Annotated in this window: 51 protein-coding genes (1 of these 51 cut by a window edge); 29 read left to right on the plus strand and 22 right to left on the minus strand. The window is 61.3% G+C overall.

From position 1 onward, the window contains the following. A partial coding sequence (gene tssD / locus AC1RMX_RS09550; RefSeq protein WP_130000166.1) for a type VI secretion system tube protein TssD occupies window positions 1–206 on the minus strand: 206 nt, incomplete at its 3' end. Window positions 207–733: 527 nt separating this feature from the next. On the opposite strand from tssD, the gene AC1RMX_RS09555 reads away from it, so the two are divergent. The 14 genes from AC1RMX_RS09555 to AC1RMX_RS09620 all read left to right on the plus strand — a co-directional run bounded on the left by AC1RMX_RS09555 (window position 734) and on the right by AC1RMX_RS09620 (window position 16,002). Then, on the plus strand, window positions 734–2,356 hold the full coding sequence (locus AC1RMX_RS09555; RefSeq protein ID WP_096819669.1) for a methyl-accepting chemotaxis protein: 1,623 nt from the start codon (window positions 734–736) through the stop codon (window positions 2,354–2,356). Next, window positions 2,356–2,892: a chemotaxis protein CheW gene (locus tag AC1RMX_RS09560; protein ID WP_096819668.1), complete on the plus strand. Its 537-nt coding sequence runs from the start codon at window positions 2,356–2,358 to the stop codon at window positions 2,890–2,892. Before AC1RMX_RS09555 ends, AC1RMX_RS09560 begins: the two co-directional genes overlap by 1 nt. Continuing rightward, window positions 2,889–4,166, plus strand: a complete 1,278-nt coding sequence (locus AC1RMX_RS09565) for a CheR family methyltransferase (RefSeq protein WP_192559886.1) — start codon at window positions 2,889–2,891, stop codon at window positions 4,164–4,166. Before AC1RMX_RS09560 ends, AC1RMX_RS09565 begins: the two co-directional genes overlap by 4 nt. Then, entirely contained in the window at window positions 4,163–4,846 is a 684-nt protein-coding gene (locus AC1RMX_RS09570) for a chemotaxis protein CheW (RefSeq protein WP_096819677.1), read from the plus strand. The genes AC1RMX_RS09565 and AC1RMX_RS09570 overlap by 4 nt, the downstream gene beginning before the upstream one ends. Further along, window positions 4,843–7,137, plus strand: a complete 2,295-nt coding sequence (locus AC1RMX_RS09575) for a hybrid sensor histidine kinase/response regulator (RefSeq protein ID WP_493071637.1) — start codon at window positions 4,843–4,845, stop codon at window positions 7,135–7,137. Before AC1RMX_RS09570 ends, AC1RMX_RS09575 begins: the two co-directional genes overlap by 4 nt. Beyond that, window positions 7,134–8,144: a chemotaxis response regulator protein-glutamate methylesterase gene (locus tag AC1RMX_RS09580; RefSeq protein ID WP_493071639.1), complete on the plus strand. Its 1,011-nt coding sequence runs from the start codon at window positions 7,134–7,136 to the stop codon at window positions 8,142–8,144. Before AC1RMX_RS09575 ends, AC1RMX_RS09580 begins: the two co-directional genes overlap by 4 nt. A 48-nt stretch (window positions 8,145–8,192) precedes the next feature. Beyond that, entirely contained in the window at window positions 8,193–9,194 is a 1,002-nt protein-coding gene (locus AC1RMX_RS09585) for a diguanylate cyclase domain-containing protein (RefSeq protein WP_493071641.1), read from the plus strand. Window positions 9,195–9,300: 106 nt separating this feature from the next. Then, a protein-coding gene (gene prfB / locus AC1RMX_RS09590) for a peptide chain release factor 2 (protein WP_102621447.1) occupies window positions 9,301–10,396 on the plus strand; the annotation gives its coding sequence in 2 pieces (ribosomal slippage) (window positions 9,301–9,372 and window positions 9,374–10,396; 1,095 coding nt in all). 69 nt (window positions 10,397–10,465) lie between these two features. Further along, the gene (gene lysS / locus AC1RMX_RS09595) at window positions 10,466–11,968 is read left to right on the plus strand and encodes a lysine--tRNA ligase (protein ID WP_096819662.1); all 1,503 of its coding nucleotides are present in this window, start codon (window positions 10,466–10,468) and stop codon (window positions 11,966–11,968) included. 118 nt (window positions 11,969–12,086) lie between these two features. After that, window positions 12,087–12,791, plus strand: coding sequence for a TetR/AcrR family transcriptional regulator (locus AC1RMX_RS09600; RefSeq protein ID WP_096819676.1), 705 nt, complete (start codon window positions 12,087–12,089; stop codon window positions 12,789–12,791). Window positions 12,792–12,837: 46 nt separating this feature from the next. Then, on the plus strand, window positions 12,838–13,392 hold the full coding sequence (locus AC1RMX_RS09605) for a hypothetical protein (protein WP_096819661.1): 555 nt from the start codon (window positions 12,838–12,840) through the stop codon (window positions 13,390–13,392). A 33-nt stretch (window positions 13,393–13,425) separates the two neighbouring features. Then, window positions 13,426–14,703: a flavohemoglobin expression-modulating QEGLA motif protein gene (locus AC1RMX_RS09610; RefSeq protein WP_102621445.1), complete on the plus strand. Its 1,278-nt coding sequence runs from the start codon at window positions 13,426–13,428 to the stop codon at window positions 14,701–14,703. Window positions 14,704–14,761: 58 nt separating this feature from the next. Then, complete coding sequence (locus AC1RMX_RS09615; RefSeq protein WP_493071644.1) at window positions 14,762–15,676, plus strand: alpha/beta hydrolase; 915 nt, start codon at window positions 14,762–14,764, stop codon at window positions 15,674–15,676. Further along, complete coding sequence (locus AC1RMX_RS09620) at window positions 15,673–16,002, plus strand: PA3694 family proteiin (protein ID WP_096819658.1); 330 nt, start codon at window positions 15,673–15,675, stop codon at window positions 16,000–16,002. The genes AC1RMX_RS09615 and AC1RMX_RS09620 overlap by 4 nt, the downstream gene beginning before the upstream one ends. Window positions 16,003–16,067: 65 nt before the next feature. Here the strand turns inward: AC1RMX_RS09620 and lptF are convergent, their stop codons facing one another. The 3 genes from lptF to AC1RMX_RS09635 all read right to left on the minus strand — a co-directional run bounded on the left by lptF (window position 16,068) and on the right by AC1RMX_RS09635 (window position 17,935). Next, window positions 16,068–16,856: a lipotoxin F family OmpA-related lipoprotein LptF gene (gene lptF, locus AC1RMX_RS09625; protein ID WP_493071646.1), complete on the minus strand. Its 789-nt coding sequence runs from the start codon at window positions 16,854–16,856 to the stop codon at window positions 16,068–16,070. Between the two features lie 55 nt (window positions 16,857–16,911). Next, the gene (locus tag AC1RMX_RS09630; protein WP_102621443.1) at window positions 16,912–17,316 is read right to left on the minus strand and encodes a DUF4398 domain-containing protein; all 405 of its coding nucleotides are present in this window, start codon (window positions 17,314–17,316) and stop codon (window positions 16,912–16,914) included. 274 nt (window positions 17,317–17,590) lie between these two features. Then, window positions 17,591–17,935 carry a pilin assembly protein gene (locus AC1RMX_RS09635; RefSeq protein WP_096819655.1) on the minus strand — a complete coding sequence of 115 codons (345 nt, stop codon included), beginning with the start codon at window positions 17,933–17,935 and terminating at the stop codon, window positions 17,591–17,593. Window positions 17,936–18,149: 214 nt separating this feature from the next. On the opposite strand from AC1RMX_RS09635, the gene ppc reads away from it, so the two are divergent. The 6 genes from ppc (at window position 18,150) to AC1RMX_RS09665 (ending at window position 24,708) form a co-directional block, all read left to right on the plus strand. Beyond that, on the plus strand, window positions 18,150–20,780 hold the full coding sequence (gene ppc, locus AC1RMX_RS09640) for a phosphoenolpyruvate carboxylase (RefSeq protein WP_493071648.1): 2,631 nt from the start codon (window positions 18,150–18,152) through the stop codon (window positions 20,778–20,780). 299 nt (window positions 20,781–21,079) lie between these two features. Further along, complete coding sequence (gene adk / locus AC1RMX_RS09645; protein ID WP_096819653.1) at window positions 21,080–21,727, plus strand: adenylate kinase; 648 nt, start codon at window positions 21,080–21,082, stop codon at window positions 21,725–21,727. Between the two features lie 94 nt (window positions 21,728–21,821). Beyond that, entirely contained in the window at window positions 21,822–22,496 is a 675-nt protein-coding gene (gene tsaB, locus AC1RMX_RS09650; RefSeq protein WP_096819652.1) for a tRNA (adenosine(37)-N6)-threonylcarbamoyltransferase complex dimerization subunit type 1 TsaB, read from the plus strand. A gap of 173 nt (window positions 22,497–22,669) precedes the next feature. Further along, window positions 22,670–22,978, plus strand: a complete 309-nt coding sequence (locus AC1RMX_RS09655; RefSeq protein ID WP_096819651.1) for a hypothetical protein — start codon at window positions 22,670–22,672, stop codon at window positions 22,976–22,978. After that, complete coding sequence (locus AC1RMX_RS09660; protein WP_096819650.1) at window positions 22,978–23,838, plus strand: DUF72 domain-containing protein; 861 nt, start codon at window positions 22,978–22,980, stop codon at window positions 23,836–23,838. The genes AC1RMX_RS09655 and AC1RMX_RS09660 overlap by 1 nt, the downstream gene beginning before the upstream one ends. Window positions 23,839–23,871: 33 nt before the next feature. Then, entirely contained in the window at window positions 23,872–24,708 is an 837-nt protein-coding gene (locus tag AC1RMX_RS09665; protein WP_192559895.1) for an isocitrate lyase/PEP mutase family protein, read from the plus strand. A gap of 12 nt (window positions 24,709–24,720) precedes the next feature. On the opposite strand, the gene AC1RMX_RS09670 is transcribed toward AC1RMX_RS09665, so the two are convergent. Further along, the gene (locus AC1RMX_RS09670) at window positions 24,721–25,335 is read right to left on the minus strand and encodes an energy transducer TonB (RefSeq protein WP_102621439.1); all 615 of its coding nucleotides are present in this window, start codon (window positions 25,333–25,335) and stop codon (window positions 24,721–24,723) included. A gap of 93 nt (window positions 25,336–25,428) precedes the next feature. On the opposite strand from AC1RMX_RS09670, the gene AC1RMX_RS09675 reads away from it, so the two are divergent. Continuing rightward, the gene (locus AC1RMX_RS09675) at window positions 25,429–26,211 is read left to right on the plus strand and encodes a class I SAM-dependent methyltransferase (protein ID WP_425220359.1); all 783 of its coding nucleotides are present in this window, start codon (window positions 25,429–25,431) and stop codon (window positions 26,209–26,211) included. A 45-nt stretch (window positions 26,212–26,256) separates the two neighbouring features. On the opposite strand, the gene AC1RMX_RS09680 is transcribed toward AC1RMX_RS09675, so the two are convergent. Beyond that, window positions 26,257–26,892 carry a TetR/AcrR family transcriptional regulator gene (locus tag AC1RMX_RS09680; RefSeq protein ID WP_085729787.1) on the minus strand — a complete coding sequence of 212 codons (636 nt, stop codon included), beginning with the start codon at window positions 26,890–26,892 and terminating at the stop codon, window positions 26,257–26,259. Window positions 26,893–26,986: 94 nt separating this feature from the next. Between AC1RMX_RS09680 and AC1RMX_RS09685 the strand changes: the two genes are divergently transcribed. The 3 genes from AC1RMX_RS09685 (at window position 26,987) to AC1RMX_RS09695 (ending at window position 33,040) form a co-directional block, all read left to right on the plus strand. Continuing rightward, window positions 26,987–28,087: an efflux RND transporter periplasmic adaptor subunit gene (locus AC1RMX_RS09685; protein ID WP_096819646.1), complete on the plus strand. Its 1,101-nt coding sequence runs from the start codon at window positions 26,987–26,989 to the stop codon at window positions 28,085–28,087. A 6-nt stretch (window positions 28,088–28,093) separates the two neighbouring features. Further along, a complete protein-coding gene (locus AC1RMX_RS09690) occupies window positions 28,094–31,162 on the plus strand; it encodes an efflux RND transporter permease subunit (RefSeq protein ID WP_493071651.1) in 3,069 nt (1,022 codons plus the stop codon). A gap of 486 nt (window positions 31,163–31,648) precedes the next feature. Beyond that, window positions 31,649–33,040, plus strand: a complete 1,392-nt coding sequence (locus tag AC1RMX_RS09695) for a Fic family protein (RefSeq protein WP_493071653.1) — start codon at window positions 31,649–31,651, stop codon at window positions 33,038–33,040. Here AC1RMX_RS09695 and AC1RMX_RS09700 read toward each other — a convergent pair. The 3 genes from AC1RMX_RS09700 to plsB are packed head-to-tail and all read right to left on the minus strand — an operon-like array spanning window position 33,037 to window position 36,704. Continuing rightward, entirely contained in the window at window positions 33,037–33,726 is a 690-nt protein-coding gene (locus AC1RMX_RS09700) for a DUF4197 domain-containing protein (RefSeq protein ID WP_096819643.1), read from the minus strand. The genes AC1RMX_RS09695 and AC1RMX_RS09700 overlap by 4 nt on opposite strands. A 23-nt stretch (window positions 33,727–33,749) precedes the next feature. After that, entirely contained in the window at window positions 33,750–34,148 is a 399-nt protein-coding gene (locus tag AC1RMX_RS09705; RefSeq protein ID WP_493071655.1) for a YbaY family lipoprotein, read from the minus strand. 51 nt (window positions 34,149–34,199) lie between these two features. Next, on the minus strand, window positions 34,200–36,704 hold the full coding sequence (plsB, locus tag AC1RMX_RS09710; protein WP_493071657.1) for a glycerol-3-phosphate 1-O-acyltransferase PlsB: 2,505 nt from the start codon (window positions 36,702–36,704) through the stop codon (window positions 34,200–34,202). A gap of 237 nt (window positions 36,705–36,941) precedes the next feature. On the opposite strand from plsB, the gene AC1RMX_RS09715 reads away from it, so the two are divergent. Continuing rightward, window positions 36,942–37,151: a cold shock domain-containing protein gene (locus tag AC1RMX_RS09715; RefSeq protein WP_007954750.1), complete on the plus strand. Its 210-nt coding sequence runs from the start codon at window positions 36,942–36,944 to the stop codon at window positions 37,149–37,151. 57 nt (window positions 37,152–37,208) lie between these two features. On the opposite strand, the gene AC1RMX_RS09720 is transcribed toward AC1RMX_RS09715, so the two are convergent. The 4 genes from AC1RMX_RS09720 to AC1RMX_RS09735 all read right to left on the minus strand — a co-directional run bounded on the left by AC1RMX_RS09720 (window position 37,209) and on the right by AC1RMX_RS09735 (window position 42,432). Beyond that, window positions 37,209–37,586 carry a hypothetical protein gene (locus AC1RMX_RS09720; RefSeq protein ID WP_085605197.1) on the minus strand — a complete coding sequence of 126 codons (378 nt, stop codon included), beginning with the start codon at window positions 37,584–37,586 and terminating at the stop codon, window positions 37,209–37,211. Window positions 37,587–37,661: 75 nt separating this feature from the next. Beyond that, on the minus strand, window positions 37,662–38,471 hold the full coding sequence (locus AC1RMX_RS09725) for a putative RNA methyltransferase (protein WP_096819640.1): 810 nt from the start codon (window positions 38,469–38,471) through the stop codon (window positions 37,662–37,664). Continuing rightward, entirely contained in the window at window positions 38,471–39,622 is a 1,152-nt protein-coding gene (gene dapE, locus AC1RMX_RS09730; protein ID WP_096819639.1) for a succinyl-diaminopimelate desuccinylase, read from the minus strand. The genes AC1RMX_RS09725 and dapE overlap by 1 nt, the downstream gene beginning before the upstream one ends. Window positions 39,623–39,840: 218 nt before the next feature. Continuing rightward, window positions 39,841–42,432 carry a glycosyltransferase gene (locus AC1RMX_RS09735; RefSeq protein ID WP_096819638.1) on the minus strand — a complete coding sequence of 864 codons (2,592 nt, stop codon included), beginning with the start codon at window positions 42,430–42,432 and terminating at the stop codon, window positions 39,841–39,843. A 273-nt stretch (window positions 42,433–42,705) separates the two neighbouring features. Here AC1RMX_RS09735 and tcdA point away from each other — a divergent pair, with 273 nt between their 5' ends. Next, window positions 42,706–43,524 (plus strand): tRNA cyclic N6-threonylcarbamoyladenosine(37) synthase TcdA, encoded by an 819-nt coding sequence (gene tcdA / locus AC1RMX_RS09740; protein ID WP_096819637.1) that lies wholly within the window; start codon window positions 42,706–42,708, stop codon window positions 43,522–43,524. A gap of 25 nt (window positions 43,525–43,549) precedes the next feature. Here tcdA and AC1RMX_RS09745 read toward each other — a convergent pair whose 3' ends face one another. The 4 genes from AC1RMX_RS09745 to AC1RMX_RS09760 form a co-directional block, all read right to left on the minus strand. Next, on the minus strand, window positions 43,550–43,954 hold the full coding sequence (locus AC1RMX_RS09745) for a SufE family protein (RefSeq protein WP_096819636.1): 405 nt from the start codon (window positions 43,952–43,954) through the stop codon (window positions 43,550–43,552). Further along, window positions 43,951–45,156, minus strand: a complete 1,206-nt coding sequence (locus AC1RMX_RS09750; protein ID WP_096819635.1) for an aminotransferase class V-fold PLP-dependent enzyme — start codon at window positions 45,154–45,156, stop codon at window positions 43,951–43,953. The genes AC1RMX_RS09745 and AC1RMX_RS09750 overlap by 4 nt, the downstream gene beginning before the upstream one ends. A gap of 88 nt (window positions 45,157–45,244) precedes the next feature. Then, entirely contained in the window at window positions 45,245–46,279 is a 1,035-nt protein-coding gene (dapD, locus tag AC1RMX_RS09755) for a 2,3,4,5-tetrahydropyridine-2,6-dicarboxylate N-succinyltransferase (RefSeq protein ID WP_007954762.1), read from the minus strand. A gap of 31 nt (window positions 46,280–46,310) precedes the next feature. After that, window positions 46,311–46,673, minus strand: coding sequence for an ArsC family reductase (locus tag AC1RMX_RS09760; protein ID WP_003222107.1), 363 nt, complete (start codon window positions 46,671–46,673; stop codon window positions 46,311–46,313). A 183-nt stretch (window positions 46,674–46,856) separates the two neighbouring features. Between AC1RMX_RS09760 and AC1RMX_RS09765 the strand changes: the two genes are divergently transcribed. Beyond that, a complete protein-coding gene (locus AC1RMX_RS09765) occupies window positions 46,857–48,488 on the plus strand; it encodes a Na+/H+ antiporter (protein ID WP_493071661.1) in 1,632 nt (543 codons plus the stop codon). A gap of 24 nt (window positions 48,489–48,512) precedes the next feature. On the opposite strand, the gene AC1RMX_RS09770 is transcribed toward AC1RMX_RS09765, so the two are convergent. The 5 genes from AC1RMX_RS09770 to map all read right to left on the minus strand — a co-directional run bounded on the left by AC1RMX_RS09770 (window position 48,513) and on the right by map (window position 55,120). After that, window positions 48,513–49,109: a M12 family metallopeptidase gene (locus tag AC1RMX_RS09770; protein WP_493071663.1), complete on the minus strand. Its 597-nt coding sequence runs from the start codon at window positions 49,107–49,109 to the stop codon at window positions 48,513–48,515. Between the two features lie 345 nt (window positions 49,110–49,454). Beyond that, window positions 49,455–50,183 (minus strand): M12 family metallopeptidase, encoded by a 729-nt coding sequence (locus AC1RMX_RS09775; RefSeq protein ID WP_493071665.1) that lies wholly within the window; start codon window positions 50,181–50,183, stop codon window positions 49,455–49,457. 168 nt (window positions 50,184–50,351) lie between these two features. After that, window positions 50,352–51,551, minus strand: a complete 1,200-nt coding sequence (gene dapC, locus AC1RMX_RS09780) for a succinyldiaminopimelate transaminase (protein WP_493071667.1) — start codon at window positions 51,549–51,551, stop codon at window positions 50,352–50,354. Window positions 51,552–51,594: 43 nt separating this feature from the next. Beyond that, window positions 51,595–54,297 carry a [protein-PII] uridylyltransferase gene (locus AC1RMX_RS09785; RefSeq protein WP_096819630.1) on the minus strand — a complete coding sequence of 901 codons (2,703 nt, stop codon included), beginning with the start codon at window positions 54,295–54,297 and terminating at the stop codon, window positions 51,595–51,597. Between the two features lie 40 nt (window positions 54,298–54,337). Then, complete coding sequence (gene map / locus AC1RMX_RS09790; protein WP_096819629.1) at window positions 54,338–55,120, minus strand: type I methionyl aminopeptidase; 783 nt, start codon at window positions 55,118–55,120, stop codon at window positions 54,338–54,340. Between the two features lie 373 nt (window positions 55,121–55,493). Between map and rpsB the strand changes: the two genes are divergently transcribed. Together rpsB and tsf are read left to right on the plus strand one after the other, a co-directional pair. After that, complete coding sequence (rpsB, locus tag AC1RMX_RS09795; RefSeq protein ID WP_003222119.1) at window positions 55,494–56,231, plus strand: 30S ribosomal protein S2; 738 nt, start codon at window positions 55,494–55,496, stop codon at window positions 56,229–56,231. Window positions 56,232–56,422: 191 nt separating this feature from the next. After that, window positions 56,423–56,929, plus strand: partial view of a translation elongation factor Ts gene (gene tsf, locus AC1RMX_RS09800; RefSeq protein ID WP_096819628.1) — the 5' portion only. Its footprint extends 357 nt past the window's final position; only the first 507 of its 864 coding nucleotides appear in the window; its start codon is at window positions 56,423–56,425; its stop codon lies beyond the right edge, outside the window.

The raw sequence follows: 56,929 nt of genomic DNA on the forward strand, positions 1-56,929 counted from the left end.
ACGACTGGCTTGTGCACGCGCTGACCGGTTGGCTGACCGGATTGTGGGTCACGCGGGATGATCACGTCGTGGGTGAAAGCCTGAACCATAACCTGGTCTTCGTGGCCTTCCTGGTAGGTGTTGCCAACGGAGTCGGCGGTGAAGGCGCCGGCAGTGATCAGGCCTTGTTTTTCGCCGGTAACCGACATGTACGCTGGTGTTGCCATGGGAGGTGCTCCTTGCGGATAAAGTTAGGGTGCCCGGGAGGCGAAATCGCCCGGTGGGTGCCAAAGCTATATCAAGGACCGTGCCAGCTTTGCCAAAGTCTCCGTGATACGGGGGCAAAACTGCTGTTAAGTGCATGTTTCAAGATGTTTCATGCCAAATTAAGGCCAAAAGTGCGCAACTTCTTGCGCAGTACTGCGCAAGAAGTTGCGCACTCGGCTACAGGCGACGGTACTCGGGGGCTGTAGCGATATCGGGCGGCGATTTTGCGAATCAAGTGCGCAAGAAGTTGCGCACCATGGCACATGGCTACTATGTCGCCAGATCATCTAAAACCGAAATGGCCAATCCATCGCCCCTTTTTGCCATTGCGTCACTGGCACGCCGCCCTCCGATTGCTTGAAAGTCCCTATCCAGAGCCCACCCCGTTTAACACCGGTAGGCTTGAGCGCGGCAAACCGTCTTATAAATGAAACACCGCCCTCAGCTATACTCCCCCGCAATTTCGATCTGGCCCCGAGGACTGACTGTGAAGAACTGGACGTTGCGCCAACGCATTTTGGCGAGCTTTGCGGTGATTATCGCCATCATGTTGCTGATGGTGGTCGTCTCGTATTCTCGGCTGCTGAAGATCGAAGCCAGTGAAAACAGCGTCCGTGACGACGCGATTCCCGGCGTCTATTACAGCTCGATGATCCGCGGCGCGTGGGTCGACAGCTATCTGCAGACCCAGGAGTTGCTGGGGCTGAAAGAAGGGCAGGGCGTCAGCAGTGAAGACGCGGCGGACTACCAGTCCTTCGAGAAACGTCTCCAGGAGCAGATGGCCAACTACCGCAACACCGTGACCACCGACGAGGACCGGATCGAGTTCGCCGCGTTTGAAAAGGATCACGACAACTACATGAAGATCCAGGACGCCGTGCTGGATCTGCACAAGCGCAATCTGGAAGCCGATGCGGTCAAGCTGTTCAACGAGAAGCTGACCCCGGCCTGGGTCGGCGGGCGTATGAAGCTCAACGACATCATTGGCGAGAACAAGAAAGTCGCCGACCAGGCCATGGCCAACATCGACGACGCGGTGGCGGCAGCCAAGGTCAGCATGTTTGTCTCGCTGCTGGTGGCCGTGCTGGCTGCCGGTTTCTGCGGTCTGTTGCTGATGCGCGCGATCATGGCGCCGATGAACCGCATCGTGCAGATCCTCGAAGTCATGCGTACCGGCGACCTGAGCAGCCGCTTGAACCTTGAGCGCAAGGATGAGTTCGGCGCCGTGGAAACCGGCTTCAACGACATGATGACCGAGCTCACCTCGCTGGTGTCCCAGGCCCAGCGCTCGTCGGTGCAGGTCACCACGTCGGTGACCGAGATCGCCGCTACGTCCAAGCAACAACAGGCGACCGCCACCGAAACCGCCGCCACCACGACCGAAATCGGCGCGACGTCCCGCGAGATCGCGGCGACCTCCCGTGACCTCGTGCGCACCATGACCGAAGTGTCTACCGCCGCCGATCAGGCCTCGGTGCTGGCCGGTTCCGGGCAACAAGGCCTGGCGCGCATGGAAGACACCATGCACTCGGTGATGGGCGCGGCGGACCTGGTGAACGCCAAACTGGCGATCCTCAACGAGAAGGCCGGCAACATCAATCAGGTAGTTGTGACCATCGTCAAGGTCGCCGACCAGACCAACCTGTTGTCCCTGAACGCCGCGATCGAAGCGGAGAAGGCCGGTGAGTACGGTCGCGGTTTCGCCGTGGTCGCCACCGAAGTGCGGCGTCTGGCGGATCAGACGGCTGTCGCTACTTATGACATCGAACAGATGGTTCGCGAGATCCAGTCGGCGGTGTCGGCCGGGGTGATGGGCATGGACAAGTTCTCCGAGGAAGTGCGTCGCGGCATGTCCGAGGTCCAGCAGGTGGGCGAGCAGCTGTCGCAGATCATCCATCAGGTGCAGGCGCTGGCGCCGCGGGTGTTGATGGTCAACGAAGGCATGCAGGCCCAGGCCACCGGCGCCGAGCAGATCAACCATGCGCTGGTGCAACTGGGTGATGCCAGCAGCCAGACCGTCGAGTCGTTGCGTCAGGCCAGTTTCGCCATCGACGAACTGAGTCAGGTGGCCGTGGGCCTGCGCAGCGGCGTTTCGCGATTCAAAGTCTGATGAGCGAAATCACCGCCAAACGCAGCGCTGCCCCGGTGGCGAAGCAGGCGTTGTTCCTGCTGTTTCGCATCGGCAGCGAACGCTACGCCCTGCGTGCCACGGAAGTGGCGGAAGTGTTGCCGCGCCTGCCGTTGAAGCCGATTGCCCGGGCGCCGCACTGGGTGGCGGGGGTGTTCGCCTATCGCGGTTCGGTGGTGCCGGTAATCGACCTCAGCGCCCTGACGTTCGGTCACCCCGCCGAGGCGCGCACCAGCACACGGCTGGTGCTGGTGCATTACCGCGCGGATGACTCTCAGCCGTCGCAATGGCTTGGGCTGATCCTCGAGCAGGCCACCGACACCCTGCGTTGCAACCCGGATGATTTCCAGCCGTACGGCCTCGACAATCGTCAGGCGCCGTATTTGGGCCCGGTGCGTGAAGATGCTCGCGGACTGGTGCAATGGGTTCGGGTCAATGATCTGTTGGATGAGACGGTGCGCCCGTTGCTGTTCCCGACGCCGCCGTTGGACCCGGCGCGGCTTGAGGAGCAGCCATGAGCAGCGACCAGCGCTTCTTCGATTTCCTCAAGGAACGCATCGGTCTCGACGTTGCTTCGGTAGGGCCGGCGATCATCGAGCGGGCGGTGCGCCAGCGCATCATCCTGTCGCAGATGGTCACGGCCGATGAGTACTGGCAAGCGCTGCAAGGTTCGCGGGACGAACAGCAAGCGCTGATCGAGGCAGTGATCGTCCCCGAGACCTGGTTTTTCCGTTACCCGGAATCCTTCGCCACCTTGGGCAAACTGGCGCGCAAGCGCCTGGCCGAGCTGAACAACATGCGTGCGCTGCGCATTCTCAGCCTGCCGTGCTCCACTGGTGAAGAACCTTATTCAATTGCCATGGCGTTGCTCGATGCGGGCCTCAAGCCCCATCAGTTCAAGGTCGATGGCATGGATGTCAGCCCCTTGTCGGTGGACAAGGCGCAACGGGCGCTGTACGGCAAGAACTCGTTTCGCGGCCAGGAACTGGCGTTCCGCGAACGGCATTTCATGCCGGAGGACGAAGGCTATCGCCTGAATGAATACGTGCGCGAACAGGTGCGTTTACAGGTCGGCAATGTGCTGGATCCGACGCTGCTGGCCAGCGAGCCACCGTTTGATTTCGTGTTCTGTCGCAACCTGCTGATCTATTTCGATCAACCGACCCAGCAACAGGTGTTCGCCGTGCTTAAGCGCCTGACCCATGTGGATGGCGTGCTGTTTATCGGCCCGGCTGAGGGCAGCCTGCTCGGACGGCTGGGCATGCGCTCGATCGGGATTCCGCAGTCTTTCGCGTTCAGTCGCCACAGCGATCCACAACCCGAACCATTGCCAATGCCGGTCGCCATCCCGACACCGTTGCCCGTGCGCCAGCCGGTGCGCAGCGCGCCACCGCCGCCCGTGCGCAACCGGCCGTTTGCCGCTGTGACACCGTTGCCCGCCACCGTCAAAAGCCCGAATCCCGACGCCACGACCCTGCTGGCCAACATCGCCGCCCTGGCCAACGAAGGCAAAAGCGCCGAAGCCCGCGCTGCGTGCGAACAGTATTTGCGCAGCCATGAGCCGGTGGCCCAGGTGTTTTACTGGCTTGGCCTGCTCAGCGATGTTGCCGGCAGTGCTCTCGAAGCCCAGGGTTTTTACCGCAAGGCTTTGTACCTCGAGCCGCAACACGCCGAAGCCTTGATGCACTTGGCCGGGTTGCTGCAGGCCCAGGGCGACACGGCCGGTGCCCGACGATTGCAGGAGCGCGCCGCCCGCAGCGGCCGCACCGCCGACAGTGAGCGTAAACGATGATCCCGTCCGACACCTTGAACGTCACCCACGAAGACGCCCGGGCCATCGACGATTGCTGGAATCGCATCGGCATCCACGGCGACAAGTCCTGCCCGCTGCTGGAAGAACACATTCACTGCCGCAATTGCTCGGTGTATTCCGCCGCCGCCACGCGCCTGCTCGACCGCTATGCGCTGCAGCAGGACGAACGCGATCCGGTGGCGATCCAGGTTGAGACCGAGCTGAAAACCCGTTCGCTGCTGATGTTCCGCCTCGGCGAAGAATGGCTCGGCCTGGCCACCCGCAGTCTGGTGGAGGTCGCGCCGTTGCAGGCGATTCACTCTCTGCCGCATCAGCGCTCCCGGGCCTTGCTCGGCGTGGCGAACGTGCGCGGTGCGCTGGTGGCGTGCCTGTCGCTGGTCGAACTGCTCGACCTCGACAGCAACGCCGCCCCGGCGACGGGCGCACGGATCATGCCGCGCATGCTGATCATCGCGGCCCAGGGCGGGCCGGTGGTGGTGCCGGTGGACGAAGTCGACGGGATTCACGCCATCGACGAGCGAATCCTCGATGCCGCGTCGCGTTCCGGGGCGCAGGCCAGTGCGAAATACACCCGAGGCGTGCTGCCTTTCAAAGGTCGCAGCCTGCGTTGGCTGGATGAAGAACAGCTGCTGTCCGCCGTGACCCGGAGCCTCACATGACCCCCGAGCAAATGCGCGACGCCTCCCTGCTGGAGCTGTTCAGCCTCGAAGCCGAAGCCCAGACCCTGGTGCTCAGCGCCGGGCTGCTGGCGTTGGAACGCAACCCGACCCAGGCCGATCAGCTCGAGTCGTGCATGCGGGCGGCGCATTCGTTGAAAGGTGCGGCGCGGATTGTCGGCATCGACAGCGGCGTCAGCGTCGCCCACGTAATGGAAGATTGTCTGGTCAGTGCGCAGGAAGGGCGGCTGTTCCTGCGCCCGGAACACATCGACGCGTTGTTGCAGGGCACCGACTTGCTGATGCGCATTGCCACGCCGGCCAACGGCCCGCAACCGGCGGACATCGAGGCGTATGTGGCGTTGATGGGCAGTTTGCTCGATCCGGCTGCGCCGGCAGTGGTACCCGTCGCTCCGAGCGCGCCGCCGATGGCCGAGTTGCAGCTTCAGCCACCTCCAGTAGTTGAGCCGACGCCGGTTGAAATCCCCGTCGAAACTGCCGAGCCAGAACCCGCACCGCGCAAGAGCAAGCGCACCACCGAGGGTGGCGAGCGGGTTCTGCGGGTTACTGCCGAGCGCCTGAACAGCCTGCTCGATCTGTCGAGCAAATCCCTGGTGGAAACCCAGCGTCTCAAACCGCATCTGGCCACGATGCAGCGCCTCAAGCGCATGCAGAACAACGGTCTGCGGGCGCTGGAAAGTCTCAATGTGCATCTCAAGGAGCATGCCCTGAGCCTTGAGGCCCAGGAAGCGCTGGAAGATGCGCGGCGTTTGCTCGCCGAATCCCAGCAGTTGCTGGCAGAAAAAAACGCCGAGCTCGACGAGTTTGCCTGGCAAGCGAGCCAGCGCGCGCAAGTGCTCTACGACACCGCGCTGGCTTGCCGCATGCGGCCGTTCGCCGATGTGCTGTCCGGTCAGGTGCGGATGGTGCGCGACCTCGGTCGCAGTCTCGGCAAACAGGTACGACTGGAGATTGAAGGCGAGAAAACCCAGGTCGACCGCGATGTGTTGGAAAAGCTCGAAGCACCGCTGACGCACCTGCTGCGCAACGCGGTCGATCACGGCATCGAAACGCCGGAAGAGCGCCTGCTCAAAGGCAAGCCCGAAGAAGGGCTGATCCGCCTGCGCGCCTCACACCAGGCCGGGCTGCTGGTGCTGGAACTGAGCGACGACGGCAACGGCGTGGATCTGGAAAAGGTCCGCCGCAGCATCGTCGAACGTCAGTTGTCACCCGCCGAAACCGCCGCCCAGTTGAGCGAAGAAGAACTGCTGACGTTCCTGTTCCTGCCGGGTTTCAGCCTGCGCGACAAGGTCACCGAAGTGTCCGGCCGTGGCGTCGGCCTCGATGCCGTTCAGCACATGGTCCGCCAGTTGCGCGGCGCGGTGGTGCTGGAGCAGACGGCAGGCGAGGGCAGCCGCTTCCATCTCGAAGTGCCGCTGACCCTGTCGGTGGTGCGCAGTCTGGTGGTGGAGGTCGGCGATGAGGCCTACGCCTTCCCGCTGGCCCACATCGAGCGCATGTGCGACCTGGCACCGGACGACATCGTGCAGGTCGAAGGGCGCCAGCATTTCTGGCACGAGGGCCGCCATGTCGGGCTCGTCGCGGCCAGTCAGTTATTGCAGCGTCCGGCCAGCCAGAACAGCGGCGATACCCTGAAAGTCGTGGTGATCCGCGAGCGCGACGCGATCTATGGCGTGGCGGTCGAGCGTTTCATCGGCGAGCGCACGCTGGTGGTGCTGCCGCTGGACGAGCGACTGGGCAAGGTGCAGGACATTTCCGCCGGCGCTCTGCTCGACGATGGCTCGGTGGTGCTGATCGTCGATGTCGAAGACATGCTGCGTTCGGTGGACAAACTGCTCAACACCGGGCGTCTGGAGCGCATTGCCCGCCACGGCCATCAGGCCGCAGAAGCGGCGCGCAAACGGATTCTGGTGGTCGACGATTCGCTGACCGTGCGCGAGTTGCAACGCAAGCTGTTGCTCAATCGCGGCTATGACGTGGCCGTTGCGGTGGACGGCATGGACGGCTGGAACGCCCTGCGCTCCGAGGACTTCGACCTGCTGATCACCGACATCGACATGCCGCGCATGGACGGCATCGAACTGGTCTCGCTGTTGCGCCGCGACAACCGTCTGCAATCGCTGCCGGTGATGGTGGTGTCCTACAAGGATCGCGAGGAAGACCGGCGCCGTGGACTGGACGCCGGAGCCGACTATTATTTAGCCAAGGCCAGTTTTCATGACGACGCCCTGCTCGACGCGGTGGTTGAGCTCATCGGAGGAGCGCGGGCATGAAAATCGCAATCGTCAACGACATGCCTTTGGCGGTGGAGGCCCTGCGCCGGGCGCTGGCCTTCGAGCCGGCGCATCAGGTGGTGTGGGTCGCCAGCAATGGCGCCGAAGCGGTGCGCCTGTGCGCGGAAAACACCCCGGACCTGATCCTGATGGATCTGATCATGCCGGTGATGGATGACGTCGAAGCCACCCGGCGAATCATGGCCGAGAGCCCGTGCGCGATTGTCATCGTTACCGTTGACCGCCAGCAGAACGTGCACCGGGTGTTCGAAGCCATGGGCCACGGCGCGCTGGACGTGGTCGACACGCCGGCCCTTGGCGCCGGCAACGCCCAGCAGGCAGCGGCGCCGCTGTTGCGCAAGATTCTGAATATCGGCTGGCTGATCGGCGAGAAAACCGCTCGCGCCCGCCCGGCCCAGACGACGCCGCGCAATTCCGGGTCGTGCCAGCGGCTGGTGGCGATCGGTTCGTCAGCCGGTGGACCGGCGGCGCTGGAGGTTTTGCTCAAAGGCCTGCCGCGCAACTTTTCCGCGGCCATCGTGCTGGTGCAGCATGTCGATCAGGTGTTCGCCGCCGGCATGGCCGAATGGCTGGCCAGCGCCAGCGGCCTGGACGTGCGCCTGGCCCGGGAAGGCGAGCCGCCGCAGGCCGGCGCGGTGTTGCTGGCCGGCACCAATCATCACATCCGATTACTCAAGAACGGCACGCTGGCCTACACCGCCGAGCCGGTCAACGAAATCTACCGCCCCTCGATCGACGTGTTTTTCGAAAGCGTCGCCAACTACTGGAACGGTGACGCCGTAGGGGTTTTATTGACCGGGATGGGACGCGACGGGGCTCAAGGGCTTAAGCTCATGCGCCAACAGGGTTACCTGACCATCGCGCAGGATCAGCAAAGCAGTGCGGTGTACGGCATGCCCAAGGCCGCCGCGGCCATTGATGCAGCCGTAGAAATCCGTCCACTGGAAAAGATAGCGCCACGATTGCTGGAGATTTTCCCCAAATGAACACGTCCATCCGCAATCCTGGCCCCCGCAGCACTCAGGTGACCGCCCATGAATGACTTACAGATCGATGACATCAAAACCGACGAGAACGCCGCCATGGTGTTGTTGGTGGACGATCAGGCGATGATCGGCGAAGCCGTGCGCCGTGGGCTGTCGAATGAAGAGAACATCGACTTCCACTTCTGCTCCGACCCGCATCAGGCCGTGGCTCACGCGGTGCGGATCAAACCGACGGTGATCCTGCAGGATCTGGTGATGCCCGGCCTCGATGGCCTGAGCCTGGTGCGCGAATACCGCAATCACCCGGCGACCAAGGACATTCCGATCATCGTCCTGTCGACCAAGGAAGACCCGCTGATCAAGAGTGCGGCGTTTTCGGCCGGGGCCAACGATTACCTGGTGAAGCTGCCGGACAACATCGAACTGGTGGCGCGCATCCGTTATCACTCGCGCTCCTACATGACCCTGCTGCAACGGGACGCGGCCTATCGCGCGTTGCGGGTCAGCCAGCAGCAATTGCTCGACACCAACCTCGTCTTGCAGCGGCTGATGAACTCCGACGGCCTGACCGGGCTGTCCAACCGCCGGCACTTCGACGAATACCTGGAGCTGGAATGGCGCCGTTCGCTGCGTGACCAGAGTCAGTTGTCGCTGCTGATGATCGACGTCGACTACTTCAAGTCCTACAACGACACATTCGGCCACGTCGAAGGCGACGAAGCCCTGCGCAAGGTCGCCACGGCGATCCGCGAGGCCAGCGCCCGGCCGTCCGACCTGCCGGCGCGTTATGGCGGCGAAGAGTTTGCGCTGGTGCTGCCCAACACCTCGCCGGGCGGGGCGCGACTGGTGGCGGAGAAGCTGCGCCAGACCGTGGCGGCACTGAAGATTCCGCACAATGCCCCGAGCGAAGGTTCGAGCCTGACCATCAGCATCGGCCTGGCGACGATGGTGCCGGAGGCGGGCAGCGACTGCCGGTTGCTGATCTCGGCGGCGGACCGCGGTTTGTATCTGGCGAAGAACAATGGGCGCAATCAGGTGAGGATCGAATGAACCATCGGGTTCATTCGCCTCAAGAGCCGCCAGACGGGCTGCCGTGACAGCTTGATTACGTTATACTCGCCGGCTTTCAAAAGTTCGCCAACGAGTGCTGCCCGTCATGGAAATCAACCCGATCCTGAACACCATCAAGGACCTGTCCGAGCGCTCCGAAACTATTCGGGGGTATCTTTGACTACGATCAAAAGCATGAGCGTCTGATCGAAGTCAATCGCGAGCTTGAAGATCCTGCAGTCTGGAACAAACCTGAATACGCCCAGGAACTGGGCCGCGAGCGCGCTGCGCTGGCGCAGATCGTCGACACCCTCGACGAACTGAACGGTGGCCTGGCCGATTGCCGCGAGCTGCTGGACATGGCCGTTGAAGAGAACGACGAGGGTGCGGTCAACGACGTCGTCGAAGTCCTTCAAGGTCTGGAAGAGTCCCTGTCCAAGCTCGAATTCCGCCGTATGTTCAGCCACGAGATGGACCCGAACAACGCCTACCTGGACATCCAGGCCGGTTCCGGCGGCACCGAAGCCCAGGACTGGGCCAACATCCTGCTGCGCATGTACCTGCGCTGGGCCGACAAACGCGGTTTCGACGCGACCATCATGGAGCTGTCGGCCGGTGAAGTCGCCGGGATCAAGGGCGCCACCGTGCACATCAAGGGCGAATACGCCTTTGGCTGGCTGCGGACCGAGATCGGCGTGCACCGTCTGGTGCGCAAGAGCCCGTTCGACTCCGGCAACCGTCGCCACACCTCGTTCTCCGCGGTGTTCGTCTCGCCAGAGATCGACGACAAGGTGGAAATCGAAATCAACCCGGCAGACCTGCGGATCGACACCTATCGTTCCTCCGGTGCCGGTGGTCAGCACGTAAACACCACCGACTCGGCCGTACGTATCACCCACGTACCGACCAACACCGTGGTCAGCTGCCAGAACGAACGTTCCCAGCACGCGAACAAGGACACCGCCATGAAAATGCTGCGGGCCAAGTTGTACGAGCAGGAAATGCAGAAGCGCAACGCGGCGTCCCAGGCGCTGGAAGACACCAAGTCGGATATCGGCTGGGGTCACCAGATCCGTTCGTACGTGCTCGATGCGTCGCGGATCAAGGATCTGCGCACCAACATCGAACGCAGCGATTGCGACAAGGTGCTCGACGGCGACATCGACGAATACCTGGAAGCCAGCCTGAAATCGGGGCTGTAAGCTTTCACCCGACCTCAAGTCCCCCGCCATCGGCGGGGGCAACGAACCTGTGATGGAATATTTAAAGACATGAGCGACCAACAACTCGATCCGCAAGCCCTGCAACAGGAAGAAAACTCCCTGATCGCCCTGCGCAAGGAAAAGCTTGCTGCCGAGCGCGCCAAGGGCAATGCCTTCCCGAACGACTTCCGCCGCGAAAACTACTGCGAAGCACTGCAGAAACAGTACGCGGACAAGACCAAGGAAGAGCTGGCAGAGGCTGCGATCCCGGTCAAGGTTGCGGGTCGCATCATGCTCAACCGTGGCTCGTTCATGGTGATCCAGGACATGACCGGTCGCATCCAGGTCTACGTCAACCGCAAGACCCTGTCCGAAGACACCCTGGCCGCGGTGAAAACCTGGGACATGGGCGACATCATCGCCGCCGAAGGCACCCTGGCCCGTTCCGGCAAGGGCGACCTGTACGTCGAGATGACCAGCGTGCGCCTGCTGACCAAATCCCTGCGCCCGCTGCCGGACAAGCACCACGGCCTGACCGACACCGAACAGCGCTACCGTCAGCGCTACGTTGACCTGATCGTCAACGAAGACGTGCGTCAGACCTTCCGCGTGCGTTCGCAAGTGATTGCGCACATCCGCAGCTTCCTGATGAAGCGCGACTTCCTCGAAGTCGAAACGCCGATGCTGCAGACCATTCCTGGCGGCGCTGCGGCCAAGCCGTTCGAAACCCACCACAACGCGCTGGACATGGAAATGTTCCTGCGTATCGCGCCAGAGCTGTACCTCAAGCGTCTGGTGGTTGGTGGCTTCGAGAAAGTGTTCGAGATCAACCGCAACTTCCGTAACGAAGGCGTTTCGACTCGTCACAACCCTGAATTCACCATGTTGGAGTTCTACCAGGCTTACGCCGACTACGAAGACAACATGGACCTGACCGAAGAACTGTTCCGTGAACTGGCGCAGCTGGTTCTGGGCAGCACCGACGTGCCGTACGGCGACAAGGTGTTCCACTTCGGCGAGCCGTTCGTGCGCCTGTCGGTGTTCGATTCGATCCTCAAGTACAACCCTGAGCTGACCGCCGATGACCTGAACGACATCGACAAGGCTCGCGCCATTGCCAAGAAGGCCGGTGCCAAGGTGCTGGGCTTCGAAGGTCTGGGCAAGCTGCAGGTGATGATTTTCGAAGAACTGGTCGAGCACAAGCTGGAGCAGCCGCACTTCATCACTCAGTACCCGTTCGAAGTGTCGCCGCTGGCCCGTCGCAACGATGACAACCCGAACGTCACCGACCGCTTCGAGCTGTTCATCGGCGGCCGTGAAATCGCCAACGCCTACTCCGAGTTGAACGACGCGGAAGACCAGGCCGAACGCTTCATGGCGCAGGTGGCCGACAAGGACGCCGGCGACGACGAAGCCATGCACTACGACGCCGACTTCGTTCGCGCGCTGGAGTACGGCATGCCGCCAACGGCCGGTGAAGGTATCGGTATCGACCGTCTGGTGATGTTGCTGACCAACTCGCCGTCGATCCGCGACGTGATCCTGTTCCCGCACATGCGGCCACAAGCGTAAGTGTTTCAATAAAAAAGCCGCCTGAAATGGGCGGCTTTTTATTGCCTGTCTGGTACAAACGTATCAAATGGTTAATTTTGAAGAAAACAACAGAGGTATGCCTGTCGTGATCGGTGCAATGGCTCAAGAGGGTGCAGCGGGAATCGCCACTGCGGTCGCTGAAAGTGTTCAGTACCAGGGCCGCAAGGCCAGCCGACAGGGCAGCGAGCAGCGTCGGCAGGACATTCTCGATGCGGCGATGCGCATTGTCGTGCGCGACGGCGTGCGTGCCGTGCGCCACCGTGCGGTGGCGGCCGAAGCCGGTGTGCCGTTGTCGGCGACCACCTATTACTTCAAGGATATCGATGACCTGCTCACCGATACCTTCGCCCAATACGTTGAACGCAGCGCGGCCTACATGGCCAAGTTGTGGATCAACAACGAAGGTCTGCTGCGCGAAATGGTGGTCAGCGGCGACGGCAGCCCGGAGTCGCGCTCGCAGCTGGCGGACGATATCGCCCGGTTGATGGCTGACTACGTGCACCGGCAACTGGTCAATCGCCGCGAGCACTTGATGGCCGAACAGGCTTTTCGTCAGGAAGCGCTGCTCAACCCGCGTCTGGCGGTATTGGTGCGCTCCCACCAGCAGATTCTGTTGCAGGGCACCTGCCAGTTGTTCCAGGTGCTGGGCTCACGCGAGCCGCAGCAGGATGCCAAGGTGTTGACGGCGATTATCGGACGGATGGAATATCAGGGCCTGCTCAACGACGCCGAGCCTTTGGCCGAAGAGGACATGCTCGGCATTCTGACCCGCTATATGCATCTGGTGCTGGCGTCGATGTAACGCTCCCACAGGTCCGGTGGCGAGTTCGGTTCATAGGGAGTGTTGAATGAAAGCCTGGCGTGGCGCGTTGATCGCGCTGTCGTTCCTGCTGCTCAGCGGTTGTCTGGTGACCTTCAAGGAGCCGCTGCCCGCCAGTGAGCCGGCGCCCAAGGGCCTGCTCGGCCAATGGTCGAGCACCAACGCCTGGGGCGAACCGATGAACCTGGAACTGACGCGCCTGGGCAACGACCGCTATCAGGCGGTCGCGTACTTCAAGGCCAGACCCCGCGAGCGCGAAGCCTATCCATTCACCGTGTCACGCCATGGCAACCGCTGGTATCTGTCGGCGAAGGTGCCGGCGCAGTATGGCGGGCACTTCACCATCGCCGGTTTCGAGATTACCGATAAGCACGAACTGGTGATCTACAACCTCGATCTCGAACAGATCAACCAGGCCATCGCGCAGAAAAGCCTCGACGGCCAGGGCTTCCAGACCGATGACGGCGAGGGCGTGCAAGTCGACAGCGCTCTCGAAAAGGTCTTTGCTTACCTCGACGACCCGGCCAATTCCGACGTTTTCGTCGAAGCGGCGCGCTACCAGCATCAGGCCAAGGCCAAATAATTCAGTTCGTCACGTTTTCTACAGGAGTTTCGGGTGGACGATTACCAGCAGACGATACGCACGCTGTCCGATCGCATTGTGCTGGCGCAGACGCCGATTCGCGTCCTTGACGCAGTCAAGTGGGACGAGAACATCCGCAAGGGTTTTCTCAAGGCCAAGGGCAAGGAATTGCCGGCGGTGGATCGCGACTACTACCTCAACCGGCCGCTGTCTTTCGATTCGAGCAAGGTGAAGCTGGAATTCCAGAACATCGAGCGCGACATCACCCGCCAGCTCGGCCAGTTCAACCCGGTCGGCCAGATCATGCGTCGCATGTGCAAGGAATACCGGATGGTGGTGCGCATGCTCGAAGCGCGTGGCACCGAGGATTTCGGCCTGATTTCCCAGGAACTGTACGGCGCTGCGTCCGATGCGTTCCACGCCGGTGACCCGACCCTGGCCGACCTTGGCCTGATGATGTCGGACTACCTGAACAACATCGACGGCCGTGGCGACCTGAAGGACGAACCGAAGATCCTCACCGCCAAGGATGCCGTGCACCTGCTGCAAACCCGCCTGAACAAGGTGTTCGGCGAGGCCGAGGAAACCATCCGCGTGTTCGAGTCCGACGGGATCGTCGCCGACGCGGCGGCGGGCGCCGACTACATCAAGATCCGCACCGACGCGATGTTCAACGACCGCGATGTGCGCGCGCTGGAAGTCCACGAAGGCCTGGTGCACGTCGGCACCACGCTCAACGGTCTGAACCAGCCGATCTGCACCTTCCTGTCCAAGGGCCCGCCCTCGTCGACCGTGACTCAGGAAGGCCTGGCGATCCTGATGGAAATCATCACCTTCGCCTCCTACCCGAGCCGCTTGCGCAAACTGACCAACCGCACCCGCGCCATTCATATGGTCGAGGAGGGTGCTGACTTCCTGCAGATCTTCGAGTTCTTCCGCGAGCAGGGCTTTGAAATGGCCGAAAGCTATGGCAATGCCAGTCGGGTTTTCCGGGGATCGACGCCGACCGGTCTGCCATTCACCAAAGACTTGTCCTACCTCAAGGGCTTCATCATGGTTTACAACTACATTCAGTTGGCCGTGCGCAAGGGCAAGCTTGAGCAGATCCCGCTGTTGTTCTGCGGCAAGACAACCCTTGAGGACATGCGAACCCTGCGTCAGCTGGTGGACGAAGGCCTGGTGGTACCGCCGAAGTATCTGCCGGACCAGTTCCGCGACATGAACGCGTTGTCGGCGTGGATGTGCTTCTCCAACTTCCTCAATCACTTGAGCCTGGACCGGATCGAGGCCGATTACTCGAACATCCTGTAGCCCCCTTGAACGTTCCCACGCGGTGCGTGGGAACCCGAATTTCGCGAGGTTTCAACGGATGAGAATCCTCGGCATCTTCTGCCTGCTCCTGACCCTCGGCGGTTGCAGCTCTTTGCTGTTCTACCCCGAGCCGGGTCAGATCTTCACGCCGGAAAAGGCCAAACTCGAATACCGCACCGTCACCCTGACCACCGCCGACGGCCTCAAGCTGAACGCCTGGTGGCTGCCGGCCAAACCCGGTGTCGAGGTCAAGGGCACGGTGCTGCACCTGCACGGCAACGGCGGCAACCTGCCGATGCACCTGGGTGGGAGCTGGTGGTTGCCGAAAAACGGCTATCAAGTGTTGCTGGTGGACTATCGCGGTTACGGCTTGTCCGAGGGCGAGCCGAGCCTGCCGGCGATCTATCAGGACATCGACGCCGCGTTCTCCTGGCTGGACAAGGCGCCGGAAGTCAGAGGCAAACCGCTGGTGTTGCTGGGCCAGAGCCTCGGCGGCTCGATGGCCGTGCATTGGCTGGTACAACATCCGGAAAGACAAAAACAGCTCAAGGCGCTGGTGCTCGACGGCGTGCCCGCCAGTTACCGCAGCGTCGGCCAATACGCCCTCAGCACCTCATGGATGACCTGGCCATTTCAGGTGCCGCTGTCGTGGCTGGTGCCGGACGGTGACAGCGCGATCAATGCGATGCCGCAACTTAACGGTGTGCCGAAACTGATCTTCCACAGCCTCGACGATCCGCTGGTGCCCCTTTCCAACGGCATCCGTCTGTATCAAGCTGCGCCGCCACCGCGCGTGCTGCAACTGACCCGCGGTGGCCATGTGCAGACCTTCGGCGACCCGGTGTGGCGCCAGGTGATGCTGCGCTACCTCGACGATCCCGAGCACTTCAACGGCCTGCGCCGCCTCGGCGAGATCCCGAATTATCCGCCTCCCCAGAATTCTGAAGCTGAACCACCAGAGAGTCCGCAATGAGTGAAGAACGTAACGCCATCCCGCTGATCATCACCGGTATCTGCAGCATCCTCGGCACTGTCGGTGCCCTGTGGTACTACGGCTACCTGCACTTCGCCAAACCCGAGGATGCGTTGCTGCTCAACGAATTCACCATGCTCAAGACCATTCCCGGCGAAGACTACAAAGTCTCTCTGGACCCGGCGCCGCAAGTGGCGCAATGCATCGATGGCGTGCTGGTGCTGTTCGACACCGAACAGAAAGGCCTGACCGGGGTGTTGATCAACGGCCAGAAAAAGGCTGTGCGCTGCATGGGCCAGGAGACCCCGCAGAAGCTGGAAGAGTAAGCCTGCGGCAAACAAAAGCCCCGCCTGATCAACTCAGACGGGGCTTTTTCGTTACCGCGTGACGCTTAGTTCGAGCTGACAGCCGAACGCGGAATTACCGGCTGGTTATCGTTGGAAATGGTCACTTCCACCCGACGGTTCATCGCACGGCCCGAGACGCTGCCGTTATCCGCCACCGGGTATTCCTTGCCATAACCCTGCACCACGATACGCGACGGATCGACGCCCATTTTGATCAGCGCCACCTGCACCGAAGTCGCACGACGCTCGGACAGCGACTGGTTGTAGTTCGTCGCGCCGGTGCTGTCGGTGTAGCCCTCGACAATCACTTTGCGATCAGGGTTTTCCTGAAGGAATTGCGCCAGTTTGTTGATGTTCACCAGGCCGCTGGATTTCAGGTCAGCCTTGTTGGTGGCGAACAGCACGTCACCGAAGGTCACCAGCGTACCGCGATCGGTCTGCTTGGCGTTGAGGCTGTCCTGCAACTGCTTGATCTGTTGATCGCGGGCATCCAGACGTGCCTGGGCACGTTGGGCGGAGGCGTTCTTCAGGTTGTTTTCAGCGGTGCGCAGGGCGATGGTCTGCTTGGCCACTTCCACGCGCTGGTTGGTCAGGTAGGCCAGTTGGTCAACCTTGGACGCGTTTTCCTTGTCCAGATAGGCCTTGTCAGCCTTGTCCAGGTAATCGCTGGCGTCCTTGGTTTCCAGTGCGGCCACTTTGCTCGCCTGCGGGTTGGCCTGCAGACCGGCGTAGTTGGTGCGCGCCTGTTCCAGGTTCGGGTTCGGCGGCGTCGAGCAGGCAGCCAGGGCAACACTTGCGGCCAGCAGAGCGGGGATCATCAGTTGTTTACGCATAATCGTTCGTCCTTTCTATCGGTAAGAGATTCAGCCTTGCAGTCGGGATGCGCGCTTATTGCACGGTGCGCTGACTTTCCTGACGCAGTTCCTGAACACCTTTCTGGGCATCCTTCACAGCCAGTTCAGCCTTGGCCGCCTGAGCCTTGCGTTCTGCTACGCGAGCGTCCCACTCGGCCTGCTCGGACAGTGTGCGAGCCTCGTCATACTTCTTGTCGTGCATGGCGATTTCGGCTTGTTTGAGCTTGTCCTGTGCCTGCTTCATTTCCACGGCGGCGAATTCGGTACCGCCGGCGCTGACCGCGCTGTTGACCGCCGATTGGGTGACGGCGTACTGCTCGGTCGGTGGATTGCCGGCGCAACCGGCCAGCACGAAGCTGGTGCCGATGGCGAGAGCGGCCAGTTTCAGACCGCGCAGGTGGGAGAACGAGGTTTGGGTCTTCATGGTCTTCAACTCCATTGGTTAACTCCTTGAAAGCTTCGAAATCCATCCTGGTAGCGGAGCCGCAACCGTCATGTGCAAGTGCGTTTTGAAACGCTCGTTCCAGGCGTGGTTACCTGTTCCGACCGAAGGCTTTTTTTAAAAGTTCAGAAAAGATGGCTCATCGCCAAAAAATATTCTGACCGAATGGACAGGGCTCTAAACCGGGAACTTTGGACGCGCGCAGCGGTATCCCCGAGCCATTTCAGGCTCGGGGACAGGGCTGTTCAAGGGAGAAAAGAGGCAGGAGGAATCAGTGTTTCTGCTTACCGACGGCGGCCGATAAATCGTGCAGATGACGCCGCGACAACGCGAGAAAACGCGGCGTCGGGCCGACGTCTTCATACAGCGGATCACCTTCCTCATCGGTCGCGACCACGGTCGAACCTTTGACATACGGCAGGCTCGCTTCGAACTCTTCGAGGGCGGCGCCGATCAGCTCGCCGAGCAGTTCTTCGGCGTGGCGTTTGGGGTACATCTCGGCAATCGCGGCCAGCCGTGCGGCCGCTTCCACATCCAGATGAATCGTGTAGCCGGTCTCGGTCAGACGACCCTTGGCGGTTTCTTCCCAATGCTGGGCGAGTTCACGGATTTTCATAATGACCTCATGTCGCACCTGCTCGTGGCAGGTCTGGGTGAGTGTCCGCCGTCAGCCGGCGGCAAGCCGTTGTGGGGCTTACTGTTGAGACTAGCTTCAGAGCGCAAGGTTTAAAGTCCCTTCGTCGTCTGCTTGTAAGAAGCGTCCCAGAGCGGCACTCTCTGTTCATCCACTCACTTGCGATCCGTCACCGATTACTGCTGGAGAGATGCTGATGACCGATATTGATGCACGCTTGCGCGAAGACGTTCACCTGCTCGGTGAGCTGTTGGGCAACACCATTCGTGACCAGTACGGCGAGGCGTTTCTCGACAAGATCGAGCAGATTCGCAAGGGCGCCAAGGCTGACCGACGCGGCTCGATGGACGCTGAACTCAGCGCCAGCCTCAATCAGTTGAGCGAAGACGAATTGCTCCCGGTGGCGCGGGCGTTCAACCAGTTTCTCAACCTGGCGAACATCGCCGAGCAGTACCAGCTCATCCATCGTCGCGAAGAGTCGCAGGCCGCGCCGTTCGAGTCCCGGGTGCTGCCGGAATTGCTCGCCCGTTTGCGCGAGGAAGGGCACAGCGCCGATTCCCTTGCACGGCAACTGTCGCGACTGGAGATCGAGCTGGTGCTGACCGCGCACCCGACCGAAGTGGCCCGGCGCACGCTGATCCAGAAGTACGACGCGATCGCCGCGCAACTGGCGGCCCAGGATCACCGCGACCTGACCAGCGCCGAGCGCGAGCAGATCCAGAACACCCTGCAACGTTTGATCGCCGAAGCCTGGCACACCGAAGAAATCCGCCGCACCCGGCCGACCCCGGTGGACGAGGCCAAGTGGGGTTTTGCAGTGATCGAGCACTCGCTGTGGCAGGCGATTCCCAACCATATGCGCAAGGCCGATCAGGCACTGTTCGCCGCCACGGGCCTGCGTTTGCCGCTGGAGGCTGCGCCGATCCGCTTCGCGTCGTGGATGGGCGGCGACCGTGACGGCAACCCGAATGTCACCGCTGCGGTGACTCGCGAAGTACTGTTGCTGGCGCGCTGGATGGCAGCAGATTTGTATTTGCGCGATGTCGATCACCTGGCGGCTGAACTGTCGATGCAACAGGCCAGCGAAGCGCTCAAGGCCAAGGCCGGCGACAGCGCCGAACCCTATCGCGCCGTGCTCAAGCAATTGCGTGAACGCCTGCGCGCTACGCGCAACTGGGCTCATGCATCGCTGGCGGCGAACACTCCGGCCCCGGCGGATGTGCTGCACAACAACCGCGACCTGCTCGATCCGCTGGAGCTGTGCTACCACTCGCTGCACGAGTGCGGCATGGGCGTGATCGCTGACGGGCCGTTGCTCGATTGCTTGCGCCGGGCCGTGACCTTCGGCCTGTTCCTGGTGCGCCTCGACGTACGTCAGGATTCGTCGCGACACAGCGCGGCCATGACCGAAATCACCGATTACCTCGGCCTCGGTCGCTATGAAGACTGGGACGAAGAACAACGCATCAGCTTCCTGACCCGCGAACTGCAAAACCGTCGGCCGTTGCTGCCGGCGCATTTCAAACCCTCGGCGGACACTGCCGAAGTGCTAGCCACCTGCAAGGAAATCGCTGCCGCGCCGGGCGCTTCGCTGGGCTCCTACGTGATCTCCATGGCCGGCGCTGCCTCCGATGTATTGGCGGTGCAACTGTTGCTGAAAGAGTCCGGCGTACTGCGGCCGATGCGCGTGGTGCCGCTGTTCGAAACCCTCGCCGACCTCGACAACGCCGGCCCGGTGATCGAGCGCCTGTTGCTGCTGCCGGGTTATCGCGCGCGTCTGCAAGGCCCGCAGGAAGTGATGATCGGCTATTCCGACTCGGCCAAGGATGCCGGCACCACCGCGGCGGCCTGGGCGCAATATCGGGCGCAGGAACGGCTGGTGGAAATCTGCCGCGAGCAGCAAGTCGAACTGCTGCTGTTCCACGGTCGCGGTGGCACCGTGGGCCGCGGTGGTGGCCCGGCTCACGCGGCGATCCTGTCGCAGCCGCCGGGTTCGGTGGCCGGGCGTTTCCGCACCACCGAGCAGGGGGAAATGATTCGATTCAAATTCGGCCTGCCTGACATCGCCGAACAAAACCTCAATCTCTATCTGGCTGCCGTGCTCGAAGCGACCTTGCTGCCACCGCCGCCGCCGACGCCGGAATGGCGACATCTGATGGACGAATTGGCCGCCGACGGTGTCGCCGCTTACCGTGCCGTGGTGCGGGAAAACCCACAATTCGTCGAGTATTTCCGCCAGTCAACGCCGGAGCAGGAGTTGGGACGTTTGCCGTTGGGCAGCCGTCCAGCCAAGCGCCGCGCCGGTGGTATCGAAAGCCTGCGGGCGATTCCGTGGATCTTCGGCTGGACCCAGACCCGCCTGATGCTGCCGGCCTGGCTCGGCTGGGAAACCGCGTTGAGCAAGGCGCTGGCGCGTGGCGAAGGCGAATTGCTGGGGCAGATGCGCGAGCAGTGGCCGTTTTTCCGTACGCGCATCGACATGCTGGAGATGGTGCTGGCCAAGGCTGACGCCGACATTGCGCTGTCCTACGACGAGCGACTGGTTGAGTCGGACTTGTTACCTTTGGGTGTGCACTTACGCGACCTATTGTCGCAGGCATGTTCCGTGGTCCTCGGCCTGACCGGTCAGTCGCAACTGCTGGCACATAGCCCGGACACCCTCGAATTCATCCGTCTGCGCAACACCTATCTCGACCCGCTGCATCTATTGCAGGCTGAGCTGCTGGCGCGTTCGCGGCAGCAGAATGTCGAGCAGGGCAGCCCGGTGGAACAGGCGTTGCTGGTGTCTGTGGCGGGGATTGCCGCCGGTTTGCGAAATACCGGCTAAGGTTTTCTGCGTGGGGCGGGGCACCCGGGGCAAACGTCGGGTGCCGTTTATTGATCGTGGGGAAAATGCGGTCAGGCGACAGTTAATGATGGGGTTGCGACTTGGGGAACCGCGTCGCAAGGTCGCGGCAGGCGCCGGTTTCTCCGACTTTTGGCGTCTTGTGTGGGCGCAGCCTGCTGTGTATCTTGGTCAGCCTCTGGCCGTTTGGGCGGTCACGACCCTATTTCCAGGATTTCGCCCCATGAGGCGAATCCGTTGTTTTGCAAAAGCTTTTTATAAAAAATTGAGGAGCACATCTAATGCGCGTCATTCTGCTGGGAGCTCCCGGGGCCGGTAAAGGTACTCAGGCTAAGTTCATCACCGAGAAATTCGGCATCCCGCAAATCTCCACCGGCGACATGCTGCGTGCTGCGGTCAAGGCCGGCACTCCGCTGGGCGTTCAAGCCAAGAGCATCATGGATGCCGGCGGCCTGGTGTCGGATGACCTGATCATCGCACTGGTCAAGGACCGCATCGCTCAGGCTGACTGCGCCAACGGTTTCCTGTTCGACGGTTTCCCGCGCACCATTCCTCAGGCTGAAGCGCTGGTGACTGCCGGTGTCGAGCTGGATGCCGTGGTTGAAATCGCCGTTGAAGACGAAGAAATCGTTCAGCGTATCGCTGGCCGTCGCGTTCACGAGGCCAGCGGCCGCGTGTACCACATCGTCTACAACCCGCCGAAAATTGCCGGTAAAGACGACATCACCGGTGAAGAGCTGGTGCAGCGCAAAGACGACACCGAAGAAACCGTGCGTCATCGCCTGTCGGTCTACCACTCGCAGACCAAGCCGCTGGTGGATTTCTACCAGAAGCTGTCGGCTGCCAACGGCAAGCCGAAGTACAGCCATATCCCGGGTGTCGGTTCGGTTGAAGCGATCACCGCCAAGGTTCTTGAAGCGCTGAGCTGAAAAACCTGATCCGCTGCATCATCCACGGCCCGCTTGCGGGCCGTAGTTGTTTATACTGGCGCACTTTTTCCCCACCTGATTTACGGACACATCGATGAGCACCTTGCTGGCCCTGGACACCGCGACTGAAGCTTGCTCCGTTGCCTTGCTGCATGACGGCAAGGTCACGAGCCATTACGAGGTGATCCCGCGCCTGCACGCGCAGAAACTGCTGCCGATGATCCAGCAACTGCTGGCCGACGCCGGCACCACGCTGCAAGCCGTGGACGCTATCGCCTTCGGTCGTGGCCCGGGCGCTTTCACCGGTGTGCGCATCGCCATCGGCGTGGTGCAAGGCCTGGCGTTTGCGCTGGATCGCCCTGTGTTGCCGGTGTCGAATCTGGCGGTGCTGGCGCAACGTGCTTATCGCGAACACGGCGTGAGCCAGGTCGCGGCGGCCATCGATGCGCGCATGGATGAAGTGTATTGGGGCTGCTATCGCGAGACGGCCGGGGAGATGCGTCTGGTCGGCACCGAAGCGGTGTTGCCGCCGGAAGTCGCCGCGCTGCCGGACGATGCGACTGGCGACTGGTTCGGTGCCGGCACCGGTTGGGGCTACGGCGAGCGCATCGCGGTCAATCTGAGCGGTTCCGACGCGGGCATGCTGCCCCATGCCGAAGACCTGCTGACGCTGGCCCGCTTCGCCTGGGCGCGCGGTGAGTCGATCCCGGCCGACGACGCCCAGCCGGTTTACCTGCGCGATAAAGTGGCCACCCCGAAAGCCCGCTGAAGACAATCTCCCTGTGGCACCCGCCACAGGGTTCCGCCAGCTCCTGCCAATCGTCAGTTTCCAACGCCCCGCTTTAAACCTTTTGTCTTTTATGTGTTCTAGTTATCACTCGGCGATTTGCTAAGTCGGTCAGGTGCCGCTAAATTGCCATCATCGATACCGAGCATGACTTTATGCGTATAGACGGCGTTTCCACTCAGTCCTACCCCATCAAGCGCAAGCCTCGCAAAGGCAATCCGGCGCTGGATGAGTCCGTCGAGGATATCGAAGGCGAGCTGGAATTCCCCACCGAGGCGCAACTGGCCGCCCGTGCTGCCAAAAACGCTGCGCAACGCCTGAGCAATCTGCCCGCCCGCCAACAAGACATGATTTATCACCGTGCGATGAAGAAAAGCGTGGCCATGGCCCTGGCCAGCTACCTGAGCACCGCCGGCTTTGTCGATTGGGACGCAGACGTGCTGGGCCTCGACCTTTACATCTGATGGATCTGCCTTACTACCTCGGTTGCCCGTCCTGGAGTGAAAACGCCTGGCGCGAGTATCTGTATCCGGTAGACGCCAAGACCTCTGATTTCCTCGCTCTCTATTCGCAAGTGTTCAACGCCGTGGAAGGCAACACGACCTTCTATGCCAGCCCCTCGCCGGCCACCGTGCAGCGTTGGGCCGAGGTCATGCCCGAGCACTTTCGCTTCACCGCAAAATTCCCCGGCGACATCAGCCACAGCGGTGATCTGCGCGATCAACTGACCGCCGCCGAAACCTTTATCCAGTTACTCAGCCCTCTCGGCGAACGCGTGTCGCCGCTGTGGCTGCAACTGTCGAAAAGCTTCACTCCGCAACGTTTGCCAGAACTCGCAGCCTTCATCGACGCGTTTGATCGACCGCTGGCGGTGGAAGTGCGGCACGAACAGTTCTTCGCCAAGGGCGAAAGCGAACGCCTGCTCAATCGTCTGCTGCTGGATCGCGGTGTGGAGCGCATCTGCCTCGATCCGCGCGCGTTGTTCAGTTGTCTGTCCACCGAGTCTTCGGTGATCCACGCCCAATCGAAAAAGCCCCGGGTGCCAACCCGTCCGGCAGCGTTCACCCTGTTTCCGCAGGTGCGCTTCATCGGCCATCCCGAGCTTGAAGCCAACGACCCGTTCCTGGTGCCGTGGGTGGCGAAAATCGCCGAATGGATCGAAGAAGGGCGCACGCCGTACATCTTCCTGCACACCGCCGATAACCTTCTGGCGGCGAAGCTAGCGCAACGTTTCCATGCACAACTGATGCAACGTTTGCCTGGCCTGCCGTCCCTGCCTGAGCTATACAGAGAGCCCGCTGCCGAGCAACTTGGCCTGCTCTGAGGCGGATTCTTTTTCCTGCCCAGGAGCCTGCCGATGGACGCCCAAGCCCGCAAAGAACAAGCCCGTAAAGCCGAAGCCTTCAAAGCCCTGCATGAACGTCCCGGGATTTTCGTGATTCCCAATCCGTGGGACGCAGGTTCGGCGAAGATGCTGGCCAGTCTGGGCTACCAGGCGTTGGCGACCACCAGTGCCGGTTATGCGTTTTCCCAGGGCAAACCCGATGGCGCTTTGGGGCTCGAACAGACTCTGGACAATGTTCGGGCAATTGCCGCAGCCACGGATCTGCCGGTGGCGGTGGACCTGGAAAACGGTTTTGCCGACGCGCCGGCTGAATCGGCACAAAGTCTGCTTCGCGCAGCTGAAGCGGGTGCGGTGGGTGGTTCGATCGAAGATGCCACTGGCCGTCCGGATGCTCCGATCTACTGCTTCGAACACGCGGTGGCGCGGATAGAAGCCGCCGTCGCAGCGGTGCGCACGCTGCCGTTTCCCTTCACCCTGACGGCTCGCGCGGAAAACTACCTGCATGGCAATCCGGACATCAACGACACCATTCGCCGTTTGCAGGCGTTCGCCGAGGCTGGCGCCGACGTGCTCTACGCTCCGGGTCTGAGGACGGCTGAAGAAGTGTTGGCGGTGGTGCGCGCAGTCGCGCCGAAACCGGTCAACGTATTGATGTCCGGTGGGCTGAAGCTGACCGTGCAGCAACTGGAAGAAATGGGCGTGCGGCGCATCAGCACCGGTTCGGCGCTGGCACTGGCGGCGTTTGGCGAGTTTTTCCGGGCTGCCGAGGAAATCCAGCAGTCGGGCACGTTCGGTTTCACTTCGCGTTCGATGCCGTACGCCAAGGCCAATCAGTTTTTCAAAGGCTAAGGAGAGGCGGGATCAGGCGGCGATGCGCAGGTTCTGCTGAACGATCGGGCGCACCCAGCCGTTATCGAAGTCCAGGGCTTTCTGCTGTTCGACGATTTCTTCCGGCGGGAACGGCGGGTAAGGCTGCAGCAGATCCAGATCGAACTCGGCAATCGGCAGGTACAACGGCTTTTTCTGCGGGGCAGGGCCCGGTTCCGGAATCGGCTGGCCGTTGTTGATCACGACTGGACGAACCCAGCTGCTGTCGAAATCCTGCTGCTTTTGCTGAGTCTTGATGGCTTCCGGCGGGAACGGAGGGTATGGCTCGGCCAGTGTCATGTCGATTTCGGCAATCGGCAGGAACAGCGGCTCAGGCGGGCGAACCGGGGTTTCCACCACGTTGCATTCGCGCTGGTCGATGATGTGGGCGTGCAGTTCACTGCCGACGGTTGGTTCTTCAGGGCTATCGAGATCAACCGGCGGGAATGTGCCGCAGGCCGGCACCACATCACTCGACTGCTCGGCCATCGCCTGGGCAAAGAAATCCTGCCACAGGTGACTGACGCCGCTCAGTGCTTGAGTGTTTTGACGGCTGAAATCGCCATGGGGCGAGATGTAGCCAATCGATGTGGGAAGAATGCCTGACATTTTTTTCGGTTGACGCTCAGCTCTGGCAAAATGCGCGTTGATTGGGTTATCGGCGGTTTTTGCCGATCCTTAACTTTTTTGAGCGTGTTTTCCATGATTGAGCAACCCGCGGCCTGCCGCATCCATGTCGAAGCCCTCGGCCCGACGTTCGAAGCGCAGGCCGAGCAGTGGGCCGAGCGCCTGAACCTGCCGTTGCAGGTGGCTGACGGCGAGTTCGCCCTGCAGGTCGGCGAGCAGGGTTTGCAACTGCAACAGCTGGGGCCGGATGCGCCGGGGCCGGTGCGGGTCGACTTCGTCGAGGGTGGCGCGGCCCATCGTCGGTTGTACGGCGGCGGCAGCGGTCAGATGATCGCCAAGGCGGTCGGCATCGCCCAAGGTGTGCGTCCGCGGGTGCTGGATGCCACGGCGGGGCTCGGGAAAGATGCGTTCGTGCTGGCGAGCCTGGGCTGCGAGATGAGCCTGATCGAGCGCCAGCCGCTGATCGGCGCCTTGCTGGAGGATGGCCTGGCCCGCGCGGCGGAAGATTTCGACGTGGCGCCGATCGTGGCGCGGATGACGCTGCTCAAGGGCAACTCCATCGACGTGATGCGTAACTGGGAGGGCGAGCCGCCGCAGGTGATCTACCTCGACCCGATGTTCCCGCACCGTGAGAAAACCGCATTGGTGAAGAAGGAAATGCGCCTGTTCCGTCCGCTGGTGGGCGATGATCCGGATGCGCCGGCCCTGCTGGAAGCGGCGTTGGCGCTGGCCACGCACCGGGTAGTGGTCAAGCGCCCGCGCAAGGCGCCGTGCATCGAAGGGCCGAAGCCGAGTCATGCGCTGGACGGCAAGTCCAGTCGCTATGACATTTACCCGAAGAAAGCGCTCAAGGCCTGAGTCGCCGCATAAGAAAATCCCACGCATGGCGTGGGATTTTTGTTTTCAGGGGCGATAGGCCCGCATGAACAGCTCGACCACTTCCTGCACATGGCTTTCCGCTGCCTCGCCCGTCAGTGGTTCACCGCAGCCGTACAGCAGCCGGAAATTCCCCGCGCCCTTGATCAGGCAGAAGAAGTGCTCGGCGGCGTTGTGCGGGTTGTCGATGCTCAGCACGCCGGTTTCATGAATCCGCCGCAGCAAGCGCTCCATGCCTTGCACCATGCGCTGGGGACCGGCCTCGAAGAAGATCAGCGACAGCTTCGGATCCTGACTGCCCAACGCCATGATCAGGCGATGCAGGTTCACCGACTCATCGCTGTTGATCAGGTGATGAAAGCCTCTGGCAATGTTCAGCAACACATTTTCCACCGCGATGCCGTCCGGTAATTCGAAGAACAGCGGCGGCAATTGCTCCTCGCATTTGGCGACGACGGCGGCAGAAAACAGCGTTTCCTTGTCATTGAAATGGCTGTAGACCGTCAGCTTCGACACGCCAGCCTCCGCGGCCACCGCGTCCATGCTGGTGTTGGCATAGCCGTGACTCAGGAACAGGATTTTCGCCGCTTCGAGAATCGCCTGGCGCTTGGCCGGATCCTTCGGGCGGCCGGGGCCGTTTGGAGCTGAAAGATTGTTCGACATTCTTCGCTTTTAATACTGGACTGGTGAGTTTGCTATTAATAACATACCGGCCAGTATAATTATTCCAAGCCTCCTTAGCGAAAGGTCCTTCACCATGTTCCGCCATGCGTTGTCCTTTGCGGTGCCAGTCACTCTGGCGTTCTTATTGTCGGCATGTGGCAAGGAAGAGGTGACGCAAGTCAGCGTGCGACCGGCCATGGTGGTGCAGCCAGAGCCTTCGGCGCAGGCGATGGAAAGTTATCCGGGCGAGGTTCGTGCCCGGTATGAACCGGATCTGGCGTTCCGTATCGGCGGCAAAGTCAGCCGACGACTGGTCGAGGAAGGCCAGCGCGTGAAGGCCGATCAGCCCCTGGCCGAGCTCGATCCGCAGGACGTGCGCCTGCAACTGGAGGCGACCCGCGCCCAGGTCACCGCCGCCGAAGCCAATCTGAATCTGGTGCGCGCCGAGCGTGACCGCTACAAGACTTTGATGGAACGGCAGATGGTCAGCCGCTCGGCGTACGACAACGCCGAAAACCTCTACCGCTCCGGCGAAGCCCGCCTCAAACAGATCAAAGCCGAATTCAACGTCTCGACCAATCAGGCCAGTTACGCCGTGCTGCGTGCGCCACAGGATGGCGTGGTGGCCAAACGCTCGGTCGAAGTTGGGCAAGTGGTCGCCGCCGGTCAGACCGTTTTCACCCTCGCCACCGATGGCGAGCGCGAAGTGCTGATCAGCCTGCCGGAGCAAAGCTTCGGCCGGTTCAAGGTTGGCCAGCCAGTGTCGGTGGAGCTGTGGACTCAACAGAACCAGCGCTTCGCCGGGCAGATCCGCGAGCTGTCGCCGGCCGCCGATCCGAAATCCCGTACCTTCGCCGCGCGCATTTCATTCACCGCCGGCAAAGTCCCGGCAGAGCTCGGCCAGAGCGCCCGGGTATTCGTGCAGACCGCCGACGTAATCCCGCTGTCGGTGCCGCTCTCGGCCCTGACCGCCGAAAACGGCGCGACCTATGTCTGGGTTGTCAGCGCCAACAACACCTTGAAAAAGACGCCCGTGCGCATCGGCCCTTTCGGGGAGAAAACCGTGCCGGTGCTCGAAGGCCTCAACGCCAGCGACTGGGTAGTGGCCGCCGGCGTGCATGTGCTGCTGGAAGGGCAGCAGGTGCGTCCCGTGGATCGCTCCAACCGTGTGGTCAATCTGGCGGACAAGGAGTAAGGCCCGATGCGCTTCAACCTTTCCGAATGGGCGCTGCGTAATCGCCAGATCGTACTGTTCCTGATGCTTCTGCTGGCCATCGTCGGCGCCTTGTCCTACACCAAGCTGGGGCAGAGTGAAGACCCGCCGTTCACCTTCAAGGCCATGGTCATCCAGACCCGCTGGCCGGGCGCCACGGCGCAGGAAGTCTCGCGTCAGGTCACCGAGCGTATCGAAAAGAAACTGATGGAAACCGGCGAGTACGAACGCATTGTCTCGTTCTCCCGCCCCGGTGAATCCCAGGTCACATTCATTGCCCGCGACTCGATGCATTCGGTGGAAATTCCGGACCTCTGGTATCAGGTGCGCAAGAAGGTCAGCGACATCCGCCAGACCCTCCCGCCGGGGATTCAGGGCCCCTTTTTCAACGATGAATTCGGCACCACGTTCGGCAATATCTATGCGCTGACCGGCGACGGTTTCGACTACGCCGTGCTCAAGGATTATGCCGACCGCATCCAGATCCAGCTGCAGCGGGTCAAGGATGTGGGCAAGGTCGATCTGCTCGGGCTGCAGGACGAGAAGATCTGGGTCGAGCTGTCCAACGTCAAACTCGCCACGCTCGGCCTGCCGCTGGCAGCCGTTCAGCAGGCGCTTGAAGAGCAGAACGCAGTGTCCACCGCCGGGTTCTTCGAGACCGGCAGCGAGCGGTTGCAGCTTCGGGTTTCGGGGAATTTTCAGACAGTCGACGAGATCAGGAACTTCCCGATCCGCGTCGGTGATCGTACGTTCCGTATCTCTGATGTCGCTGATGTGCGGCGCGGTTTCAACGATCCACCGGCACCGCGCATGCGCTTCATGGGCGAAGACGCGATCGGGCTTGCGGTGGCGATGAAGGACGGTGGCGACATTCTGGTGCTGGGCAAGGCCCTGGAAGTCGAATTCTCCCGCATCCAGAAAAACCTGCCGGCCGGCATGCAGTTGCGCAAGGTGTCCGATCAGCCGGCGGCGGTGAAAAGTGGCGTCGGTGAGTTCGTCCAGGTGTTGGTTGAAGCGCTGGCCATCGTGTTGCTGGTGAGCTTCTTCTCCCTTGGCGTGCGCACCGGCATGGTGGTGGCGCTGACCATTCCGCTGGTGCTGGCGATGACGTTCGCCTGCATGTATTACCTCGGTATCGGCCTGCACAAGATTTCCCTCGGTGCGCTGGTGCTGGCGTTGGGCTTGCTGGTGGACGACGCGATCATTGCCGTGGAAATGATGGCAATCAAAATGGAGCAGGGTTTCGACCGGATCAAGGCGGCCAGTTACGCCTGGACCAGCACCGCGTTCCCGATGCTCACCGGCACGCTGATCACTGCCGCAGGCTTCCTGCCGATTGCCACCGCGCAGTCCGGCACCGGTGAATACACCCGCTCGATCTTCCAGGTCGTCACCATCGCGTTGCTCGCTTCATGGGTGGCGGCGGTGATGTTTGTGCCGTACCTCGGGGAAAAACTCCTGCCGGATCTGGCGAAAATTCACGCCGCCAAACACGGTTCGGGGGACGGACATCCGGACCCTTATGCCACACCGTTTTACCAGCGGGTTCGACGGCTGGTGGAATGGTGCGTGCGTCGGCGCAAAACGGTGATCGTGCTGACGGTGGGGCTGTTCGTCGCCTCGGTGATGCTGTTCAAGTTCGTCCCGCAGCAGTTCTTCCCGGCCTCCAACCGGCTGGAGCTGATGGTCGATCTGAAACTGGCCGAAGGCGCTTCGCTGGCCAACACCACCGCCGAGGTCAAGCGACTGGAAGCGATGCTCAAGGATCACGCTGGCATCGACAATTACGTGGCCTACGTCGGCACCGGATCGCCGCGTTTCTACCTGCCGCTGGATCAACAACTGCCGGCGGCGAGCTTCGCCCAGTTCGTGGTGCTGGCGAAAACCATCGAGGAGCGTGAAGCGCTACGTACGTGGCTGATCGATACCTTGAACGAACAATTCCCGGCCCTGCGCTCGCGGGTCACGCGGCTGGAAAACGGCCCACCGGTCGGTTATCCGGTGCAGTTCCGCGTCACCGGCGAGCACATCGAGGAAGTCCGCGCATTGGCACGCAAGGTCGCGGCCAAGGTTCGCGAGAATCCGCATGTGGTGAACGTGCATCTGGACTGGGAAGAGCCGAGCAAGGTCGTGTACCTGAACATCGATCAGGATCGCGCCCGGGCACTGGGTGTGAGCACGGCGAATCTGGCGAAATTCCTCCAGAGTTCGCTGACCGGTTCCAGCGTCAGCCAGTACCGCGAAGACAACGAATTGATTGAAATTCTCCTGCGCGGCACCGTGCATGAACGCACCGAACTGTCGCTGCTGCCGAGTCTGGCGGTGCCGACCGACAACGGTCGCAGCGTTGCGCTGTCGCAGATTGCCACGCTGGAATATGGCTTCGAGGAAGGCATCATCTGGCATCGCAACCGGCTGCCGACCGTGACCGTGCGTGCGGACATTTATGGCAAGGAACAGCCGGCGTCGCTGGTCAAACAGATCATGCCGACACTTGATCCGATTCGGGCTGAGTTGCCTGACGGTTACCTGTTGGATGTCGGCGGTACCGTCGAGGATTCCGAGCGTGGGCAGAAGTCGGTGAATGCCGGTGTGCCGATGTTCATTGTCGTGGTGCTGACGTTGCTGATGGTGCAACTGCGCAGTTTCTCGCGCACGGCGATGGTGTTTCTGACGGCGCCGCTGGGGTTGATCGGGGTGACGCTGTTTCTGTTGGTATTCCGTCAGCCGTTCGGGTTTGTGGCGATGCTCGGGACAATTGCGTTGTCGGGGATGATCATGCGCAACTCGGTGATTCTGGTGGATCAGATCGAGCAGGATATTGCGGCGGGGCTCAGGCCTTGGCAGGCGATTATCGAGGCGACGGTGCGCCGGTTCCGGCCGATTGTGTTGACGGCGCTGGCGGCGGTGCTGGCGATGATTCCGTTGTCGCGCAGTGTGTTTTTCGGGCCGATGGCGGTGGCGATCATGGGGGGGTTGATTGTGGCGACGGCTCTGACGCTTTTGTTTTTGCCGGCGTTGTATGCGGCTTGGTTCCGGGTTCGTCGGGACGGGTGATTTGGTTTGTTGAGCGTGGCGGCCTGCGGGCCGGCCAGGCTCTGGGTGTTCTTTGTGAATATCCGTTGCTTCGGGTGCTGCCGCTGGCGGTTCCGCTCTTACAGCGGCTCACTTTTTCAAACGCCAAAAAGTAAGCAAAACGCTGGGCCCCGGCGTTCGGCACCTCGCTTTGGCTCGGTGTTCCTTCGTTCCGGGATTCATCCGGGGGCATCGCCTCCGGTTTGCTTCGCTGCACCTCCTCTCGATGTGTTCGACTGCGTCGAACGGCGCTTCGCGCCTACCCCCGGATAAATCCCTCCACTCAGCCTGCCGAAGGGGCCGGCACGTCAAGAGCGGTACTCGAGCTAACGCTCATTGTGTTTGAGTGGTTGTGGTGTGGGTTGTGGGGGCTCCTACAGCTTTTTCAGAATTCTCTGATATTGAGGCCGTCCGGTCTGGGGTGTTGTACTCGGTCCTCTGTTTTTATGAGTGATCGAGAGGTTTTTTGTGAAGAAGCCGCCGGTATTGAAAGGACGGTCCGATCCCGTATTCGATTTGTTGGCGCGGGCGCCTCACAAGCAGCATCTGGTGGATTATCTGGCGCTGCTCAAGCCTCTTGATGATCGGGGGCGTTATTTGCCTTTTGAGGATTTGCGCTATCGCTGGGCGCCGGGGCTGGATGCTCGTTTGTGTTGGGCGTTGGTGAAGAGGGCGAGGGCTGCGCAGTACGTCAATCTCCTGCCGTTGGGCGAGCCACCGCAGTGGGGCAAGTATTTGCTGACGCCATCGGCACGGAAAACCCTTTCGGCCGTCGATCTGCAGACGACTTCCGCTTCGCTGGAATGCATGACCGGGCAGATCGGCGAACGGTCGCATTTCAGTTATTTGCTCAATGATCTGATCGAAGACGAAGTGGTCGCCAGCAGCCAGTTGGAAGGTGCGGCCACGACCACGCGAGTTGCCAAGGACATGCTCAAGTATCAACGGCAGCCGCGCACGCCGGACGAGCGCATGGTCATGGGCAATTACAGGATGATGAATTTCGCCTGGGAAAACCGTTACCAACCCTTGAGCGTCGACTTGATCGCGGCAATGCATCGGGTGGGCGTCGAGGGGATCGATGACGCGCAATACAGTCCCGGTTTTTTCAGGACGAACGATGAAGTGGTGGTACAGGATGGCGAGGGCAACACGGTGCATACACCGCCGCCGGCTGTCGGGCTGGTGATGCGTTTGCAGAGGCTTGTACGCTGGATCAATCAGCCACTCGGTTCACCTCAAGAAAGGGACTACCTGCACCCGTTGATCAAGGCGATCACGCTGCATTTTTCTCTGGGCTACGAACATCCGTTTCGCGATGGCAACGGACGGGTCGCGAGGGCGCTGTTCTACTGGTTCATGTTCAAGCACGAGTTTTCGGCATTTCGCTACATTGCGATCAGTCCTTTGCTGCGCAACGCACCGGTGAAGTACGGACGTTCGTATTTGCACAGCGAGGCCGACGAACTGGATCTGACGTATTTCATCGAGTTCCAGTGTTCGGTGATTCAGCGTGCAGTCAGTCGCTTCACGGACGTCTACCGCAAAAGCCTGGCGTACACGGAAGACTTTGAGCGGTGGCTGATGGCGTCGGGTTTTTTCGAGCGGCTGACGCAAAGACAGCGGGCGCTGTATCAGGTGGCCAAGAGTGGAGTGGCGAAGAAATTTACGGCGAGCAATGTGAAGGAGCACTTGGGCTGTTCTTGCAGCACGGCGATGTCAGCCCTGAATGGGCTGGTCGAGTTGCAGGTCTTCGAGAAAAGGAAAATGGGCAGCGAGTGGGTGTTCTTTTTACGCAGTCCAGCCAGAGAGTTAAAGGACGGGAGCGAGTTGTCTCGCTCCCGTGCAGCGTCGGCCTAGAGGCTGCCAAACACCTTCTTCGCCAGACTCGTCGCCGCAGCGGCCGGGTTCTTGCGAATGGTTTCTTCCTGTTTGCCGATCATTTCGAACAGACCGTTCAGTGCCTGTTCGGTGACGTAGTTTTCGACATTGGCGCTTTTTGCATCGACTACGCCCAACGTTGCAGCCTGGCCGGCGAAGGCGTTGTATTTCTGCGCCACGCCGACTTTGTCGGTCGCCTGTTTGACGATCGGCAGGAACTTGGCGCGGATCTGTTCGCGGCTGGATTTGTCCAGGTACTGCGTCGCGGAGTCGTTGCCACCGCTGAGGATGCCTTTGGCGTCGGCTACGCTCATTTTCTTCACGGCATCGACCAGGATCGGCTGGGCCTGGGTCACGGCGGTTTCCGCGGCCTTGTTCATGGCGGTTTCCAGTTCATCGACCTGGGCGCCCATGCCGAACGCTTTCATCTTGCCGGCGACTTTGCCGAGTTTGCCCGGCAGCTCGATTTTCACGTCCGGGTTATTGCTGAAGCCGCCCGGCGTGCCAAGTTGTTTGACGGCCAGTTGCGCACCTTGGGTCAGGGCGTCCTTGAGGCCGCCGGTGGCGTCGCCTTGCGACAGGTCGCTCAGTGACAGGGCCATAGCGTTGGCGGAGATCATCAGGCCCGCGCACAGGCCGGCGAAGCGAAGGGTTGGACGGAGCATGAAAGCTTCCTTGTTCAAAAGAATTAGCGGGCGGCGTCGACGCGGATCTTCAGCGGCTGCGGATCCTTGCCATCAAGCTGCACGGCATGGTTTTCGGTGGTGATGAACATCAGCTCGCCGTTGACTTCGATGCGTGCGCTGACCGAATAGCGGTGGCCGGGTTTGACCTGGGCCGGATCGTAGCTCAAGTGGAACGGCAGCGGCACCTGGCCTTTGACCGGGCCTTTCTGTTCGTCGAGCACTACCGCCGGAGCATCGGCCAGCGAGACGTCCTGCAGGCTTACGCTCAAGGTTGCGCTCGGTGGCAGGGCGATGCGTTGCAGGTAGAACACTTCACCGTCGAGGCTGGCTTTGCCGGCTGGCGAGGTCGATTGGCAGGCGCTGAGCAATGTGGCGGCGACCAGCAGGGATAGTTTTTTCATCGGAAATCTCCGTATCGACGGCGCCAGAAGAAGCCTGGCGCCTGTAGGAATTTAGTCGCTCTGCGCAGGGGTGGCGGGCTGATCGGCTGCATCTTCACTGCGATGCAACGCCACCTGACGGATCGACAAGCGAATCTCCGCCGGCAACACCCGTTTGGCTGCGCCTTCGGCCAGTTCGCCGAGCAGTTCGTGGTAGCTCAATTTGCCCGCTTCGTCGCGACGCAACACGTCGAGGTCGAGCATGGTCTGGATGAAGTGGCGGAACAGGCTCTTGTCGAAGAACTCCGGTGCGTTCAGGCCATGCAGGATCGACAGGCGTTGGGCCATGACCGTGCACAGGTCTTCCAGCTCTTCGGCGCTGATGGTGTTCTGGCCTGCGTTGAGCAGCAACGACACGGTCATGTAGAAGCGTTGCAGGGTCTGGGCGATGCTCTTCGACAGCAGGGTCAGCAGCACGAAATGCCGCGAGCTTGGCGCCGGGCGCAGGTACACGTCTTTTTCGAAGCGCAGCAGGCCTTGTTCGACGAACGCTTCCAGCCACTGATCGATCACCGTGTCCAGTTCGTCCAGGGTCCAGCGGATGAACAGCTCCGATTGCAGGTACGGATACAGGGCGCGGGTGTAGCGCAGGATCTGTTCGCGGCTCATGCGCGAGGCGCTCTGGAAGAAGCTCGCCAGCAGTGCCGGTAACGCGAAAATGTGCAGCACGTTGTTGCGGTAGTAGGTCATCAGGACGGCGTTCTGCTCGTCCAGATACAGAATCTTGCCCAGCGCATCATTCTGCTCGGACAGCAGGTCCATGTCCTTCACGTGTGAGATCAGCGCCCGGCCATCGCCCTCCGGCAACGTGGTATGCGGCGAGTACGGGACTTTGCGCAGCAGCGCCAGGTACAGATCCAGCACCCGCGCCATGGCCCGATCGTCGAGCGCCAGCCGGGTGGTCGACAGCAGCGCCAGCGCCACCAGATTCACCGGGTTGATCGCCGCCGCTTCGTTCAGATGCTGCGCGACTTTCTCGCCGAGGCGATTGGTGGTTTCGTTGAGCCACGCGGGTTTGTACTGCGGGCCGAGTTCCTGCTGACGCCAGCCCGGTTGTTCGCTGTCGAGGAATTCCGCGAGCTTGATCGGTTCGCCGAAGTTCACCGCCACCTGGCCGAAGCGCTGCTTGAGCGCGCCGATGACTTTGAAGATGTCGAAGATCGACTCTTTCTTCTTGCTCGCACCGCGCAGTTCGCCGAGGTAGGTACGACCTTCAAGTACGCGCTCGTAACCGATGTACACCGGCACGAACACGATCGGCATCCGCGACGAACGCAGGAAACTGCGCATGGTGATCGCCAGCATCCCGGTTTTCGGTTGCAGCATGCGGCCGGTACGCGAGCGGCCGCCCTCGACGAAGTATTCGACCGGGAAGCCTTTGGTGAACAGGGTGTGCAGGTATTCGTTGAACACCGAGGTGTACAGCGGGTTGCCCTTGAACGTGCGGCGCATGAAGAACGCACCGCCACGGCGCAGCAGGCTGCCGATCACCGGCATGTTGAGGTTGATCCCGGCGGCAATGTGCGGAGGGGTCAGGCCGTTGCGAAACAGCAAGTACGACAGCAGCAGATAGTCGATGTGGCTGCGATGGCACGGCACGTAGATCACTTCGTGACCCTGGGCGACCTTCTGCACGCCTTCGATGTGGTTGACCTTGATCCCGTCGTAGATCTTGTTCCAGAACCAGCTCAGCACCACTTCCAGAAAACGGATCGCGGTGTAGGTGTAGTCCGAGGCGATCTCGTTGCCGTAGCGCAGGGCCTGGGCCTTGGCTTTTTCCGGGGAGATGTTTTCGCGTTCGGCTTCGTCGAGGATCGCTTGCTTGACCAGTGGCTGGTTGAGCAGGCCCTTGACCAGGTTACGGCGGTGGGAAATGTCCGGGCCGATCACCGCAGCCTTGAGGTTGCGGAAGTGCACCCGCAGGATCCGCTGGGCCATGCGCACGGTGCGCTCGTGGCCCTTGTTGTGTTCTATCAGCTCGCGCAGGTGGATCGGTGCTGAGAATTGCACGCGGGTCTTGCGGCCCAGAATCATGATGCTCAGCAGGCGACGCAGGCGCCCGGTGACGGCCCAGCTGTCGGCGAACAGCAATTTCCACGGGCTGTTCTCGCTGTCCGGCGACTGGCCCCAGAACACACTGACCGGAATGATCTGCGCGTCTTCGGCGGCATTCTGGCTCAGGGCGCTGACCAGTCGGGTCAGGGTCGGCGGCGCACCGCGCTTGTCCTGGCGGCCGAGCCAGTCCGGGTCCGGCGTCAGGTAGAAGAACGCCGCCGGCTCCAGCAGATTTCCGACTGACACCGGCAGCACCGGGCGCGGCAAACCGGCCTTGGTGCATTCGGTGTCGACCACCGCCAGATCGGTCAGCGATGGGTTTTGCAGGACGTAGAACACCGGACGACTGCGGTCGAGGTTGAGGGTGAACGACGACTGGTTGATCGTCTCGGAGCGAACCCAGAGATACAACAGTCGGCGCAAGGTGCCAAACACAAGACGGCGGAACGGGGAACGGGTCATACGGCTTCTGCATGAGTGGATAAACCGAGCGTTTGCTCGGGCGGTCGACAGTTTGCCGGATTACTCGAAAATCGGCAAAAAAGCGGCGAAGTAATCTCCTGTTGAGAGTTTTGTCGCCTGTCATATACTCGGCGCTCTGTCGCCGGGGCCCTTTTATGGACGTCGGACGCAGGCTGACGTTCCGTAAAGGCTTTCCTGCGAAAAGCCTGTTCAATAATAAAAAAGGAGTATGAACAGATGGCAACACGTGAAACCGGCAACGTGAAGTGGTTCAACGACGCCAAGGGCTACGGCTTCATTCAGCGCGAAGACGGGGTGGACGTGTTCGTGCACTACCGCGCGATCCGCGGCGAAGGCCACCGTTCGCTGACCGAGGGTCAGCAGGTTGAATACGCGGTGGTGGAAGGGCAGAAGGGCTTGCAGGCCGAGGATGTTGTAGGCCTGTAATGATCGTTCCCGCGCTCTGCGTCCGCCGTGGGTCGCAGAGCGTGGGAGTGTTCAGCGTCAGGCAGTTTTCCAGGTGATCTCTTCTTCACCGTCTTCGCTGATGCGAATCCAGCGATCCGCCGTTTCCTCACCTTCTTCCTCGACCCACGTCCCCGGCGCGCAGCGCACTTCGACGTTCAGCGCGGCAAAGGCTGCGCGGGCGCAGGCGATGTCGTCGTCCCATGGGGTCGCATCGCTTTCCAGGTACAGGCTGTTCCACTTGCCCACGGCTTTTGGCAGCCAGGTCACCGGGATGTTGCCGGCCTTGCACTTGTAGGTCTGACCTTTCTGTACCCAGTCGCTGCACGGGCCAAGGGCGGCGCCCAGCCAGGCGGAAATGGCCTTGTGGTCGACGTCGGCGTCTTTCAGGTAAATCTCGATGTCCGGTTGGCGCATGGATATCCTCACTGCGGGTCTGAAAAATCCATTCGCGGATTTAGCCGGCCCCGGGTCGTTGCCCGGGACCAAAAGTTATTGAAGAACGAAATAATCGTAGCGCATCGACACAGTGGTCACGAACGGCTCGGGCTGTTCGATCACTGCGGCACGGCGTTCGGCACTGGCGCGCCAGCCGTGGGGCGTCATCGCCAGCAGGTTGGCGCGATCCTCGGGCTTGTCCAGCGTCAGCTTGAATTCGAGGGTTTCACTGTGCGCCAGCGCCATGCCTTCCGGCACCAGGGCCAGGTGCTTGTCGTCGGTGTACTCGCGCACTTCGTCGTACAGGCGTTCGCGCAGTTCCATCAGATGGCCGCTGGTCGGGCCGACTTTCATCAGGCCGCCGCCGACGCTGAGCAGACGCTTGGCTTCTTCCCAATCCAGTGGACTGAAGACGCTGGCCAGAAACTGGCAACTGCCGGAGGCCAAAGGCACCCGGGCCATGCTGGCGATCAACCAGGTCAGCGCCGGATTGCGTTTGCAGGCGCGTTTGACCGCTTCCTTCGAAATATCCAGCGCGTAACCGTCAGCATCCGGCAAGGCCTCGGCGATCTGCGCGGTGTAATAACCCTCGCCACAACCGATATCGACCCAGCGGGCCGGCGCATAACTCGCCGCCAGTTCCGCCAGACGCTTGGCTACCGGCGCATAGTGGCCGGCGTTCAGGAAGTCGCGGCGGGCCTCGACCATCGCCTGATTGTCGCCAGGGTCGCGGCTGTTCTTGTGCTGCACCGGCAGCAGGTTCAGGTAACCCTGGCGCGCACGGTCGAATCGGTGGCCGGCGGGGCAGACCACGCCATTGTCCACCGCGTTCAGCGGTTCACTGCAGATCGGGCACGCGAGCATCAGGCGAGCAACTTGATCAGGGTCTGGTAGTAGATCTCGGTCAGCACGTCGAGGTCGGCCGCCAGCACGCGCTCGTTGACCTGGTGGATGGTCGCGTTGACCGGGCCCAGTTCAACCACTTGCGTGCCCATGGTCGCGATGAAACGGCCATCGGAGGTGCCGCCGCTGGTGGACGCCTTGGTCTCGCGACCGGTGATCTGCTTGATGCTCGACGACACCGCGTCGAGCAGCGCGCCCGGCTCGGTGAGGAACGGCAGACCGGACAGCGCCCAGTCGATGTGCCAGTCCAGGCCATGCTTGTCGAGGATGTCGGCGACGCGTTTCTGCAGGCCTTCGACCGTCGATTCGGTGGAGAAACGGAAGTTGAACAACGCCACCAGATCGCCCGGAATCACGTTGGTCGCGCCGGTGCCGGAGTTGACGTTGGAAATCTGGAAACTGGTCGGCGGGAAGAAGTCGTTGCCGTGATCCCAATGCTCGGCGGCCAGCTCGGCCAGAGCCGGGGCAGCGAGGTGGATCGGGTTCTTCGCCAGGTGCGGATAGGCCACGTGGCCCTGCACGCCGCGTACGGTCAGTTTGGCGCCGAGGGAGCCGCGACGACCGTTCTTCACCACGTCGCCCACCAGGGTAGTGCTCGATGGCTCGCCGACGATGCACCAGTCCAGACGCTCGTTACGGGCGGCCAGACGCTCGACCACAGCCTTGGTGCCGTGATGCGCCGGGCCTTCTTCGTCGCTGGTGATCAGGAACGCAACCTTGCCCTTGTGATCCGGGTAGTCGGCGACGAAGCGCTCGGCCGCCACGGTCATCGAGGCCAGGCTGCCTTTCATGTCCGCCGCGCCACGGCCGCAGAGCATGCCGTGCTCGTCGATCACCGCGTTGAACGGGTCGATCTGCCACGCCGTCACCGGACCGGTCGGCACCACGTCGGTGTGACCGGCGAAGCACAGCACCGGGCCGTCGTGTTTGCCGTGGATCGCCCAGAAGTTATCCACATCTTCGATGCGCATCGGTTCCAGGGTGAAACCGGCATCGCCCAGGCGCTGCATCATCTGCTTCTGGCAATCGGCGTCGACCGGCGTCACGGACGGACGGCGGATCAGGTCGATGGCGAGTTGGAGGGTCGGCGAAAGGTCGGCGTGGGCCGTCATGGAAAACTCCGGATGCTTGAAATTGGGCAAGGGCCAATGTGGGAGCCAGCCTGCTGGGGATGGCGGTGTGTCAGTCAACATAAAGGCTGATTGTTACATTGCCATCGCGAGTCAGCTCGCTCCCACAGGGTTGGATATCACGCCAAGCCCCGCAAAATGGCGGTTATCTTAAAGCAAAACGGCGACCATTGGCCGCCGTTTAGTGCATCGCAGAGGATTTAGACAGCCGGTGCCGGTTCAGGCGTCGGCGTCGGTTTTGGCAGCGACGACAGGAACGCCATGATCAGCGCCGCCACGTACGGCAGCGACTGCACCAGCAGCATGGTCACCCAGAAGCGCATGTCGTTGCTCGGCAGGCCCTGCACCAGGAAGATCCCCAGCGCCGCGCCCCACAACAGCAGCATGATGAACAGCTCTTCCCGGGCCTCGGAAATCGCCACCCAGAAGCCGTGGTTGTCAGCGTTTTTCGGCGTACGGAAGAACGGAATGCTGCTGGTGAAGAAGCCGTACAGCACCGCTTTGGCGATGGTGTGCGACAACGCCAGACCGGCCAGTGCCGCGCAGAACGCATCCTTCAGGTTCACGCCCACGGCGCGACGGTAGAGGAAGATGATCTTGCCGACCTTGAACACAAACAGCGCCAACGGCGGAATTGCGAAAATCAGCAGCGGCGGATCGACGCGTTGCGGCACGATGATCATTGCCGCCGACCACAACAGCGCGCCGACAGTGAAGAAGATGTTCATGCCGTCTGCCACCCACGGCAGCCAGCCCGCGAGGAAGTGGTAACGCTGGCCACGGGTCAGCTCGGTGTCCTTGCCGCGCAGCAGGCTGCCGGTGTGACGCTTGATGATCTGGATCGCACCGTAGGCCCAGCGGAAACGCTGCTTCTTGAAGTCGATGAAGGTGTCCGGCATCAGACCCTTGCCGTAACTGTCGTGGTAATACGCCGCCGACAGGCCTTTTTCGAACACGCGCAGACCGAGTTCGGCGTCTTCACAGATACACCAGTCGGCCCAGCCCAGTTCTTCGAGCACCGAGCGACGGGTCATGGTCATGGTGCCGTGCTGGATGATCGCGTCGCGGTCGTTGCGGGTCACCATGCCGATGTGGAAGAAGCCTTTGTATTCGGCGTAGCAGAGCTTCTTGAAGGTGGTTTCGTTCTGGTCGCGGTAGTCCTGCGGCGACTGCACCACGGCGATTTTCGGGTCGGCGAAGTGCGGCACCATGTGCTTGAGCCAGTTCGGGTGCACGCAGTAGTCGGAGTCGATCACCGCGATCACTTCGGCGTCCTTGGCGGTGTGCGGGATCAGGTAGTTCAGCGCACCGCCCTTGAAACCGGCCAGGGGCGAGACGTGGAAGAACTTGAAGCGCGGGCCGAGGGTTTCGCAGTAGTCGCGCACCGGTTCCCAGACCGCCGGATCTTTGGTGTTGTTGTCGATGATCAGGACTTCGAAGTCCGGATAGTCGAGGTTGGCCAGGGCATCGAGGGTCTGTTTGACCATCTCCGGCGGCTCGTTGTAGCAAGGCACGTGGATCGAGACTTTCGGGCGGTAGTCGGAATCGCCGACCACCGGCAGGAATTCACGGCGACGCTTGTGAATCCACACGGCCTCGGCCAGTTCGTGGGCCTCGGTCAGCAGCACGATGAACACCCCGAGCGCACCAAGCGCCAGCAGGAAACCCACCGTCAGGCTGAACCACGTGCTGTATTGCTGGCTGTAGTCGTAACCGATCCACACCAACACCGAACCGCACAGGAACGCGATAAACGTCAGGAACGTACGGCCGCGCTGGCGCAGGGCCGAGCCGTCGATCATCAGCAGGGTCAGCGACAGCAGCGCCAGCACCACCGAGCCGATGGCCAGCACGCGCCATTGCGGGATTGCCACGACCGGGCCTTCGAAGTTGAATTTCTGCTGGCGCGCGGCGTTGAACACGCCCCAGTAAGCGCCGACCGAACCTTCGTCGCTGGCCTTCCACGGCTGGTCAAACGCTTCGATCACGAAGTAGTTGAAGCCCTGGCGGTTGAGTTTGTTGACCAGCGTGCGCAGGTAGATCGCCTGATCTGCCGGCGACGCATCGGCGCCACCGCGCATGCGGCCGTTGCTCGGCCAGCCCACTTCGGACAGCAGCAGCGGTTTTTTCGGGAACATCTTTTTCAGGTCGCGGGCGCGGTCGAAAACGAACTGCCCGGCCTTGTCCACCGGAATGAATTCCCAGTAGGGCAGAACGTGCGCGGCGATCAGGTCGACGTGCTTGGCCAGCTCCGGGTGCTCTTCCCAGACGTGCCACTGTTCGGAAGTGGTCACCGGCACTTTCACCGCTGCGCGTACCCGGTCGAGCAGCACGCTCAGTTGTTCGGCGGTGATTTCCTTGCGGAAGATCGCTTCGTTACCGACCACCACGCGCACCACGCTGCGCGAGGTATTGGCCAGCTCGATGGCGCGGGTGATTTCGCGCTCGTTGCGTTCCTGGTCCGGGCTGATCCAGATCCCCAGTGTCACGCGCAGGCCGAACTCTTCAGCCAGTTTCGGGATGTCCTGCAGGGAACCGTCGACCGAGTAGATGCGGATGTTGTCCGTCAGCTTGCTCATGATCTCCAGGTCGCGGCGCATTTCATCGTCGGACGGATACTGATCCTTCTGCGGGAACTGTCCTTGCTGGAACGGTGAATAGGAGAAGCCGGAGATCTGCTCCGGCCAGTTCGGCGCGGAGACGGGGCGGTTGATCAGCGCCCAGAAACCGGTGAACAGGGCGGCGATTGCCAGAACCACCACCAGGTTGAGTCCAAATTTACGCGATGACATAGCTGTGTCGGGTTCCAAGGTCTGTGGAACGAAGGGTCGGCTGGTTGACGCCTGAGGGCGCGCATCCTACACCGGCAGTTCGCCGAGTCCTACAACAGACAGGGAAATGCCGGACATTGGGCAATCCAACCCGACTTAAGTTCTTTCGTTTCAGCATGTAAGGCAAATCTTTGTTACATGCAGCTTTAATTAAAGCAGGCAGGTTCACCGTTCATAGCGCAAAGATGCTCTTGGCCGCCGACGGCCCTATAATGCGCGCCGGTTTTTGGGGTAATGGTCATGAGTACAGAAGATCCGCGGTTTGCAGGCATCGCCCGTTTGTATGGCGTTGAGGGGATGGCGCGTTTGCGCGCCGCCCACGTGGCGATTGTCGGCGTTGGCGGCGTCGGTTCCTGGGCGGCGGAAGCCATGGCCCGTTGCGGGGTGGGCGAGATTTCGCTGTTCGACCTCGACGATGTCTGCGTGAGCAACGCCAACCGGCAGCTGCATGCGCTGGACAGCACGGTCGGCAAACCCAAGGTCGAGGTGATGGCCGAGCGTCTGCGCGGGATCAACCCGGACTGCAAGGTGCACGCCGTGGCGGACTTCGTCACCCGCGATACCATGGCCGAATACATCACGCCGAACATTGACTGCGTGATCGACTGCATCGATGCGGTCAACGCCAAGGCGGCGCTGATCGCCTGGTGCAAGCGCCGCAAGATCCAGATCATCACCACCGGCGGTGCCGGCGGGCAGATCGATCCGACGTTGATTCAGGTCTGCGACCTCAACCGCACCTTCAACGATCCACTGGCCTCGAAAGTGCGTTCTACGTTGCGCCGCGACTACGGCTTCTCGCGCACCGTGACCCGTCACTACAGCGTGCCGTGCGTGTTCTCCACCGAACAGCTGCGTTATCCGAAACCGGACGGCAGCATCTGCCTGCAAAAGAGTTTTGTCGGCGACGGCGTGAAACTGGACTGCGCCGGCGGCTTTGGCGCGGTGATGATGGTGACGGCGACGTTCGGCATGGTCGCGGCGACCAAGGCGGTGGACAAGATTGTGGCAGGCGTTCGGCGCCCGGCGGATCGGGTCAAGCCTCAGGCCTGAAGCAGAGGGCTGCGCAGCAGCCCCTTTACCGGGCCAGCTCGTTCATCCGCTGCAACACGGCATTCAAGCCATTGCTGCGTGAAGGTGACAACTGCCGCGACAGCCCCAGCTGATTGAACCAGTCCGGCAGATCCACCTGCTGCAACTCGCCGGCGGTCAAACCGTTGACCCGCAGCAGCAACAACGCCACCAACCCGCGAATCATCCGCGCATCGCTGCTCGCCGCGAACTGCCAGTGACCGTCGCGCAACTCGCCGACCAGCCACACCTGGCTTTCGCAGCCATGCACCCGGTTGGCATCACACTTGTCCGCATCGCTCAACGGCGGCAGACGATCCCCGAACTGCATCAGCAGCCGCGCACGTTGTTCCCAACCGGCGGCGTTCTGAAACGTTTGCAGTGCTTCGGTGGCCTCGACCGGCAGGCTCATCGCAACAACTCCAGTGCCTGATCCAGCGCTTCAAAGAACCGCTCCAGATCCTCGGAATCGTTGTACAGCGCCAGCGACACACGAATCGCCCCGGCCAGTTCAAAGCGCTTGAGCAACGGCATCGCGCAGTGGTGTCCGGCACGTACGGCAATACCCTGTTCAGTCAGCAAATGCGCCAGATCGGCGTTATGCACGCCTTCGACGACAAAACTGGCCAGCGCCAGTTGTGGCTTGCCCAGCAGACGGATGCCATTGCGGGCAGCGAGGCCACGCAACAGGTAATCGTGCAGCGCGGCTTCGTGGGCGGATACGGCGTCCAGATCCAGACCGGCGAGGTAGTCGAGGGTCGCGCCAAGGCCGATCACGCTGGCAATCGGCGGTGTGCCCGCCTCGAAGCCCAGCGGGGCAGGGCGGAAGCGCGCGTCGTGGTAATTGGCTTCCAGCACCATCTCGCCACCGAACTGCCACGGGCGCAGTTGCTCGAGCGCTTCGTTGCGCCCGAACAGCACGCCAAGGCCATCGGGACCGTACAGCTTGTGGCTGGAAAATACGTAAAAGTCGCAACCCAGGGCCTGCACGTCATGCCGGCCGTGAACCACGCCTTGAGCGCCATCGACCACGGTCAGCGCGTTCTGCGCCTTGGCCATCGCCAGCAATGCAGGCAAGGGTTGCCAGGCTCCGAGCACGTTGGACAACTGGCTGACCGCCAGCAGACGGGTGCGCGGGCCGATCAGGTGAACGGCGGCGGTGAGGTCGATCACCCCGTCATCGTCCAGCGGCAGGATCACCAGTTTGAGGTCGCGACGTTGCGCCAGTTGCTGCCACGGCAGCAGGTTGGCGTGATGCTCCAGGGCGCTGATGACAATTTCATCGCCCGGATGGAAAAGATGTTCCAGGCCGTAAGCCAGGAGATTCAGCGCGCTGGTGGCGCCGTGGGTGAAGATGATCTGCCCGCTGTCACCGGCATTCAGCCACTGGGCAACCTTCAGGCGACTGTCCTCGAACGCCTGCGTAGCGTGAGCGCCGGGCAGATGCTGGGCACGATGCACGTTGGCTGCGCCATTGGCGTAGTAATGCGCCAGCGCGTCAAGCAGGGCCTGGGGTTTTTGCGTGGTGGCGGCGTTGTCCAGATAGGTCTGGTCTTGCCGTTGCAGGGCGGCGATGGCCGGGAAATCGGCGCGCCAGGGGGAGGGAATCATCATGCTTTCGAGCCCTGGTGAACTTGGGCGGGTGTACGCCAAACCCTGTGGAAGCGAGCAGGCCCGCTCCCACAGAAGGATTACGCGGCGCTTAGTTGTGAGCGTGCAGCGCTTCGTTCAGTTCGATCGCCGATTTGTGGGTCTTGCATTCCACGGCACCGGTTTCCGAATTGCGACGGAACAGCAGGTCGGTCTGACCGGCCAGTTCACGGGCCTTGACCACTTTGACCAGGTTGTTGTGCTCGTCCAGCAGCGCCACCTTGGTGCCGGCGGTCACGTACAGGCCCGACTCGACGGTGTTGCGGTCGCCCAACGGGATACCGATACCGGCGTTGGCGCCGATCAGGCAGCCTTCGCCGACCTTGATCACGATGTTGCCGCCGCCCGACAGGGTGCCCATGGTCGAGCAGCCGCCGCCCAGGTCCGAACCCTTGCCGACGAACACGCCAGCGGAGACGCGGCCTTCGATCATGCCCGGGCCTTCGGTACCGGCGTTGAAGTTGATGAAACCTTCGTGCATCACGGTGGTGCCTTCGCCCACGTAGGCGCCCAGACGCAGACGTGCGGCGTCAGCGATACGCACGCCGGCCGGAACCACGTAGTCGGTCATTTTCGGGAACTTGTCCACCGAGAACACTTCCAGCAGCTCGCCGCGCAGACGGGCTTCGAGTTGCAGCTCGGCCAGTTCGCTCAGGTCGATGGCGCCCTGGCTGGTCCAGGCAACGTTTGGCAGCAGCGGGAAGATCCCGGCCAGGCTCACGCCGTGCGGCTTGACCAGACGATGGGACAGCAGGTGCAGCTTGAGGTAAGCCTCAGGCGTGGAAGTCAGTTGCGCGTCTTCGGCCAGCAGGGTGGCGACCAGCGGCTTGTGGCTTTCGGCCAGACGGGTCAGCAGCTTGCCTTGTACCGCGTCGATGCCTTTCACGGCTTCAGCCAGTTGGGCGGCTTGTGCGGTGGTGAAGGTGATGGCCTGGTTGCCTTCGGTGTAACCGAGGATCGGTGCAACTGCGGCGACCAGCTCGGCCGAAGGATTGAGCAGCGGCTGAGCGTAGAACACTTCCAGCCATGCGCCTTGACGGTTCTGGGTGCCGACGCCGAAGGCAATACTGAACAGGGAATTGGACATGTGAATACCTCTACAAAAAGTGACGGGCTGCTTACTTGAGGGCGGCCGCGTAGATATCTGGCTTGAAGCCAATCAGGGTTCGGTCACCGAGATCGAGCACCGGGCGCTTGATCATCGAGGGTTGAGCGAGCATCAGTTCGATGGCTTTCGACTGGTCGAGATCGGCTTTGCGTTCGTCGTCGAGTTTGCGAAAGGTCGTGCCTGCGCGGTTCAACACCGTTTGCCAGCCGTGTTCGTCACACCATTGGGTCAGGTGTTCACGGTCGATGCCGGCGGTTTTGTAATCGTGGAAGTCGTAGCTGACAGCGTGTTCATCGAGCCAGGTGCGCGCCTTTTTCATGGTGTCGCAGGCTTTGATGCCGAAAAGGTGCAACGTTTTGCTTGAAACGGTCAAGGAATCGCCCCCTTTACAGGTGCTGGAGAAAAATGGTGTCGGATTATGCCATGACCAAACCGTTTCGCGGCGGCCGAGGTTGATTTCCCGGACGGGGGCTGCGACATAGGTGCAACGGTCAGCCACAGCCTAAGCGGCTAATATGGCAGTTCAACGCTGTCGATTGTCTGAGATTTCCGCTTTATGCAAACCGCTTATACGGTCCTGATCCTGCTGATGCTGGTCAGTGTTTCGCGTCTGGTCGGACGGGTCATCCCGTTGCCGCTGCCGCTGGTACAGATCGCCGCCGGGGCTTTGCTGGCCTGGCCGACCCTTGGCCTGCACGTGGCGCTGGATCCCGAGCTGTTCTTGTTTCTGTTCCTGCCGCCGCTGCTGTTTTCCGATGGCTGGCGCATGCCCAAGCGCGAATTGTGGCGTTTGCGCGGGCCGGTGCTGACGCTGGCGGTCGGGTTGGTGCTGTTTACCGTGGTAGGTGCCGGCTACTTCATTCACTGGCTGCTGCCGACGATTCCATTGCCGGTGGCGTTCGCGCTGGCGGCGGTGTTGTCGCCGACGGATGCCGTGGCGGTGTCGGCCATTTCGCAGAACCGCTTGCCGACGCCGTTGATGCACATGCTGCAAGGCGAAGCGCTGATGAACGATGCCTCGGGCCTGGTGACGTTCAAGTTCGCCCTGGTGGCGGCGGTCACTGGCGCGTTTTCCTTGGCCAACGCCAGTCTGACGTTCGTGCTGGTGGCGGTCGGCGGGTTGGCGGTCGGTGTGGCACTCAGTTGGCTGGTCGGCCGATTGCGAGCATGGATGATCGCCCGGGGCTGGGACGACCCGGCGACCCACGTGGTGTTCATGTTGCTGCTGCCGTTTGCCGCTTACGTGTTGGCCGAACGGCTCGGCGCCTCGGGCATTCTTTCGGCGGTGGCGGCGGGGATGATGCAGAGCTGGCTCGACCTGCTGCCGCGCCAGACCAGCACCCGTTTGCTCAACCGCAGTGTCTGGTCGTTGCTGGAGTTCGCCTTCAACGGTTTGATTTTCCTGCTGCTCGGCCTGCAATTGCCGGACATCATCAAGGCTGTGGTCAGCCACGAGACTTCTTTGTGGCCGACGCTGTTCTATCGCTGCCTCGATGTGGTGGCGATTTTCCTGGCGCTGGTGCTGTTGCGCTTTATCTGGGTGCAGAGCATCTGGCGTCTGTCGGTGTTGCTGCGTCGCTTGCGCGGCAAGGGTGAATTGACACAAGTGCCGACTGCCCGGTCCTGCTGGCTGCTGACCGTCGGCGGTGTGCGCGGTGCGGTGACCCTGGCGGGCGTGATGTCGGTGCCGATGCTGATGGGCAGCGAGGCGTTTCCCGAGCGTGATTTGCTGATCTTCATTGCTGCCGGGGTGATTTTGATGTCGCTGGTGGCGGCGTGTATTGCGCTGCCATTGTTGTTGCGCGGCATCGAAAAGAGCCCGGACGACAAACGCCGCCAGGAAGTGCGCGACGCCTGGCGCAAGACGGCGGAAGCAGCGATTCATGCGCTCGAGATCGAAGAGGTCAACCCGCAGGACGCCGCGCAAGCCGCGCTGTCAGCGGAACTCAAGGCGCGGATCATGTCCGAGTATCGCCATCAACTGGAGGTGTTCAACGATTCGGCTGAAGCCCAGGCGCTGGCATTCCAGATGGATCTGCTTGAGCGCCGTTTGCGTCTCAAGGCGCTGCGCGCGCAACGCCTTGAGTTGTACAGCCTCAGCCGTCAGCACCAGATTGGCGATGACGTGCTGCGTGAAGTGTTGGGCGAGCTGGATTTGAGTGAGGCCAATCTGGGGCAAGTCAAGTAATCGCTTTGAGCTGCCCCGTGCTGATTACGCCGTTTGTGCAGCGGGGTAGGCATAGGCCTTCGCCATGAACGCCTTGTCCTTTTCACTGAGCACCAGATTCAGATCAATCTTGAAGTTGCCGTGGGTCCAGTTCTGGCGCACGGCGTAATGCATGATCGATTTCGGATCGTAAGGCGAATAGTCGAAATCGCTGGCGTCGAGCAGGTTGAAGTACCGTTCATCGACAGATCGGCGGGCGTAGTCGTCTTCGTCGGCGTTTTCGTCCACCCAGTGTGCAGCGTAGACCGCAGGCTTGTTCCAAGGGATGTTCGACTCGGGATGCAGGTGCTCATGTTCGGCGCCCAGAGCATGTCCGAACTCATGCATGACATTGGCGGCGAACAATGCCGGGGCGAGACGGTGCTCCGGGGACAACCTCATGGTGGGTTCTTCTGCTTCGACCAGCAGCGCGTTGGTTCCGATCATCGACCAGTAAATGCCGTCTTCACTGCTGATACGGATATCTCCCGTCTCACCTTCGACAAAGTCGAACGTCAGGTTGATATGAGGCAGCCAGTTGTTCGCCGCGGATTTGACGGCGTCCTTGAACGCTTGATCACCACTCAGGAACGCGATGCGCAAGGTCCGGCCTGGCGCCCAGAAGTAACCGTGTTTCCCGACGGCTCGTTTTTTACGAGCGGATGCCGAGGTTTTTTCATTGGCTGGGTTCTCGGCTACAGCGACTTCATAAGCGCGTTGAAGCGAAACCGTTTTTTCTGTAAGGCAAAGTGTTGCGGAGTTCATGCTAAGTGTCCGTACTGATGTTGATTAAATAGGCTGTTGTTTATTCCGGGAAAGTTGGGTCGGATAACAGGCGGGTGAAAGCTAAAGGAAAGTGCTGACTGAACAAAGTCGGGTTGTGTTGCGTGATATTGAAAGTTCGCGAGGTGTTGCGCCAGGCGAACTTTTTGTGTCGGTGTCGGTTATTTATTTTGGATAAAGCAATCGCATCAGTCGTTTGTCTTTTCTACTGATCCGGCGGTTGATCGGCACTTCCCAGTTGCCCACTGTCAATGTGTTTGCCACCGGGTGATGCATGATCGATTTTCGGTCGTAGGAGGTGTAGATCGCGTCGAGTGTGTCGAAGGACGCGAACAGGTTCCTGTCGACCTGCTCCTCGGTCAGCGGGTTCATTTCACGGTTCTTGTAGAACTCGTACACCTTTGGCTTATCCCACGGAATATTGGCCTTGGGGTGTTGATGTTCGTGCATTGCACCCAGTGCGTGGCCGAATTCGTGGGTCACGATCACCTCGAAGTCTTCATGTTCTGGTTTGACCCCCAGGTTCATGGTGGGATGGTCGGGGTGGATCAACAGCGCATCGGTGCCCAGCATCGAGCTGTTGTCATTGTTCTTTGTTGCAATCCGGATGTCGCCTTTCAAATCGTCGACAAATTCAAACTTCAGGTTGATGTACGGCAGCCATTGCCTGGCTGCAGCGATAATCCTATTCTTGTGATCGGTATCGGGTGAATCCATGAAAGCCACTTTCAAGGTTCGGCCGTTGGCCCATAGCTTTGAATAGTTAATGATGGAGCGTTTGCGTCGGGTGCCTGTATTTGCGCCTGCATTGGCGGGGTTTTCATTGATGGCCGCCGTGTACGCAGCTTGATCATCGGGCCATTGAATAAGTTGGCAATCCAGCAGGTTGTTCATGTTCACTTCTTCCTTGAAGTTAAAGTCTTGAGTTTGTTTTAGGCGCAGAGATATGCGCGGCTCAAGACTAACGTCTGGCCGGACGGCAAGTGGGGTAAATAGTTGGAGGATCTGTAACTTGTTGTATGAGGCGCCCGTGCCGGATTGTCCGGCGCGGGCGTTCAGGCATTATTTGTGGCGCAGGACGAAATCGCGAATGCGCTCGGCCGCTTCCACGCATTCCGCCAGCGGCGCGACCAGCGCCATGCGTACACGACCGGCCCCGGGGTTGACCCCGTCGACATCGCGGGACAGGTACGAACCCGGCACCACGGTCACGTGTTCTTCGGCAAACAGATCACGGCAGAACGCCGCGTCGTCACCTTGCACGTTCGGCCACAGGTAGAAGCTGCCATCCGGGCGCTGTACATCCATCACCGGGCTGAGAATGGCCAGCACGGCATCGAACTTCTCGCGATACAACGCACGGTTGGCGCGGACATGCACTTCATCGTTCCACGCGGCAACGCTGGCCAGTTGGGTCTGAACCGGCATCGCGCAGCCGTGGTAGGTACGATACAGCAGGAAGCCCTTGAGGATATCGGCGTCGCCGGCAACGAAACCGGAGCGCAGGCCCGGCAGATTCGAGCGCTTGGACAGGCTGTGGAACACCACGCAACGCTTGAAATCCTTGCGCCCCAGTTCGGCGCAAGCGCTGAGCAGGCCCGGCGGTGGGGTCTGTTCGTCGAAGTACAGCTCGCTGTAGCACTCGTCGGCGGCGATCACGAAGTCGAATTCGTCGGCCAGGGCGATCAGCTTTTTCAGCACGTCGACCGGAATCAGCGCGCCGGTCGGGTTGCCTGGCGAGCACAGGAACAGGATCTGGCAGCGTTTCCAGATCTCCGGCGACACTGCGTCGAAGTCCGGGTTGAAGCCGTTTTCATCCAGGCATGGCAGGTAGTGCGGCTTGGCGCCGGCAAGGAACGCCGCACCTTCGTAGATCTGATAGAACGGGTTCGGGCTGACCACCAGCGCGTCGTCCCCGCGGTTGACCACGGTCTGGGTGAAGGCGAACAGCGCTTCACGGGTGCCGTTGACCGGCAGCACATTGCGCGCCGGATCGATCCAGCCGCCCGGTACGTTGAAGCGACGTTCGCACCAGGCCGCAATGGCCTCGCGCAGGGCCGGGATGCCCAGGGTGGTCGGGTACACCGCCATCTGATCCAGATTGTTGGCCAGCGCCTCGGCGACAAAGCTTGGCGAACGGTGTTTCGGCTCGCCGATGGACAGCGCGATCGGGCGCTTGTCCGGGTTCGGCGTGACGCTGCCGAGCAGGGCGCGGAGCTTTTCGAACGGGTAGGGCTGCAACTGGATCAGAGCGTTGTTCATCGGTGCTGGGTCTCGTGCAAAGCGGTTGAATCCGGGCGCTCAGTCAAATGCTGATACGCGACAGTTTGATATCGGGTTCCTGATTGACGCTGAGCTGCTCGACGATGGCATCCTGCAAACGGCTGCACAGCAGCGGGTCGGACAGCGGCTGATTGTGGGCGTCGGTGATGAAGAACACGTCTTCCACCCGCTCGCCCAGGGTGGCGATCTTGGCGTTCTGCAGCGACAGATCGAACTCCAGGAAAATCCCGCCGATCCGTGCCAGCAGGCCTGGACGGTCGGGTGCGGTGAGTTCCAGCACCGTCACCGGACGCTGGGCGTCGTTGTGGATCGTCACTTGTGGTGCGAACGCAAAGTGCTTGAGCTGGCGCGGCACCCGACGCTGGATGATGGTCGGGTAATCGTCCGGGTTGCGCAGGGCTTCGGTCAGGCCGTCGCGAATCTGTTTGACCCGGGTCGGATTGTCGCCGATGGATTCGCCTTCGGTGTCGAGCACGATGTAGGTGTCGAGGGTGAACTGGCTGCTGGAGGTGATGACCCGGGCGTCGTGAATGTTCAGGTTGAGCTGGTCCATCGCGGCCACGGTCACGGCGAAGAAATCGTGCTGGTCCGGCGCATAAATGAAGATCTGCGTGCCACCCTCGAATTCGCGCTGGGTGGTTTCCTTGATCAGCACCAGCGGCCCGCCGTCGGCCGGCTGCTGGAGAATCGCATCGCTGTGCCAGGCCACGTCGCCGGCGGTGTGGCGCAGGAAATAGTCATCGCCCAGTTGCGCCCACAACTGCTCGACATCGTCCGGATCGGTGCCGCCGCGCACCAGAATATCCAGCGCTGCGCTCTGGGTCTGGCGGATCTGTTCTTCGCGATCCACCGGGTTTTCCAGGCCGCGGCGCAGTGCGCGCTTGGTCTCGGTGTAGAGCTGGCGCAACAGGCTGGCGCGCCAGGAGTTCCACAGGGTCGGGTTGGTCGCGTTGATGTCGGCCACGGTCAGCACGTACAGGTAATCCAGACGGGTTTCATCACCGACCGCCAGGGCGAAGTCGTGGATCACCTGCGGGTCGGACAAGTCCTTGCGCTGGGCGGTGGTCGACATCACCAGGTGGTTTTGCACCAGCCAGACGATCAGGCGGCTGTCCCACACCGGCAGTTGGTGACGCTGGCAGAACGCCTCGGCATCGACCGCGCCGATCTCCGAGTGGTCGCCATGCCGGCCCTTGCCGATGTCGTGATACAGGCCTGCCATGTAGATGAGTTCGGGCTTGGGCAACTTGGCCATGAGCTTGGCGGCCAGCGGGAATTTCTCCGACACCTGGGTGTACTGCAATTTACGCAGGTGCTTGATCAGATTCAGCGTGTGCGCATCGACCGTATAGATGTGGAACAGGTCGTGCTGCATCTGCCCGACGATGAAGCCGAACTCCGGCAGGTAGCGCCCGAGAATGCCGTAGCGGTTCATTCGCCGCAGGTTGCGGTGGATGCCGATCTTGCACTTGAACAGTTCGATGAACAGGCTGGTATTGCGGATGTCGTTGCGGAAATTGTCGTCGATCAGGTGACGGTTTTCCCGCAGCAGACGAATGGTGTCGGCGCGCACGCCTTTGATTTCCGGCTGCTGGGCCATCAGCACGAAGATCTCGAGCATGGCGAACGGCGTACGGCGGAACACGTTGTCGTTGCGTGCCTCGATGTAACCGTCGTGCAGCTGGAAGCGCGAGTTGATCGGCTGCGGTGGCGCTTCGTCTTCCGGTGCGAGGATGACTTCCTCGAAGTGCTGGATGATCAGGTCGCTGAGCTGGGCGATGCTCATCACCACGCGGAAATACTGCTGCATGAAGTTTTCGACGGCCTGCTTGGCGTCGTCACCTTCAAACCCCAGCAGCCCCGCAATAGTGCGTTGATGATCGAACAGCAGGCGGTCTTCGGAGCGCCCGGCCAGCATGTGCAGGGCATAGCGCACTTTCCACAGGAATTCCTGGGACGACGCCAACAGAGCGTTTTCGCTCTCGACCAGGAAGCCTTCGCCTGCCAGGGCGCGCAGGTTCAGGGTGCCGTACTGGCGACGGGCAACCCACAGAATCGTCTGAATATCCCGTAGTCCGCCGGGCGAGCCTTTGACGTTGGGTTCCAGGTTGTATTCGGTGTCGTTGTACTTGTGGTGGCGGGCCTTCTGCTCGGCGCGCTTGGCCAGGAAGAACTCCTTGGCCGGCCACATGTGTGCGGTGCTGGTGACATCGAGCATGCGCTGGCGCAGACGCTCGGGACCGCAGATGGTGCGGCTTTCCATCAGGTTGGTGACCACCGTCAGGTCGGCGCGGGCCTCTTCGGCGCACTCGTCCACCGAACGAACGCTCTGACCGACTTCCAGGCCGATGTCCCACAACAGTGTGAGAAAACGCTCGATGGAATCGCGGAAGATTTCGTGATCGGCGCTGTCCAGCAGGATCAGCAGGTCGATATCGGAATAGGGGTGCAACTCACCGCGACCGTAGCCGCCGACCGCGACTAGCGCGATGTCGGCGTCTTCGCTCCAGTTGAACTGGTCCCAGGCCTTTTGCAGGATGTTGTCGACGAACCAGGCGCGATCCTCGATCAGTCGCCGGATGTCGCGGCCGCTGCGAAAACGTGCGTCGAGCACTTCGCGGGCCTGGCGGATCGCCTTCTTGAAGGCGGCGATAGGGCTCGCTTTCAGGGCCAGTTCAGCCTGGAACTGGCCGCGGTCGAAGAGTTCGGGATCCACCTGCGGCATCGATTGGCTTTCCTTCTATAGGCTGGGAGCGGTGTCGGGATCAGGCCGATACGCGCGGGATCGTGTCATCGCTGCGCAGGGTGAAGATCTCGTAGCCGGTGTCGGTGACAAGCAAAGTGTGTTCCCACTGTGCCGACAGCTTGCGATCCTTGGTGATCGCGGTCCAGCCGTCGCCCAGTACCTTGGTGTCGGCCTTGCCCTGGTTGATCATCGGTTCGATGGTGAAGGTCATCCCGGCCTTCAGTTCCATGCCGGTGCCGGCGCGGCCGTAGTGCAGGATCTGCGGCTCTTCGTGGAACACCTTGCCGATGCCGTGACCGCAAAACTCGCGCACCACGGAGAAGCCGTTCTTTTCAGCGTGCTTCTGGATGATCTCGCCGATGTCGCCGAGACGGCAGCCGGGTTTGACGATCTCGATCGCCTTGTACATGCATTCCTGGGTGACCTGGGACAGGCGCTCGGCCCAGACCGGCACGGTGCCGACATGGAACATGCGGCTGGTGTCGCCGTGGTAGCCGTCCTTGATTACGGTGACATCGATGTTCAGGGTGTCGCCGTTTTTCAGTGGCTTGTCGTTCGGGATGCCGTGGCAGACCACGTGGTTGATCGAGGTGCAGATCGACTTCGGGTAGCCCTTGTAGTTGAGCGGGGCAGGGATGGCCTTCTGCACGTCGACGATGTAGTCGTGGCAGATCTGGTTCAGCTCATCGGTGGTCACGCCCGGCTTGACGTGTTCGGCAATCATTTCCAGCACATCGGCGGCCAGTTTGCCGGCGACACGCATGGCGGCGATGTCCTCGGGGGTTTTGAGGGTGACGGTCATACAGGCTCTCTCTGCGCTCGGCGGCGCTTGTTGATACGGGCAGGGCGACGGTTTTCGCCTGGTGGCCCTGAAAAACGCGATTCTAACAGACCAAAGGCGCAAATCCGCGCCTGCGTGCATCGCTTCGACCTATACAATAGTGCGCGGCAGGGCGATTCCAAGGGGCTGGCGCCCATGTCCCTGACGCGATTACAGATTCCGGGTTCCGTTTGCGCCCTTCCTGTGATATAAAATGCGCCGCTTTCCGGGGATAGCTCCGGGAGCATTAACCCACACACGTGTCGACACGATGACCTGGGTGCCTTTGATCCTCGGATCAGGGGTTGGTCATTGGGATACGTGGAGGCCCAACCCGACTTATCAAGGAACTATCATGTCCCAAGTCAACATGCGCGATATGCTGAAGGCCGGTGTGCACTTCGGTCACCAAACCCGTTACTGGAACCCGAAAATGGGTAAATACATTTTCGGCGCGCGTAACAAGATTCACATCATCAACCTTGAAAAAACCCTGCCAATGTTCAACGAAGCTCTGACTTTCGTAGAGCGTCTGGCCCAGGGCAAAAACAAGATTCTGTTCGTCGGCACCAAGCGTTCCGCTGGCAAGATCGTTGCTGAAGAAGCAGCACGTTGCGGTTCGCCGTACGTCGATCACCGCTGGTTGGGCGGCATGCTGACCAACTTCAAAACCATTCGTGCTTCCATCAAGCGTCTGCGTGACCTTGAAGTTCAAGCCGAAGACGGTACTTTCGCCAAGCTGACCAAGAAAGAAGCGCTGATGCGCTCCCGTGATCTTGAGAAGCTGGATCGCTCCCTGGGCGGCATCAAGGACATGGGCGGTCTGCCAGACGCACTGTTCGTGATCGACGTTGACCACGAGCGCATCGCGATCACCGAAGCCAACAAGCTGGGCATCCCGGTCATCGGCGTTGTCGATACCAACAGCAGCCCGGAAGGCGTTGACTACATCATCCCAGGCAACGATGACGCAATCCGCGCTATCCAGCTGTACATGGGTTCGATGGCTGACGCAGTAATCCGCGGTCGCAACAACGTTGCTGGCGGTACTGTTGAGTTCGCAGCTGAAGAAACTCAGGCTGCAGCTGAGTAATTGACGCCCTGGCGTTGACTCAGTAAGCAAAAAGGGGGCTTGGCCCCCTTTTTGCCACCTCGAAAACCAACTTGTCGGCAGCGCAGCTACAGCATCTGTAACGTGCAGCGGCTACAAGGTGGCTCGGGAAGAATTGAACGCCCGTTCGATCGGGTGGAATGGTTGAAAACCTATCCAAGAGGAATTTGAAAATGGCAGCAATTACTGCAGCGTTGGTTAAAGAACTGCGCGAGCGTACCGGCGAAGGCATGATGGATTGCAAGAAAGCCCTGGAAAAGGCTGACGGCGACATCGAAAAAGCCATTGATGACATGCGTGCTTCGGGCGCGATCAAGGCTGCCAAGAAAGCTGGCAACGTTGCCGCTGAAGGCGCAATCGCCATCAAGTCGAACGACAAGGCAGCCGTACTGCTGGAAGTCAACTCGCAGACCGACTTCCTGGCCCTGCAAGACGACTTCAAAAACTTCGTTGCTGCCAGCGTAGAAAAAGCCTTCGACGAAAAACTGACCGACGCAGCTCCGCTGATCGCCGCTCAGGAATCGGCTCGTGAAGCTCTGGTTGCCAAAGTTGGCGAGAACGTCAACATCCGTCGTCTGGTACGCGTAGAGGGTGACGTTGTCGGCACCTACCTGCACGGTAACAAGATCGGTGTTGCTGTTGTCCTGAAAGGCGGTGACGTCGAGCTGGCCAAAGACATC

The sequence above is a fragment of the Pseudomonas sp. GW822-FHT03F04 genome (assembly GCF_058801405.1).

Coding starts and splice junctions, on each gene's coding strand:
- AC1RMX_RS09560 (WP_096819668.1), top strand. CDS start 2,356: ATGAGCGAAATCACCGCCAAACGCAGCGCTGCCCCGGTGGCGAAGCAG.
- AC1RMX_RS09565 (WP_192559886.1), top strand. CDS start 2,889: ATGAGCAGCGACCAGCGCTTCTTCGATTTCCTCAAGGAACGCATCGGT.
- AC1RMX_RS09570 (WP_096819677.1), top strand. CDS start 4,163: ATGATCCCGTCCGACACCTTGAACGTCACCCACGAAGACGCCCGGGCC.
- AC1RMX_RS09575 (WP_493071637.1), top strand. CDS start 4,843: ATGACCCCCGAGCAAATGCGCGACGCCTCCCTGCTGGAGCTGTTCAGC.
- AC1RMX_RS09580 (WP_493071639.1), top strand. CDS start 7,134: ATGAAAATCGCAATCGTCAACGACATGCCTTTGGCGGTGGAGGCCCTG.
- AC1RMX_RS09585 (WP_493071641.1), top strand. CDS start 8,193: ATGAATGACTTACAGATCGATGACATCAAAACCGACGAGAACGCCGCC.
- lysS (WP_096819662.1), top strand. CDS start 10,466: ATGAGCGACCAACAACTCGATCCGCAAGCCCTGCAACAGGAAGAAAAC.
- AC1RMX_RS09600 (WP_096819676.1), top strand. CDS start 12,087: ATGGCTCAAGAGGGTGCAGCGGGAATCGCCACTGCGGTCGCTGAAAGT.
- AC1RMX_RS09605 (WP_096819661.1), top strand. CDS start 12,838: ATGAAAGCCTGGCGTGGCGCGTTGATCGCGCTGTCGTTCCTGCTGCTC.
- AC1RMX_RS09615 (WP_493071644.1), top strand. CDS start 14,762: ATGAGAATCCTCGGCATCTTCTGCCTGCTCCTGACCCTCGGCGGTTGC.
- AC1RMX_RS09620 (WP_096819658.1), top strand. CDS start 15,673: ATGAGTGAAGAACGTAACGCCATCCCGCTGATCATCACCGGTATCTGC.
- lptF (WP_493071646.1), bottom strand. CDS start 16,856: ATGCGTAAACAACTGATGATCCCCGCTCTGCTGGCCGCAAGTGTTGCC.
- AC1RMX_RS09630 (WP_102621443.1), bottom strand. CDS start 17,316: ATGGAGTTGAAGACCATGAAGACCCAAACCTCGTTCTCCCACCTGCGC.
- AC1RMX_RS09635 (WP_096819655.1), bottom strand. CDS start 17,935: ATGAAAATCCGTGAACTCGCCCAGCATTGGGAAGAAACCGCCAAGGGT.
- ppc (WP_493071648.1), top strand. CDS start 18,150: ATGACCGATATTGATGCACGCTTGCGCGAAGACGTTCACCTGCTCGGT.
- adk (WP_096819653.1), top strand. CDS start 21,080: ATGCGCGTCATTCTGCTGGGAGCTCCCGGGGCCGGTAAAGGTACTCAG.
- tsaB (WP_096819652.1), top strand. CDS start 21,822: ATGAGCACCTTGCTGGCCCTGGACACCGCGACTGAAGCTTGCTCCGTT.
- AC1RMX_RS09655 (WP_096819651.1), top strand. CDS start 22,670: ATGCGTATAGACGGCGTTTCCACTCAGTCCTACCCCATCAAGCGCAAG.
- AC1RMX_RS09660 (WP_096819650.1), top strand. CDS start 22,978: ATGGATCTGCCTTACTACCTCGGTTGCCCGTCCTGGAGTGAAAACGCC.
- AC1RMX_RS09665 (WP_192559895.1), top strand. CDS start 23,872: ATGGACGCCCAAGCCCGCAAAGAACAAGCCCGTAAAGCCGAAGCCTTC.
- AC1RMX_RS09670 (WP_102621439.1), bottom strand. CDS start 25,335: ATGTCAGGCATTCTTCCCACATCGATTGGCTACATCTCGCCCCATGGC.
- AC1RMX_RS09675 (WP_425220359.1), top strand. CDS start 25,429: ATGATTGAGCAACCCGCGGCCTGCCGCATCCATGTCGAAGCCCTCGGC.
- AC1RMX_RS09680 (WP_085729787.1), bottom strand. CDS start 26,892: ATGTCGAACAATCTTTCAGCTCCAAACGGCCCCGGCCGCCCGAAGGAT.
- AC1RMX_RS09685 (WP_096819646.1), top strand. CDS start 26,987: ATGTTCCGCCATGCGTTGTCCTTTGCGGTGCCAGTCACTCTGGCGTTC.
- AC1RMX_RS09690 (WP_493071651.1), top strand. CDS start 28,094: ATGCGCTTCAACCTTTCCGAATGGGCGCTGCGTAATCGCCAGATCGTA.
- AC1RMX_RS09700 (WP_096819643.1), bottom strand. CDS start 33,726: ATGCTCCGTCCAACCCTTCGCTTCGCCGGCCTGTGCGCGGGCCTGATG.
- AC1RMX_RS09705 (WP_493071655.1), bottom strand. CDS start 34,148: ATGAAAAAACTATCCCTGCTGGTCGCCGCCACATTGCTCAGCGCCTGC.
- plsB (WP_493071657.1), bottom strand. CDS start 36,704: ATGACCCGTTCCCCGTTCCGCCGTCTTGTGTTTGGCACCTTGCGCCGA.
- AC1RMX_RS09715 (WP_007954750.1), top strand. CDS start 36,942: ATGGCAACACGTGAAACCGGCAACGTGAAGTGGTTCAACGACGCCAAG.
- AC1RMX_RS09720 (WP_085605197.1), bottom strand. CDS start 37,586: ATGCGCCAACCGGACATCGAGATTTACCTGAAAGACGCCGACGTCGAC.
- AC1RMX_RS09725 (WP_096819640.1), bottom strand. CDS start 38,471: ATGCTCGCGTGCCCGATCTGCAGTGAACCGCTGAACGCGGTGGACAAT.
- dapE (WP_096819639.1), bottom strand. CDS start 39,622: ATGACGGCCCACGCCGACCTTTCGCCGACCCTCCAACTCGCCATCGAC.
- AC1RMX_RS09735 (WP_096819638.1), bottom strand. CDS start 42,432: ATGTCATCGCGTAAATTTGGACTCAACCTGGTGGTGGTTCTGGCAATC.
- tcdA (WP_096819637.1), top strand. CDS start 42,706: ATGGTCATGAGTACAGAAGATCCGCGGTTTGCAGGCATCGCCCGTTTG.
- AC1RMX_RS09745 (WP_096819636.1), bottom strand. CDS start 43,954: ATGAGCCTGCCGGTCGAGGCCACCGAAGCACTGCAAACGTTTCAGAAC.
- AC1RMX_RS09750 (WP_096819635.1), bottom strand. CDS start 45,156: ATGATGATTCCCTCCCCCTGGCGCGCCGATTTCCCGGCCATCGCCGCC.
- dapD (WP_007954762.1), bottom strand. CDS start 46,279: ATGTCCAATTCCCTGTTCAGTATTGCCTTCGGCGTCGGCACCCAGAAC.
- AC1RMX_RS09765 (WP_493071661.1), top strand. CDS start 46,857: ATGCAAACCGCTTATACGGTCCTGATCCTGCTGATGCTGGTCAGTGTT.
- AC1RMX_RS09775 (WP_493071665.1), bottom strand. CDS start 50,183: ATGAACAACCTGCTGGATTGCCAACTTATTCAATGGCCCGATGATCAA.
- dapC (WP_493071667.1), bottom strand. CDS start 51,551: ATGAACAACGCTCTGATCCAGTTGCAGCCCTACCCGTTCGAAAAGCTC.
- AC1RMX_RS09785 (WP_096819630.1), bottom strand. CDS start 54,297: ATGCCGCAGGTGGATCCCGAACTCTTCGACCGCGGCCAGTTCCAGGCT.
- map (WP_096819629.1), bottom strand. CDS start 55,120: ATGACCGTCACCCTCAAAACCCCCGAGGACATCGCCGCCATGCGTGTC.
- rpsB (WP_003222119.1), top strand. CDS start 55,494: ATGTCCCAAGTCAACATGCGCGATATGCTGAAGGCCGGTGTGCACTTC.